This is a genomic window from Chryseobacterium sp. 22532, assembly GCF_052044665.1.
In the GTDB taxonomy this organism is placed as follows: domain Bacteria; phylum Bacteroidota; class Bacteroidia; order Flavobacteriales; family Weeksellaceae; genus Chryseobacterium; species Chryseobacterium lathyri.
This window is the reverse complement of sequence record NZ_JBQENJ010000006.1, coordinates 229,995-286,952: the sequence shown is the minus strand read 5'-3', so window position 1 is coordinate 286,952 and position 56,958 is coordinate 229,995. Positions and strand designations below refer to the sequence as shown.

At 38.0% G+C, this 56,958-nt stretch carries 61 protein-coding genes and 1 riboswitch (2 of these 62 running past the window's edge); of the genes, 27 read left to right on the top strand and 34 right to left on the bottom strand.

The genetic code is table 11. From position 1 onward, the window contains the following. From ACTJIV_RS17575 to ACTJIV_RS17555, 5 genes are all read right to left on the bottom strand, one after another. A protein-coding gene (locus tag ACTJIV_RS17575) for an amidohydrolase (RefSeq protein ID WP_440628970.1) crosses the window boundary here: on the bottom strand, window positions 1-890 show its 5' portion. Its footprint begins 445 nt before the window's first position; only the first 890 of its 1,335 coding nucleotides appear in the window; it begins with the start codon at window positions 888-890; the stop codon falls past the left edge of the window. Window positions 891-1,264: 374 nt separating this feature from the next. Further along, entirely contained in the window at window positions 1,265-2,551 is a 1,287-nt protein-coding gene (gene hemL, locus ACTJIV_RS17570) for a glutamate-1-semialdehyde 2,1-aminomutase (protein WP_111956835.1), read from the bottom strand. 73 nt (window positions 2,552-2,624) lie between these two features. Next, window positions 2,625-3,686 carry a glucosaminidase domain-containing protein gene (locus ACTJIV_RS17565; protein WP_111956833.1) on the bottom strand — a complete coding sequence of 354 codons (1,062 nt, stop codon included), beginning with the start codon at window positions 3,684-3,686 and terminating at the stop codon, window positions 2,625-2,627. A gap of 16 nt (window positions 3,687-3,702) precedes the next feature. Beyond that, the gene (locus ACTJIV_RS17560; protein ID WP_440628967.1) at window positions 3,703-4,611 is read right to left on the bottom strand and encodes a 1-aminocyclopropane-1-carboxylate deaminase/D-cysteine desulfhydrase; all 909 of its coding nucleotides are present in this window, start codon (window positions 4,609-4,611) and stop codon (window positions 3,703-3,705) included. A gap of 339 nt (window positions 4,612-4,950) precedes the next feature. Continuing rightward, window positions 4,951-5,277, bottom strand: a complete 327-nt coding sequence (locus ACTJIV_RS17555) for a hypothetical protein (RefSeq protein ID WP_111956829.1) — start codon at window positions 5,275-5,277, stop codon at window positions 4,951-4,953. A 40-nt stretch (window positions 5,278-5,317) separates the two neighbouring features. On the opposite strand from ACTJIV_RS17555, the gene ACTJIV_RS17550 reads away from it, so the two are divergent. The 3 genes from ACTJIV_RS17550 to ACTJIV_RS17540 all read left to right on the top strand — a co-directional run bounded on the left by ACTJIV_RS17550 (window position 5,318) and on the right by ACTJIV_RS17540 (window position 7,882). Next, on the top strand, window positions 5,318-5,500 hold the full coding sequence (locus ACTJIV_RS17550) for a DUF5522 domain-containing protein (RefSeq protein WP_048502239.1): 183 nt from the start codon (window positions 5,318-5,320) through the stop codon (window positions 5,498-5,500). Window position 5,501: 1 nt separating this feature from the next. Beyond that, complete coding sequence (locus tag ACTJIV_RS17545) at window positions 5,502-6,029, top strand: DUF4136 domain-containing protein (protein WP_111956827.1); 528 nt, start codon at window positions 5,502-5,504, stop codon at window positions 6,027-6,029. Between the two features lie 326 nt (window positions 6,030-6,355). Continuing rightward, window positions 6,356-7,882, top strand: coding sequence for an endonuclease (locus tag ACTJIV_RS17540; RefSeq protein WP_440628963.1), 1,527 nt, complete (start codon window positions 6,356-6,358; stop codon window positions 7,880-7,882). Window positions 7,883-7,957: 75 nt separating this feature from the next. On the opposite strand, the gene ACTJIV_RS17535 is transcribed toward ACTJIV_RS17540, so the two are convergent. The 14 genes from ACTJIV_RS17535 to namA all read right to left on the bottom strand — a co-directional run bounded on the left by ACTJIV_RS17535 (window position 7,958) and on the right by namA (window position 22,201). Next, window positions 7,958-8,611: a hypothetical protein gene (locus tag ACTJIV_RS17535; protein ID WP_111956823.1), complete on the bottom strand. Its 654-nt coding sequence runs from the start codon at window positions 8,609-8,611 to the stop codon at window positions 7,958-7,960. Window positions 8,612-8,675: 64 nt separating this feature from the next. Further along, a complete protein-coding gene (locus ACTJIV_RS17530) occupies window positions 8,676-9,332 on the bottom strand; it encodes a hypothetical protein (protein ID WP_440628961.1) in 657 nt (218 codons plus the stop codon). 12 nt (window positions 9,333-9,344) lie between these two features. Continuing rightward, a complete protein-coding gene (locus ACTJIV_RS17525; protein WP_440628959.1) occupies window positions 9,345-10,160 on the bottom strand; it encodes a hypothetical protein in 816 nt (271 codons plus the stop codon). A gap of 8 nt (window positions 10,161-10,168) precedes the next feature. Continuing rightward, a complete protein-coding gene (locus ACTJIV_RS17520) occupies window positions 10,169-12,832 on the bottom strand; it encodes an OmpA family protein (protein WP_111956817.1) in 2,664 nt (887 codons plus the stop codon). An 11-nt stretch (window positions 12,833-12,843) separates the two neighbouring features. Continuing rightward, window positions 12,844-13,332: a DUF4280 domain-containing protein gene (locus tag ACTJIV_RS17515; protein WP_440628957.1), complete on the bottom strand. Its 489-nt coding sequence runs from the start codon at window positions 13,330-13,332 to the stop codon at window positions 12,844-12,846. A gap of 2 nt (window positions 13,333-13,334) precedes the next feature. After that, window positions 13,335-14,375, bottom strand: coding sequence for a hypothetical protein (locus ACTJIV_RS17510; protein WP_440628955.1), 1,041 nt, complete (start codon window positions 14,373-14,375; stop codon window positions 13,335-13,337). Window positions 14,376-14,392: 17 nt separating this feature from the next. Then, window positions 14,393-15,433 carry a hypothetical protein gene (locus ACTJIV_RS17505; protein WP_440628953.1) on the bottom strand — a complete coding sequence of 347 codons (1,041 nt, stop codon included), beginning with the start codon at window positions 15,431-15,433 and terminating at the stop codon, window positions 14,393-14,395. 55 nt (window positions 15,434-15,488) lie between these two features. Then, window positions 15,489-16,907: a T6SS phospholipase effector Tle1-like catalytic domain-containing protein gene (locus ACTJIV_RS17500; protein WP_223559942.1), complete on the bottom strand. Its 1,419-nt coding sequence runs from the start codon at window positions 16,905-16,907 to the stop codon at window positions 15,489-15,491. A gap of 51 nt (window positions 16,908-16,958) precedes the next feature. Further along, entirely contained in the window at window positions 16,959-17,933 is a 975-nt protein-coding gene (locus ACTJIV_RS17495) for a DUF2931 family protein (RefSeq protein WP_440628951.1), read from the bottom strand. 64 nt (window positions 17,934-17,997) lie between these two features. After that, window positions 17,998-18,168, bottom strand: coding sequence for a hypothetical protein (locus ACTJIV_RS17490; protein ID WP_157963379.1), 171 nt, complete (start codon window positions 18,166-18,168; stop codon window positions 17,998-18,000). Between the two features lies 1 nt (window position 18,169). Continuing rightward, window positions 18,170-20,101 (bottom strand): type VI secretion system Vgr family protein, encoded by a 1,932-nt coding sequence (locus tag ACTJIV_RS17485; protein WP_440628949.1) that lies wholly within the window; start codon window positions 20,099-20,101, stop codon window positions 18,170-18,172. A gap of 156 nt (window positions 20,102-20,257) precedes the next feature. After that, complete coding sequence (tssD, locus tag ACTJIV_RS17480; protein ID WP_111956803.1) at window positions 20,258-20,662, bottom strand: type VI secretion system tube protein TssD; 405 nt, start codon at window positions 20,660-20,662, stop codon at window positions 20,258-20,260. Window positions 20,663-20,846: 184 nt separating this feature from the next. Beyond that, window positions 20,847-21,140, bottom strand: a complete 294-nt coding sequence (locus ACTJIV_RS17475) for a DUF2752 domain-containing protein (RefSeq protein WP_440628947.1) — start codon at window positions 21,138-21,140, stop codon at window positions 20,847-20,849. 8 nt (window positions 21,141-21,148) lie between these two features. Then, on the bottom strand, window positions 21,149-22,201 hold the full coding sequence (gene namA, locus ACTJIV_RS17470) for an NADPH dehydrogenase NamA (RefSeq protein ID WP_440628945.1): 1,053 nt from the start codon (window positions 22,199-22,201) through the stop codon (window positions 21,149-21,151). A gap of 98 nt (window positions 22,202-22,299) precedes the next feature. Here namA and ACTJIV_RS17465 point away from each other — a divergent pair, with 98 nt between their 5' ends. The 3 genes from ACTJIV_RS17465 (at window position 22,300) to ACTJIV_RS17455 (ending at window position 26,234) form a co-directional block, all read left to right on the top strand. Then, entirely contained in the window at window positions 22,300-22,782 is a 483-nt protein-coding gene (locus ACTJIV_RS17465; RefSeq protein WP_111956797.1) for a cytidine deaminase, read from the top strand. A 347-nt stretch (window positions 22,783-23,129) separates the two neighbouring features. Continuing rightward, a riboswitch (cobalamin riboswitch) is annotated at window positions 23,130-23,304 on the top strand. 31 nt (window positions 23,305-23,335) lie between these two features. Further along, complete coding sequence (locus ACTJIV_RS17460; protein ID WP_440628943.1) at window positions 23,336-25,177, top strand: TonB-dependent receptor plug domain-containing protein; 1,842 nt, start codon at window positions 23,336-23,338, stop codon at window positions 25,175-25,177. Window positions 25,178-25,190: 13 nt separating this feature from the next. Further along, window positions 25,191-26,234: a YncE family protein gene (locus ACTJIV_RS17455; protein WP_440628941.1), complete on the top strand. Its 1,044-nt coding sequence runs from the start codon at window positions 25,191-25,193 to the stop codon at window positions 26,232-26,234. Window positions 26,235-26,390: 156 nt separating this feature from the next. Here ACTJIV_RS17455 and ACTJIV_RS17450 read toward each other — a convergent pair whose 3' ends face one another. The 11 genes from ACTJIV_RS17450 to ACTJIV_RS17400 form a co-directional block, all read right to left on the bottom strand. Then, entirely contained in the window at window positions 26,391-27,812 is a 1,422-nt protein-coding gene (locus ACTJIV_RS17450) for a CCA tRNA nucleotidyltransferase (protein WP_440628939.1), read from the bottom strand. A gap of 45 nt (window positions 27,813-27,857) precedes the next feature. Then, window positions 27,858-28,202: a nuclear transport factor 2 family protein gene (locus ACTJIV_RS17445; RefSeq protein WP_223559950.1), complete on the bottom strand. Its 345-nt coding sequence runs from the start codon at window positions 28,200-28,202 to the stop codon at window positions 27,858-27,860. Window positions 28,203-28,307: 105 nt separating this feature from the next. After that, a complete protein-coding gene (locus ACTJIV_RS17440; protein WP_111956789.1) occupies window positions 28,308-28,856 on the bottom strand; it encodes an L-threonylcarbamoyladenylate synthase in 549 nt (182 codons plus the stop codon). A gap of 285 nt (window positions 28,857-29,141) precedes the next feature. Next, on the bottom strand, window positions 29,142-29,567 hold the full coding sequence (tnpA, locus tag ACTJIV_RS17435) for an IS200/IS605 family transposase (protein WP_440628936.1): 426 nt from the start codon (window positions 29,565-29,567) through the stop codon (window positions 29,142-29,144). A 183-nt stretch (window positions 29,568-29,750) separates the two neighbouring features. Next, entirely contained in the window at window positions 29,751-30,257 is a 507-nt protein-coding gene (locus ACTJIV_RS17430) for a DinB family protein (RefSeq protein ID WP_223559952.1), read from the bottom strand. A gap of 113 nt (window positions 30,258-30,370) precedes the next feature. Then, window positions 30,371-30,832 carry a GNAT family N-acetyltransferase gene (locus tag ACTJIV_RS17425; protein WP_440628934.1) on the bottom strand — a complete coding sequence of 154 codons (462 nt, stop codon included), beginning with the start codon at window positions 30,830-30,832 and terminating at the stop codon, window positions 30,371-30,373. A 4-nt stretch (window positions 30,833-30,836) separates the two neighbouring features. After that, window positions 30,837-31,319: a nuclear transport factor 2 family protein gene (locus tag ACTJIV_RS17420; protein WP_440628932.1), complete on the bottom strand. Its 483-nt coding sequence runs from the start codon at window positions 31,317-31,319 to the stop codon at window positions 30,837-30,839. A 19-nt stretch (window positions 31,320-31,338) separates the two neighbouring features. Beyond that, window positions 31,339-32,481 carry a cystathionine gamma-synthase gene (locus tag ACTJIV_RS17415; protein ID WP_262484397.1) on the bottom strand — a complete coding sequence of 381 codons (1,143 nt, stop codon included), beginning with the start codon at window positions 32,479-32,481 and terminating at the stop codon, window positions 31,339-31,341. A gap of 11 nt (window positions 32,482-32,492) precedes the next feature. Next, window positions 32,493-33,053: a hypothetical protein gene (locus tag ACTJIV_RS17410; RefSeq protein WP_440628930.1), complete on the bottom strand. Its 561-nt coding sequence runs from the start codon at window positions 33,051-33,053 to the stop codon at window positions 32,493-32,495. Between the two features lie 31 nt (window positions 33,054-33,084). Then, window positions 33,085-33,411 (bottom strand): gliding motility protein GldC, encoded by a 327-nt coding sequence (gene gldC, locus ACTJIV_RS17405; protein ID WP_111956777.1) that lies wholly within the window; start codon window positions 33,409-33,411, stop codon window positions 33,085-33,087. Window positions 33,412-33,606: 195 nt separating this feature from the next. Beyond that, a complete protein-coding gene (locus ACTJIV_RS17400) occupies window positions 33,607-34,590 on the bottom strand; it encodes a gliding motility protein GldB (protein ID WP_440628928.1) in 984 nt (327 codons plus the stop codon). A 52-nt stretch (window positions 34,591-34,642) separates the two neighbouring features. On the opposite strand from ACTJIV_RS17400, the gene ACTJIV_RS17395 reads away from it, so the two are divergent. From ACTJIV_RS17395 to ACTJIV_RS17370, 6 genes are all read left to right on the top strand, one after another. Further along, complete coding sequence (locus ACTJIV_RS17395; protein ID WP_440628926.1) at window positions 34,643-35,284, top strand: leucine-rich repeat domain-containing protein; 642 nt, start codon at window positions 34,643-34,645, stop codon at window positions 35,282-35,284. Between the two features lie 8 nt (window positions 35,285-35,292). Further along, window positions 35,293-35,820, top strand: coding sequence for a GNAT family N-acetyltransferase (locus tag ACTJIV_RS17390; protein ID WP_440628924.1), 528 nt, complete (start codon window positions 35,293-35,295; stop codon window positions 35,818-35,820). A 158-nt stretch (window positions 35,821-35,978) separates the two neighbouring features. After that, window positions 35,979-36,773: an NAD(+) synthase gene (nadE, locus tag ACTJIV_RS17385; RefSeq protein WP_440628922.1), complete on the top strand. Its 795-nt coding sequence runs from the start codon at window positions 35,979-35,981 to the stop codon at window positions 36,771-36,773. A 22-nt stretch (window positions 36,774-36,795) separates the two neighbouring features. Next, a complete protein-coding gene (locus ACTJIV_RS17380) occupies window positions 36,796-37,311 on the top strand; it encodes a ribonuclease domain-containing protein (RefSeq protein ID WP_440628920.1) in 516 nt (171 codons plus the stop codon). A 13-nt stretch (window positions 37,312-37,324) separates the two neighbouring features. Next, complete coding sequence (locus tag ACTJIV_RS17375) at window positions 37,325-37,915, top strand: matrixin family metalloprotease (protein WP_440628918.1); 591 nt, start codon at window positions 37,325-37,327, stop codon at window positions 37,913-37,915. After that, window positions 37,912-38,226 carry a barstar family protein gene (locus ACTJIV_RS17370; protein ID WP_336378782.1) on the top strand — a complete coding sequence of 105 codons (315 nt, stop codon included), beginning with the start codon at window positions 37,912-37,914 and terminating at the stop codon, window positions 38,224-38,226. Before ACTJIV_RS17375 ends, ACTJIV_RS17370 begins: the two co-directional genes overlap by 4 nt. Before the next feature lie 184 nt (window positions 38,227-38,410). On the opposite strand, the gene pafA is transcribed toward ACTJIV_RS17370, so the two are convergent. After that, the gene (gene pafA / locus ACTJIV_RS17365; protein WP_223559959.1) at window positions 38,411-40,057 is read right to left on the bottom strand and encodes an alkaline phosphatase PafA; all 1,647 of its coding nucleotides are present in this window, start codon (window positions 40,055-40,057) and stop codon (window positions 38,411-38,413) included. Window positions 40,058-40,160: 103 nt separating this feature from the next. On the opposite strand from pafA, the gene ACTJIV_RS17360 reads away from it, so the two are divergent. From ACTJIV_RS17360 to ACTJIV_RS17310, 11 genes are all read left to right on the top strand, one after another. Continuing rightward, window positions 40,161-40,940 carry a hypothetical protein gene (locus tag ACTJIV_RS17360; protein WP_440628915.1) on the top strand — a complete coding sequence of 260 codons (780 nt, stop codon included), beginning with the start codon at window positions 40,161-40,163 and terminating at the stop codon, window positions 40,938-40,940. 9 nt (window positions 40,941-40,949) lie between these two features. Beyond that, on the top strand, window positions 40,950-41,342 hold the full coding sequence (locus ACTJIV_RS17355; RefSeq protein WP_440628913.1) for a VOC family protein: 393 nt from the start codon (window positions 40,950-40,952) through the stop codon (window positions 41,340-41,342). 22 nt (window positions 41,343-41,364) lie between these two features. Then, window positions 41,365-41,898: a GNAT family N-acetyltransferase gene (locus tag ACTJIV_RS17350; protein WP_111956757.1), complete on the top strand. Its 534-nt coding sequence runs from the start codon at window positions 41,365-41,367 to the stop codon at window positions 41,896-41,898. Window positions 41,899-42,016: 118 nt separating this feature from the next. Beyond that, the gene (locus ACTJIV_RS17345) at window positions 42,017-42,601 is read left to right on the top strand and encodes a TetR/AcrR family transcriptional regulator (protein ID WP_440628911.1); all 585 of its coding nucleotides are present in this window, start codon (window positions 42,017-42,019) and stop codon (window positions 42,599-42,601) included. A gap of 69 nt (window positions 42,602-42,670) precedes the next feature. Continuing rightward, complete coding sequence (locus ACTJIV_RS17340; protein WP_440628909.1) at window positions 42,671-43,408, top strand: SDR family oxidoreductase; 738 nt, start codon at window positions 42,671-42,673, stop codon at window positions 43,406-43,408. Window positions 43,409-43,577: 169 nt separating this feature from the next. Continuing rightward, window positions 43,578-43,811, top strand: coding sequence for a bacteriocin-like protein (locus tag ACTJIV_RS17335; protein WP_111956751.1), 234 nt, complete (start codon window positions 43,578-43,580; stop codon window positions 43,809-43,811). Window positions 43,812-43,963: 152 nt separating this feature from the next. Further along, on the top strand, window positions 43,964-44,863 hold the full coding sequence (locus tag ACTJIV_RS17330) for an NmrA family NAD(P)-binding protein (protein WP_440628906.1): 900 nt from the start codon (window positions 43,964-43,966) through the stop codon (window positions 44,861-44,863). A gap of 16 nt (window positions 44,864-44,879) precedes the next feature. Continuing rightward, window positions 44,880-45,794, top strand: a complete 915-nt coding sequence (locus ACTJIV_RS17325) for a helix-turn-helix domain-containing protein (protein ID WP_440628904.1) — start codon at window positions 44,880-44,882, stop codon at window positions 45,792-45,794. Window positions 45,795-45,897: 103 nt separating this feature from the next. After that, the gene (locus tag ACTJIV_RS17320; protein WP_440628902.1) at window positions 45,898-46,494 is read left to right on the top strand and encodes a hypothetical protein; all 597 of its coding nucleotides are present in this window, start codon (window positions 45,898-45,900) and stop codon (window positions 46,492-46,494) included. Between the two features lies 1 nt (window position 46,495). After that, complete coding sequence (locus tag ACTJIV_RS17315; protein WP_111956743.1) at window positions 46,496-46,744, top strand: redox-active disulfide protein 2; 249 nt, start codon at window positions 46,496-46,498, stop codon at window positions 46,742-46,744. A gap of 161 nt (window positions 46,745-46,905) precedes the next feature. Beyond that, on the top strand, window positions 46,906-47,841 hold the full coding sequence (locus ACTJIV_RS17310) for an alpha/beta fold hydrolase (protein WP_440628900.1): 936 nt from the start codon (window positions 46,906-46,908) through the stop codon (window positions 47,839-47,841). Window positions 47,842-47,924: 83 nt separating this feature from the next. On the opposite strand, the gene ACTJIV_RS17305 is transcribed toward ACTJIV_RS17310, so the two are convergent. From ACTJIV_RS17305 to ACTJIV_RS17295, 3 genes are all read right to left on the bottom strand, one after another. Beyond that, window positions 47,925-48,851, bottom strand: a complete 927-nt coding sequence (locus tag ACTJIV_RS17305; protein ID WP_111956739.1) for a malate dehydrogenase — start codon at window positions 48,849-48,851, stop codon at window positions 47,925-47,927. A gap of 116 nt (window positions 48,852-48,967) precedes the next feature. After that, the gene (locus tag ACTJIV_RS17300; protein ID WP_111956910.1) at window positions 48,968-49,519 is read right to left on the bottom strand and encodes a biliverdin-producing heme oxygenase; all 552 of its coding nucleotides are present in this window, start codon (window positions 49,517-49,519) and stop codon (window positions 48,968-48,970) included. Between the two features lie 26 nt (window positions 49,520-49,545). Beyond that, window positions 49,546-51,735, bottom strand: coding sequence for an ATP-binding protein (locus tag ACTJIV_RS17295; protein ID WP_440628897.1), 2,190 nt, complete (start codon window positions 51,733-51,735; stop codon window positions 49,546-49,548). A 571-nt stretch (window positions 51,736-52,306) separates the two neighbouring features. Here ACTJIV_RS17295 and ACTJIV_RS17290 point away from each other — a divergent pair. The 4 genes in view from ACTJIV_RS17290 to ACTJIV_RS17275 are tightly spaced (at most 21 nt apart) and all read left to right on the top strand, a layout consistent with a single transcriptional unit that may run on beyond the window. Continuing rightward, on the top strand, window positions 52,307-53,467 hold the full coding sequence (locus ACTJIV_RS17290; RefSeq protein ID WP_111956735.1) for a porin: 1,161 nt from the start codon (window positions 52,307-52,309) through the stop codon (window positions 53,465-53,467). Between the two features lie 21 nt (window positions 53,468-53,488). Then, on the top strand, window positions 53,489-54,919 hold the full coding sequence (locus ACTJIV_RS17285; protein ID WP_223559973.1) for an anion permease: 1,431 nt from the start codon (window positions 53,489-53,491) through the stop codon (window positions 54,917-54,919). 16 nt (window positions 54,920-54,935) lie between these two features. Beyond that, window positions 54,936-55,589, top strand: a complete 654-nt coding sequence (locus ACTJIV_RS17280) for a succinate dehydrogenase cytochrome b subunit (RefSeq protein WP_440628895.1) — start codon at window positions 54,936-54,938, stop codon at window positions 55,587-55,589. Between the two features lie 11 nt (window positions 55,590-55,600). Further along, window positions 55,601-56,958 carry the 5' portion of a fumarate reductase/succinate dehydrogenase flavoprotein subunit gene (locus ACTJIV_RS17275; protein ID WP_440628893.1) on the top strand. The gene runs 559 nt beyond the window's last position, so the window shows 1,358 of its 1,917 coding nt (coding positions 1-1,358); its start codon is at window positions 55,601-55,603; its stop codon lies beyond the right edge, outside the window.

Genomic DNA, 56,958 nt, shown 5'->3' with positions numbered 1-56,958 from the left:
TGACTCAGATAGGTTTTTCCTTTCAGGGAAGGATTCTCATTGACTTTTTTAATAAGGTACTCTACCGTATTCAACCCGGACTCACCAGATTCATGAAGGTGGATATCAATTCCTTTTTTATGATCTAAAGCCAACTGAACGGTAAAATCAATTGTTTTTTCAATAGCTCCATCAATCGTAAACGGATCTACTCCACCGATAAAATCAATATCCATCCGGGCCGCTTCTTTAAGATAAGGCACCGAATCCGTATAAAAGACACCATGCTGAGGAAAAGCAACCAGTTCGGCTCCAAAACCTTTCTTTTTATTTTCCAAAGCCTTTTGAAGGTTCTTTAATGAGTCCAGTTTTGAAGTAGGCTCAATATTGACATGACTTCTCGCAAAAGATGTTCCCTTTGACTGCAACAGTTCAATCATCTTTTCTGCTTTGAACGTTGAGTTTTTCAGCATTTCGGGAAGCATTTTCTGCTCGAGCGCGATCATTCCTTTTACACCGCCCGTTCTTTTTCTGACCGCCTGCCATTTATTGCCGTAAAACGTTTTATCCAGATGAATATGCATATCCTTAAACGCAGGAAGCATCAGCATTTCTTTGGCATCAACAGCTTTTGCATTCGGCTGGTTCGGAGCTATATTTTTGATTTTTCCGTTTTCGATTTCAATATAAAACAGATCGGTTTTAGTAGAAACAACCTCTCCTTCTTCATACTCAAAACCGGTTTCCAGACGGACATTTTTAAGGCTTAATTTTCCTTTTCCTGAAACATTCTGATCATCAAAAAATGGTGATGCTGCCATAATATTAGGTATTAAAGTAAGCCCGGCTGCGGCCAGCGCTGAATTTTTTATAAAATCTTTACGGGATATCGAATTGTCAGAGATCTTCATTCCAAACTATTTATACAAAAGTAGAAAGAACGCGAATGATCAAGGTGTATGGTTTATTACAATATCTGTATGATTTATTGGATGGCTTAATTTCTTTTGTCTTGAAACAAAAGAAACAAAAATTCAAGACTGGAATTCTCGGCTAAAAATGAATTCTATTCTCTAAAAATTCTAAAACTCGTGCGGTTACTATCTATGTTTAGAATCAAGATTTGTCCCGCACTCAAACAGTAGATTTTTTTTAACGTTCATAGAAATCATTTTCTTAACGCCTCCACTTCCTATGTCGTTTCTAAATACTTAATACTTTTCTGGTGGATATAAAAAAGACCGGATCTAAAAACCCAGTCTTTTTATAATTTATTTTTTAACCCTTAAGAAGAATATTCAAATTTTCTTACGGCTTCCAGTGTCATGTCAATTTCTTTATCCTTGATGGCATCACTGATAAAATATGTTTCATACCCACTTGGTGGAAGATATATTCCGTTCTTCAGCATCTGGTGAAAGAAATTATTGAACAGAGAATGGTTGGAAGCCTCTGCCTCATCAAAATTGGAAACCCTGTTCGTATGGAAAAACACAGACATCATGGATCCTTTTCTGTTAATTTTGTGAGGAATTCCTTTTTCATTTAAAATTTTCCCGATTCCGAAATCCAATGTTTCTGCAGTTTTATTGATTCTGCTAAAAAATTCCGGATCATTTTTGATAAGCTGTAAAGTTTTCAGTCCGGCTCTCATTGCCAGTGGATTTCCACTTAAGGTTCCGGCCTGATAAACACCTCCTTTCGGGGCCAGATGATCCATAATTTCGTTTCTTCCTGCAAAAGCTCCTACCGGAAGGCCTCCACCAATTACTTTTCCGTAAGTAACCAGGTCGGCTTTTACATTGTACAGCTCCTGTGCTCCTCCGAAAGCCAGCCTGAAACCGGTCATCACTTCATCAAAAATCAATAAAGCTCCGTTTTCATCACAGATCCTTCTCAAGTTCTGAAGGAAATTATTTTCAGGAAGCACACAGCCCATGTTTCCGGCAACCGGCTCAATGATAACGGCAGCAATTTGACCCTGGTTGTGACGGAACAAATCTTCTACCTGCTCAAAATCGTTATAACGGGCCAGAAGAGTATCTTTAGCCGTTCCTTCCGTTACTCCCGGAGAATTGGGGTTTCCGAAAGTAGCGGCACCGCTTCCTGCCTTGATCAGAAATGAATCTGAATGGCCATGATAGCAACCTTCAAATTTAACGATCTTATCTCTTTTTGTAAAACCTCTTGCCAGTCTTACGGCACTCATACAGGCTTCTGTACCTGAAGATACCATTCTGATCTGGTCGATATTAGGAACGTTTTCTACGATGAATTTGGCAATTTCTGTTTCCAGCTCTGTAGGTGCTCCGAACGAAAAGCCTTTTTCGGCCTGTATTTTCAGTTCTTCAAGCACTTCAGGATGGGTGTGTCCCAAAATAGCAGGACCCCATGAATTGATGTAGTCGATGTATGTATTATCATCTGCATCGGTAAGGTAGGCCCCTTTTGCAGATTTCATAAATACAGGAACACCTCCTACTGATTTGAATGCACGTACCGGAGAATTTACACCTCCCGGAATGTATTGGTATGCTTCATCGAATAAAGCTGAACTTCTTTGGTATTTCATATTTTAGTTGAACGTTGATGGTTTATAATCGACAGTCAGATAGCAACTGGCAATGAGAAACCGGCAACAAAAATTAGTTTCTGGGTTTTTTATCAATTAAATAAATCAGCTGACCAGCAGACGGTTTCTGTCCTTCGTCCATTCTGTTTTTTGCATATAATTTATTTAATTTGATTCCGAATTTTTGAGCAATATCATGCATATCCTCACCAGATTCAGCTTTATAAATGGCTGTATTTCCCGCAGAATTTTTAGATTCAAGAAATACGATATCATTTTTCTTTAAAACATCACTATTAAGCTCATTCCACTTAATCAGTCTGCTTTCGCTTACCTTGAATTTGTCTGCAATGAATTTAACGTTAGTATCTTCGGGAATGACAATGTATTTTAAGCCCTCATTCGGATGGCTTTTGATAAGAATTGAATTTAAAATTTCAGCTTTTGTTTTGATTTTTTCAACTCTTTTCTGCTGCTGGGCATACGAGGTTTGTTTATAAGGAACTTCTACTGTAACAGGATCTTTAGCTTTCTTCACTGTCATTTTTGAAGGTTCCAGCTGGGCCATGAATGTTCTGTCGTCTTTCAGGTCCGGATACATTTTAAGAACGGCATACAGTACTTCTCTGGAGTTGGTATCGTCATACTCGTAAAGTCTGTATCTTTCAATTTTACCGATTAAAATTGAAGCGTAGCGGGGATTGGTTGCATAGCCTGCTTTTTTAAGTCCATGTGCCCACGCTTTGTAATCTTTCATATCCAGATTGAAAAGATTGGTGTAATATTTTCTTGTGGATAAAAATATGGAATGGTCTTCATAAGACTGTCTGGGATCGTCATAAACCCTGAAACATTCATTGGGAGCATCATCGGTGTGCCTCATGGTTTTTCCTGTCCAGTCTTCCTTACATTTTATTCCGAAGTGATTTTTACCTTCCTGAGCCAGTCTGCTCTGTCCGCCTCCAGTCTCTAACAGACCTTGAGCCAATGTAATAGAAGCCGGAATTTTATATTTTTCCATTTCTTCTACTGCATATTTAGCAAATTTTTGAATGTACTGGTCTTCAGTCGCCCAAGTTTGGGCTGAGAATGTTGATAAAACTAAAAGGCTTATGATTGAGAAAAGTCTTTTCATGTTTTTCAATTTTTACTTATATAATTAAATTTCTATTCTGTTTTTCCAAAAGCAGATTAGCTCCTTCAATACCCTGCAGTCCGCCGGTATGAAAGCACAAAATCCTGCTGTTCTCAGGAAAATATCCGTTATCAATCAGTTCGAAAACTTTCTGCATCATTTTTCCTGTATACACCGGCTCCAAAGGAATGCCGTACTTCTCTTTAAAATCATTGATAAAACGGATGTTTTCATCTTTTATTTTACCATAACCCCCAAAACATGAATCTATTAGATTAAAATTCTGTCTTGAGGTTAATTCTAAAATTTTATTCTCCAGTGAAGCATCCTCAACGACATTAAATCCTATAACTTTCTGATCTTCTTCACAAAACTTTGCCATTCCCGCAACTGTACCTCCGGTTCCAACCGCGGTGCAAAGATAGTCAAAATCTTTTGTTTGGTCATTGAGCATCATTTTAACGCCTTCTACAGCATCTTTATTGGTACCGCCTTCAGGAACAATTAAAGCGTCGGGGAATTCTTTATGCAGAAATTCGGTTAATTTTTCTTTATGCCTGTACTCTTCCCGGGTTACAAATTTCAGGTTCATCCCGTTTCTTTTTGCTAAAAGAAGTGTAGGATTATCCCTCCATTTATTTTGTAGTTCTTCCCCTCGTATTATTCCCAACGTAGGAATTCCGGACAGGTTTCCTGCAGCAGAAACGGCAGCAATATGATTGGAAAATGCTCCTCCAAAAGTGATGATATAGGGATTTTCAGGATTTTTTTCCAGGTAGCTGTTGATATTGTAAAAAAGCTTCCAGTATTTATTTCCTGAGATTTGAGGATGGATAAGGTCTTCCCTTTTTATAAATAGCTTTACATTTTTATAAATAGGTATTTCCTGAATGGGAATAGGCTCTGCCGGAGGTTTTAATAGCATTTCTGTTGTTTAACTATTATCTGCAAAATTAGTAAAAGATTTGCTTTGTGTGATTTATAACAACATGAATCATTTTGTTTTTTACATTTAAAGAGCACAGAAAAATTTATGCCTATTTTTTTGACTACAGATGACACAGATTTTCACAGATGATGGATTGTTTATTTATAAGTTGCTTTTGTGATTATTTGTGGGAATATTTGTGAAATTTGTGTTTTAATTTTAGGTTTTGACTAAAGCCGGGTAAAGGCGGTTTATTTTTTGAAGGTAAGCTAAAGCCCATCCCTATTGAATTTTAAGGTAAACATTTTACATTTTACATTTTACATTTTACATTAACTACAAATACTTCCTGAAATTCCAGATTTTTCTTGTCTTCAGGTAATTCAGATTGCTTTCATTTGCATATGCTTCCCTTTCAAATGAGATTCTTTTATAAGCAAGAAAGCCATCTTTCAGTTTAAAAAACCAGTAATAATATTCGATGACATAAAAAACATAAAAGAAAATAATAAGCATTTCCAACTGCTGTCTCAAATGGATTTTTTCGTGATTGATAAGTACTTTATTTTCCTTATCTTCGGGTTTCCTAATGAAGATAAAGGGAAAGAGAGCAATGCCGTTAATTTTTAATTTTTTTAATGGCTTTTGGCATATAATTATCATACTAACAAATATAAAGTTTTTTGACTTAGAGATTTAACTTATGGCCCAATATGACATCAAAGAAGGTGAAGACTTCTACTATAATGAACAGGGGTACAAGGTTTTTACGGAAAAATTCCATCTGAAAAGAGGATATTGCTGTAAAAGCGGATGCAGACACTGTCCTTACGGGTACGATAAAAAGACTGATACATTCATTAAAAACGATAAAAAAAATAAATAAAATGAAAAAATATATTTTTATTTTGTTAGCATCGGCTGCATTAGGCCTTACATCGTGCAGCCCGTTCCAGGTACGTTCGGATTATGCTGAAACAGCTAATTTTACGACTTACAAGACTTATAAAATTAGGATTGACGATCTGAAACTGAATGACATTGATAAAGACAGAGTTTTAAACGAATTATCGAGACAGCTTCAAAGCAAGGGACTTCAGTCGGGAGAAAATCCTGATCTGATCGTTAACGTAAAGGCCAATCATAAAAAAATCACGGACATCAACAATAGTTCTCCTTACGGAATGTGGGGATGGGGCGGACCTTTCGGATGGGGTGTTGGCATGAGCAGAACATGGACAAGTAATTATAATGAAGGTGCACTGATTGTTGACCTCATTGATTCTAAAACCAATAAACTGGTTTGGCAGGGTATCGGAAGCGGAATCTCCGTGGATTCTCCAAGAGCTAAACAGAAACAGATTCCTGAGATCATGGCTGAGATTATGAAAAATTATCCTCCTCAGAGAAAGTAAGATATTTAAATCAATTTTATATATAATCCGGTGCAGTTTTTCTGTGCCGGTTTTTTTTCATCCAAAATAACTGAAAGCTTCAACATCATTAAATTTCTTTTTACCTGTTCTTTTGTCTTGAAACAAAAGAACGAAAAGTTCAAGACTGGAATCTTCCTAGGTCGGTTAGATTCCCCCTTTAGATAAATCGCCTGCCATTGAAATGAGTCTACAATCATTTGAAGTAATTCTGGTCTTCATAAACTGCATGCGCTACATCTTAAAATTAACACTAATGTAATTTTTTATTCGCAAAAATATAGTATTCTTACAGAAATTTTATCTGTATGAAAAAAATTATCTTATTTACTGCAATAGCGGGGCTTGCCAATGCCCAGGCTCCTGCAGGATACTACAATTCAGCGAACGGACTGAGTGGTGCAGCGTTAAAAACGGAATTAAGTTCTATCATCACAAACGGACACCAGGACAAAGGCTACAGCGGACTTTGGACAGGTTATAAAACGACTGATATTGATAAGAACTATGAAAATGATGGCTCTATCATGGATATTTATTCGGAAAGACCTTCCGGGACTGATCCTTACAAATATACCCCCGGTACGAACCAATGCGGAACATATTCTACGGAGGGTAACTGCTATAACAGGGAACATATTGTTCCGCAGAGTTTATTCAGTGAGGCTGCTCCTATGGTTTCGGACATTCATTTTATCCGGGCTACCGACGGAAAAGTAAACGGGATGAGAAGCAATTATCCTTTCGGAAAGGTAGGTTCAGCTACATTTACCTCTCAAAACGGCTCAAAACTGGGCAGTTCTTCGTCTTCAGGATATGCAGGAACTGTTTTTGAACCAATTGACGAGTTTAAAGGGGATGTGGCAAGGATGATCTTTTACTTTGTAACCCGTTATCAGAGCAAACTTTCTTCTTTTTCTTCAGGTAATATGCTGGGCAGTTCAACATTTCCCGGGCTACAGACCTGGGAACTGAATGTTCTTCTGGCATGGCACAGTCAAGATCCTGTTTCACAAGCTGAAATCAATAGAAATAATGCTTCTTATACTTTCCAGGGGAATAGAAACCCGTTTATCGACAATCCTAGTTATGTAGGTCAGATCTGGGGCTCCAGTCCTGGAACCACGGATCCCGGAACTCCTACTCCTGGAACAGAATGCATCAATGAAACATTCGGAACAATTCCTACCGCCAGCAGTGCTTCTTATCTAACAAGAACCTGGACGGGCAGCGGTATTTCATGGACTGCTACAGATGCAAGAACTGACCAGACCATCAACGGCCAGGCTATTACGGTAAGAAACGGTTCTTTAACTTCGGGAAGCTCGGCCAACGGTATCGGATCACTGACGGTAACAACTCAGCTTAAGTTTTCGGGAACAAGCGGAACTTTTGATGTAAAAGTAAACGGTACAACAGTAGGAACAGTGCCTTACAGTGCCACTGCTACCACTACAACCATCAATAATATCAATATCACCGGGAATGTTACGGTAAGCCTTACTAACAGCTCATCGAGCAACAGAGTGGCTATTGACGACCTTAAATGGACGTGTTATTCAGGAACTGCAAGAATGGCTCAAAAAGTCTCAGCAAATGAAATCACAGTTCAGGAACTTCAGATATCTCCTAACCCGATTTCAGGACAGGAAATTTTTGTACAAGGTGACACCCGGAATATTAAAAAGGCAGAGATCGTTAATCTTCAGGGAAAAGCGCTTGAGAGCATTAACAGTCCTTTTAAAAACGGAAACTCTATTAAGATCAAAAACCTTGAGCAGGGTGTTTATATTTTAAAGCTTGACCAGTCTGCTTTGAAATTCATTGTAAAATAATCTGTTGATTAAAAATAATATAGCCGGCTCAAGGTTTTGAGCCGGCTTTTTTTTATTTAAAAAATAGTGTTTCTACTATTTCATATACTGATACCAGGGAGATCCCTGCGGAGTAGGATATTTTAATCCGAAAACCACATCATTTCTGTAGGCATCTTTGGTTACGGTTACATATTTATTTCTGATTCTTCCATCGTCCTCAATAGAAATACTCAGTATGGAATAGTTTTTCCCGTCGTCCCAGAAAAAAGAAGTAGGATAGGTAAATGAGTTTTTCTCACCCTGGTTCCATGATACCTTATCCGGTGCCACTTTCTTCAGCTTTTCAAAAATCTGCTTTACCATTTTAGCATCTACAGTTGCTTTATCTGTCACTGTAGCGGTAGGTTTTCCATGTTTTCCTGCAATTTTTTCAACAAACTCCAAAGAGTTTTTTTCAGCGGCATTGGTGTCGATTGCACTTACTTTACCTTTGAATACGGTAATTCTTGTTCCCATGGTATTGTCCAGAAGAATTCCGCCATACGTCAATCCTTTATTTTCATCTGCATAGTATTGTATAACATCCGGTTTGCTTCCTTTATCTTTCAGAAATATATCTTTATTTTCAAGATCATATTTTTTTGCATCTTCCCCTAAAGAGACAGATGAAAGATCAAATGATTTATTTCCGCAGCAGATATTGATCAATACAATGAAAATTAATGCCAAGAATTTTCCTTTTTTCATAATACTTTATATTTGATTTATTAATGTCATTCACAAATTCTTGCAGAGAAACAGGTCAACTATTTTACTGTTTTAAATAGATGAACAGAATGCAGCATACATTGATCAAAGTAAGTGCCAGCCCTACACCCAGAGACCATTTTACTCTTTTTTTCATGTTATATGATGTACCGTAAGTAGCAAGCAGTGCCGCAAAAAAAGCGGCAACTCCTGTAAAAACACCTCCACCGGCCAACACTATCCAATCCAGTTCCACAGCATTTGTACTGTCCTTATTTTCCGCATCTGTAATTTTTATTTTCTCTCCCAGTTCGGGTGGGTTATTGCTTGTAATATCAAGTGTTTTCACCACTTTTTTGCCTTCCATATCAATATATTCTACTTTCGGAAAAAAAATAGCTCTGTCACTGTAGGTAGAGGAACTTGGAAAGTTTTTAGCTTTTGTGATTTCTTTCTTATATCCAATCACTGTTGCAGTGTATTGGGGTTCATCAAAAGTTCTGTAGGCCTTCTCCCAAAAAAATGAGTAGGATAAAATGAACGTTAAAGCATTGATGGAAATCATTATTAACGAAATAAAAAACAAAAGAAAGGCCTTCTCAAGAAAACCTCCTGTTTTTCCGGAATCATGCTTTCTATCCGAAATTTTTGAAAAAATCCTGTATCCTAAGAATACGGAAAACAGAACAACCACCGCTACGAAACCTCCAAAAAAAGTCATGATCCGGATAATTTAAATAATACTAAATCCTTTTTCTTTCGTTCTCATGTGAAGCTTGACCTCCATTTCAATATTGCCTTGCTTTTCAAGGTCGGGGCTTTTAAACTGGAGCGGCTGAGATCCGTCTTTTCTCATGAGTCTTACCAATTTACCATAGCCCATGATTTCCAAGTGCAGATCGGCTTCATTAAGTTCTTCAACTGCTAAATTCTGTCCAAACAATTGACCGGCACTGTCTAAAAATCTTTTTTTCCGATCTTCAGTATAATATAAAGCCTGCTCCTGAAGCTGCATTTTGTCATGAGACATTTCCAGGTATTTTCCGACATTATGTTCAACCAATACTGCGCGTATCTGCTTATAGTATCTGAAAACATCGCTGAAGAGGTCTTCTTTTTTCATGTCTTTAAAATCTACTGAATGCTGCCAACCATCCAGTACAAAAGGAAGTTCCACTTCTATTTCGCCGGCAACATTAAAAGTCGGGTGTTGGACATTCTCTGTCAGTCCGTCCCATGGGGATTCCATTTTAGGGCGAAATTCAGCACGGGATGCTTTCCAGTTATCAAAATCTGCACAAAAGAAATCTACCGACAGGGTATCATCCTCATCCAAAACATTTTTACCCAATCGCGGATACATTTTCCCAACTACCTGATATTTCCCGCTCTGAAGCAGTGCCTGGTTGATCATGGTATCTCCTCCAAACCCGCCTTCTTTTGTCTCATCTCCGTACCAGTCTATGACAGGAACATCATTCACATAAATAGTTCCCGAACAATACATTCTGGGATAAACGGAATATAATGGTTTTTTAAAATTATGCATACCTGAATTTAAGTTAAATATTTTTTATCCATATAGTAAGTCTCTTCTTTCATCACCTTTTCTTCTACTTTGAAATTACTTTTCCACCAACCTACTTCCCCTTCTATCTCTACGGAAAGAACAACTCCTGAAAACTTCAAAATGGGCTGGATAAATAATCCTGTGGTATCTGAATCTATGACGAAGTCACCTCCAAAATAGGAATCAGCTTTAGCCGCCGCTTTAAATGTAGCGATAGGTTTCACTTTGGTTCCTTTTACGGTTCCTACTTCAATGCTGATACTGAGTTCTATTGTAGCACCCATTTTCCCGCCGATCGTGGTTTTACCCTGCATATTGATCCCGTTGATACTGTCAATTTTCAGGGCATCCACCATAATTTCAAGCTCACCATAAAATGTAGCTGTAAAGGTAACTGAAGCTCCAAGTTTTTCTAATCCGCCTCTAAATTTATTAATAATTTTCGCAGCGGCGGGGTTACCTGTTGCTCCATAAGACGCTACGGCAATAGCTGCACCAATGATATCAATAACAACTTCTGCCCCTATCAGAGGTTTGAAGCCAAATCCTACTTCTCCGATTACACTTAAAGCAGCTCTCTCATTGATTCTTTCCAGATACCATTTTCCTACAACAGTAAATTTGGGATATCTGAGATTAAAACCAACTGGAATAGCAGTTTCTTTTGCGGCACTCTGTGCATAATTTATGGCATTCTGAACGATATTGACAGCGGTGGCAATCATTTTTGCGACCAGCTCTATCTTATCGGCAAATTCGTTGGTGAAACTTCTTTTTTCCCTGCCGGCATCCCATTCTGCGGATAATCCTACTCCTATGTTAATCGGGACTTTTCCGGTTTCATTCATCCTCCATCTTTTGTAGCCTGCCTGCCTGGATTTTTCCTGATGTTTGGCAAATATGTTTCCTGCCGGCATATTGGCCGCTTTGTAGTTGGATACATTGACCTGAAATTCCAGTGCCAGTTCCCATTTAATATCCGGATATGCTTTGATTAAAACCGTTGTTCTCTTATCATTGCTGAAATACCTGCAGCTGTGAATGTGCATGTGAAACTGGTTCGGATTGGTCGCTATAGGCCAGATATACTGTATGGGAGCAGCATTTAACCTGGATATATTCGAATACACTTTATAATTAAAGGATGATGGAGCGAAAGTCTGTTTGGTATCTCCTTTATCTATTGCCTGACCGACATCAACCATCAGGATCTGCTTTTTATGTTTGCCTTTGCTGTCGCGATAGCATTCAGTGGTATCAAATCCTGTGATATCAATAGTGATATCTTTTTTTGTTGACTCTGTAGGAGCCACCACTTCGTAATTAACAGTCTGGGCATCGTGGGCATTAAATACAAAAGAGATGTCTACTCTACGGTTGTTTTCGTAGTCTTTCTCATTTTTGTATTTGATATTATCCCTGCCCATTTTATCATCGGTAGGATCTACTTCTCCTTTACCAACGGAAATGATTCTTCCCGGATCAAGGCCTCCGTCTGCAAAAAATTTCTTTACAACGTCTGCTCTCCTTTGGGACAGTCCTTTATTGTGATTCTGTTTCCCAATAACGCAGGCATAACCGCTGAGATTCATGGTAGAGTCTTTATGCTCAAGAAGAAACTTAAGCACATTGTTAAGTATAGCTTCCCCGTTTTTATCTATTACCGTGGAATCGAATTTATAATAAATCGTTCTCTCGATACGTTCCTGCAAGGCTGCAGATTGTGCCTTTTTTATTCCTTTACCATTATCAAAAACCATCACGGTTGTACTACTGGCTTTTCCGTCTTTCACTTCGGTTTCGGTGATCTTTATCACTTCAAACCTGCAGGGTTCCTGACGGACGGAATTTACATCCGGCTTGTATACTTTTGTAGGGGTCTGATTTTTACTGACATTGGCGTTGGTGGTAACGACTTTATTTTTCACATTCAGGTAGATGGCATGAAGATCATCACCCAGATTATCTTTGATGTACTTTTTGGAAGCGGAATCTTTTACTTTGACATAAAACTCTTCTACGTTCTGGATGTTATCTACATGTGCCATCCATGAGTAGGTATTTTCTATTTTTAAATTGACCTCACCATCTATAACCTGTACATTATTGTATACATGAACCAGCTTGTCATCTTTTGCAGACTGTTGGTTCCAAAGTTCAATAGTCAGCGTATTTCCATTAAGACCTTCTGTGGTCAGGTTAAGATATACGATATGACCGTAGGAAATATGATTGACTTTATTCTGGTTTTTAATGCTGGTCTTGCTTCCTCTCTGGGTAGTCCATTTACTGGTAACAATTTTGGGTTCGCACCACCCTTTCACATAAAGTCCCACATTATTTTTGGTATCTCTCTTTCCTGAAAAACTTGCCTCAATGTAGAATTGATAACTTCCGCAGTACTGTTTATCAATACTGAATTTATAGCCTGTGGTAGATGGAGCCTGATAGATAATAATTTTGCGGTCGTTGGTCTGCCTCATCCAAATCACGGGTTTCTTTTTATCTTCGGCCGTTGTATCCGGCAGCCATTCTTCTACCTGGAAAGTGACATCCTGGTTCGGGACAATAGTAACTCTCTGACCCGGAACAGACATTTTCGGATAATATCTACCTTTTGTAATCTTTATTTTTTTTACTCCTTTTGCCATTTCTTTATCGTTTAGATTACACCATCCTGCCCGCCATATTCAGGCTGTTCTTTATACATTTCTTCAGAATCCACCAGTGGATTGATCTGCTGCTGTACATCCTTGTCTGCATTTTTAAAATTTTGCGGGCTACCTTCCGTTCTCTGTCCGTGGTCTATGATCTCAATACACGGCGTCCCGGCAATGGCACAGATGGCTTTGCTGGTTTCTACAATAATATAGCCGCCGTTATTAAGCTGCACTTTTTCATAAAAATCTTTCCACTCTGTTACCATGATTTTGCATGGCGGCGGCGGAACTCCCATTTTGATACAGTTTCCGAAGGTATTTTTTTCAAATGTAGCCGCACCTATTTCTTTTGTGGTTACGATAAGTTTTTTGGAAGCATTTTTATCATTAGCGTATTCTTTCTGGTGTGATAGCACTTTGAGTTTGTCCGGAAGCTGTCCGAACTGGCATTTGCAGATAGCACCCTGTACTACAATATGTTTTTCTGCCATGGCTAAAATTCTTTATTTGAAATTACTACTCTGGTTAAATATTCATTCCCGAATTCCAGGCGGACAAAGGAGGAATTCATCTTGAAAGTAACAACGGTTAGAGCTTTTTCTGAATTTTCATTTGTATCTCCTACGGTCTGATAAAGCTTTGCGTTATACCTTGAAAATTTCTGCTTACATTCTGATGGTGAGCTGTCATTGAATACCAGTCCATGAGGTAATCCTGAAACCATATCCTGCCCGTAATATTGAATGGCATAATATTCCAGGCCAGTGCTCATATTTGCGTAGATCATATTGAAATCATCAAAATCCCAATTGGAATATTTTCCACCTTTGCAGTCTTTGCATTCCAATTCACTTGGACTTACGTGTAACAGTTTTGTGAAGGTATCGGACGTGGCCGGTAACGCTATAAACTGTTTTTTCCCGAACAGAGTCTGTAGTTTTTTTGACACTTTTTTCTGCTTCGGATTTTCTTCAATCATATCCGTTGTAGTTACTGCGGTAGTATAGGTTGTGGCAGCTACGCTGTCAGTTAATGATGCATCATAATCATTTGAAGGTTCTGTGTGTTTGTAGGTTAAAAGAAATTCTTTAATCTCTTTCTCCACTTTCCCAGTAGATTTGGTCAGTTTTGTATCTACCTCTTTCTTCGACCAGCTGTCCGGAATTACTTTTTCAAGAAAAACGGTGACTTTCGTGCTTTTTGCAGAGATCTTTTTCAAATTGACATTCCATACCGCCTGCTGGATAAACTGTTTAGGCTTCGAACCGCTTTTTAATGCCAGATCCAGATAAGGATTTTTGGTATCTGCATCATATTTCAGATTATAAAGATCGACAGTGGTTGAAAAATCTCTGTCGGATGCTGCGGCAGCTTTAGCTTCATCTTTGGTGAAGTCATTCTGGAAATAAAAAATAGAGTTTTGTAAGGTCTCGATATCTTGCGGGACATTAAATTCCACTTTTTGCCCGAAATACAGGCTAAAACTCAATATAAAAACAAATATGGAAAATTTATGATTTGGTTTAATTTTCATTTTGGTAGTTTTTTTAATTATTCAGTCAGCATCGCAATGACTACTGCTATTTTCTTTTTCTTCTCAAGTTGGATATCACATTCTAAATACATGGATTTTACAAGTAAATTTTGCCCGTTCAGATAATACACTATCCTGAAATTCCCTTCATGATTCATCTCCGGATTATCTTCAATGATCATGGAAAAAGGAGCTTTATTTACGAAATCATATATGCTTCTCTCATCGTTTAATCTGCCTTCGCCTTCTACATTAATCAAGCCTGATTCTCCTTTCAGTGGATCAATCTCCAGTTTTATTTCATACTTCGGCTCTACCGGATTATCTACCACAGGGAAACTTTCTATTAGCTTTGTCTCATAATTCTGTCCAAAGCTCTGATAAACCCCGAAAAATAATGTTCTGATGAAATAATCATTTTTAAGATAAAGACTGATCACATCAGGCTCATCTATTATTTTTTCTATCTTTTCACAGTAGGTGTCTACCGTTTCGCCTTCAAACTCTTTATAAACTTCCTCTTTTACAGCTGCCCACCTTTCTTTAAAGACTGAAAAATTTTCCACTGCATTAAATTTCCCCTGCTCATCGACACTGATCTGTAAGGGATACAAAACTTTGGATGTTTTATATGCCAGGAGATCAGCTATTTCATTTACTTCCTCTTCGTTCAGATACAGATTGGAAGTTCTGTCTATTTCAAAAAAATGAAGCTTATTTTCCTTTTTCAGCCAGCGTACCGATGTTTCGTATTTCAGTTCATTTTTATGATCATTATTTTCAATAGTCACCGTAACTCCATATCTGCTGAATGAGCTCTCCGGCTGAAAGATCAGGCTGTTTGCCTGGCCGAACTTTACCAGTCTGTTTTTATCCGTTACAGCCGTCCTGGGAAGAAAAATTTCTTTCTGCCCCGTGAGCTCAATCAGAATCATATCTTTTACGTTGCAGTGGTTATTATGAAATAACTTTAAAGCACCTGCGTCTAAATTGTACAGCAGACTTATGCTTTTTAAGCTTTCTCCTTTCTGAACAGTATGTATATTAAATTTCTGCATAAAAATAATCCGGCTTCGTATTCTCTTTCTTATTTTGCTTGTTTATGATAAGCCATTAATGGAGCACTCTTACTCTGTCCGGTGTCGGATCCATTCCTATCCCTTCTCTTCTTGCTGACCTGTGAAGGTACGTGTTTCTTAATGTTCTCAAGTCATCCTGTTCTTTCATCTCTTTCTGATAGTCAGCATATTTATGTTCCGGTATAGGTATTCCGCCGTATGCTCTTTCAAGATCTTTATACCGCTTAAAAATGTACTGTTTTCCATCTCCCATTGCATAAGGTCTTAAGCGGTTTTTTATTCTTACCAGCAGGGCATCTGATGAAATGGAATACTTTTCGTCAGTAATTTTCTTTAAAGTCAGGGGAACTGTTTTCTGAACACCATATTCTGCCATAAAATGTAACGGAATATAGCTGTATGTTTTTTTTATAAGCTTACGTTCTCCCCTTAACGACAGATAAAAGCCCGGAGTAATGGTAAGTTCTTCTTCTTTATACCAGGATTCTGCTATAAGCTCGCTTCTAAAGGCCTTTAATTTTGTGCTGGTTGTCCAGGATGTTTCAAGTTCTTCCCAGATTTCCGGGCCATTTTCGTAAGCTCCTCCTACATCACAATGAACGCCGGGAAATATTTTTTCTATTCCTACATGCACATTCGTGAGGTCGAAATTTTCCCTGTGTTCATTTTCTGCCACAAAATGAATTACGCTCTGTGCTCTACCGATATCATTCAGGCTCAGTTCTTCTACGTCATTATGAAAGTTCGGCGTGGCAGAAAAGTTTTTTGAATAGGAGGAAACGGTATCATAAATACCCAGAAACCTCACTTTCAGCACATCCACTGTAATTCCGGCCTCCTGCAGCTTAAGTCCCAGATGGCCCCATTTCGGAAGCTCTTCACTTTGTATTCCTCCGGTACCGTCGCTGTCGTAACGGGCAGTTACCGTGACACCTTGATGGGAAACAGTAGTGGTGGTCGCTTTATATTTGGATTTACCTATTTCATGGACGAAATTACGGGCAGCAGCAGCACCCCTGCTGAAACCGAAAACATCAAAAGTAAGGACTGCAATTTTATCTGCTTTTTTTGCATTCTTTATATTTTTTACTTTTTTTACGATCTCTTCGCAGCCTTTTCTCACCTTCCCACGGATCCCGGTAGCACCTGTTCCGAAGGCATAGCCAAGCATAGAATCTTCTTCTTTATCTTCTGTACCGATACCTTCAATGTAAATGCCAAAATTTTTATCATAATTGTCCCATAAACGCGCCACATTGCTCCAGTCGTTATTATAACTGTTGTTATCGGTGGGTGAGCCTCCATTTTTCTTGTAGTCGGCAGTTTTGTTTCTTCTTTCTATGGTATTGGTTTTATTATTCAAAGTTCCGTCAAAAAACATCCCAAGAGTAATGTCTAACACTTCCTCTTTGGATATTTCCGGTGTATAATCTCCAAATTTATTATTGTGCATCGTTCTTATTTTATTTTTGTTGACAGACTGATTATAATTTTATGAAGGATATTATTCTATTGCACGCGAAAGCCTGATTTTTGCTTTTGTAACCGGAAGTTCTTCTTTCTCGCTCTTTAATGATAGATTAGCTCCTGTATTATCTGCATTGACTTTAATGATTAAGTCTATATTTTTTTCATTTCCGAGTTTCCTGAATAATTCAAAAATTTCTTTTTCATCAAAAGAGTCTACCCATACGCCGTATCTTTTTTTATTCTTATCCCTCCAGTAAAAACCGCAGAATTTTGGGGCAGCCCGTTTTTTATAAGTATCAGCTGTCAGGCTTTCCCCGAAGAGGTTTTCCTGTTCCCCATTGTAATTAGTGAATCCGAAATCAATCCACTCACCGCCTTCCGGCAAAGTAACTGAGGGTTTCCAGTTATATTTTTCTCTGTATACTTCATAGAGATCCGGGGCTGGATACCCTTCTTTTTCTATTTTAGCTCTGATCTCAGGCTTAAATGTTTCATAAGACGGATCTTTCAGCATTCTGTCTGCGAAACCTTCTTTCAGCATATACTGTGCGTTTTCGTATGCTTTTTCTTTGGTAATAATGGTATCATGAGCCTGAAAAGCACCTACTTCTTTCTGGTTTCCCGGACCGTTGATCCATAAAACCACCCGTCCTTTTGGGGCAAGACCAACAATGAAATTACTGTATGTGGTCTTTTTACCATTATCCTGATCTATAAAACCTTTATCGAAAAGATCTTTTATTTTTTCTTTATCCAGGTCCCATTTTCCGGTATAGAATTTATTTTCCACCAGAGAATACCAGGTAAATTCCAGCTTGTGGGGAATATCCATCTGGCTGGTTTCTACACTCATTGTTCCGCCTTCATTTCCCCAGCCTGTATTCTGTGTACCCCAGATGGCATCGAAGCCGTAGGTAAAATCATCTGCGATGAGAGCTCCTTTGTAAATTTCCATCGGATATTCCTGCGGTGCCGAAAGGGTTCCCAACCAGCTGTATTTTTGTTCCATTTTTTTATTTTGACAATTGATTAACGAGAAACTACTTACAATAAAAAGAATCAGAATTCTTAATTTACTTGTTTCCATGAGACATTATTTTCTTATTGCTTGCCAAAACAAGATTGTTTTTCTGTGCTTCCACATTAATTTTCTGGGCAATTTTTTCAACCTTTTTGCCAACATTCAGATGATAAGAGTCTGTGACTTTTATCTGTATATTCTTAGCTGTTTTGATGATCGCCATATCAGAAAAGTTTTGATTTTTCAGCACTGTTGAATTCTACGATTTTACCGCTCTGCATCGTCATGTTTTCAAGCTCGCTGAACATGGATATTTCTCCGGCTATTTCATTGGATGTTTCGGACTGTCTTTTGAATTCTTTTTCTACCATTTCGGTTCTGGTGTCCGAAGATTCACGGATATCACCGGACGCTGTCTGTACAATATCTTTTCCGGCTGTAGAAATAATACTGTTGTTGGCAGAACTGTTGATTCCTTCTCCCGCACTGATCGAAATTTCTTTTCCGGCCGTAATGTTGATATTATCCCCCGCATTCAGGGTGAAATTTTTAGGAGCCTTCATGCTGATATTTCCGGCACCATCCATATAGTAAATATTTCCGCTAGGGTCCATAATCTTTACGCTTCCTTCTTCATCATTCATCAGAATTCTGATTCCGCTTCTGGTCTGGATGGATTTCAAATGGTTATTGACTCCTCCGCCCAGGGCTATTCCTCCATGAAACATACCTCCCATCACAAAAGGTCTGTCCGGATGGCTGTGAACAAAATTTACCATTACCTGATCTCCTACTTCCGGAATGGCAACATATCCTCTGTTCTGCGTGATCTGATCTGTTCCTCCTGCATCAGGACTCATCATCCTGATAAAATGGGTTGTATCGCTCGTCTGCCAGTCAAACTGCACCTGTATCCTGCCTTGTCCTTCCGGATCGGTATTGGATATAACGACTGCAGTCTGCGGTTCAGCTTTAGGAATCTTATATTCCGGTCTTGGAAGAAATCCCGTATCTGCGGCTATCCCAGTAAAGCTTCCTTTATAATGTCCTATGGTGTCGATCTCATGTTCAGCTTCCGTGATCATAATTCTTGTAAAATAGGAGGTTTCATTGGAATCCTGTTTCCGCATCTGAACATCGGCTATGCATCCCGGATGAAGGAATGGAACGGTTGTATTTCCTGAAATGGAAAAAACGTTCACCGCTGCACTTCCCGAAGCACTTTTCTGTGAATATTCTACATCCAGATGGGTTGTTGCCTTAATAGGGGCTATCTGAAGCGCGGGGGTTTTGTAAATACTGTTGTTGTGATCGTAAGCTGTCTTTGCAATATCACTTACATGCTGAATAGGCGTGGAACCTGAAGTAAGTTTTTCATTTTTATTGCTGTTATACCCATAAAACTGGGGCTTGGTATGGATTGCTTTCAGCTCAACTTTAATATCGTTGGCGCTGCTTCCATAGGTGAGAATAATAGGTTTGTTCTGAGGCGGCAGTTTCCCAAAATGCAGGACTTCACCGTCATAAAAAAACTGTTCACCATATGCTTCTGCCATTCTTGCCAGATAGTTGTAATGGGTTTCGTCATACTGGCTACTATAGATGATCTGGGAAAAATTATTGGCATCTATCCTTACGTCAAAGCGGCCCTTATCAATCCCTTGTTTAATCACTTCTTCAGCAATAATTCCTATATTGACCGGCTGACTTCCTCCAAAGCTTTGGATATGGGAAGCTCCGTCTAAAGTAATGGTTGGGCTGGATCCTGTAAGCACAATATTCCCCAGACTCATTTTTTCCTGGCTGAATGCTACTCCTGTAATGATTCCTACAAAGGTTCTTTCAGGACTGTTGTCTATGCCTTTATAAGAAATGACTGCCGTGAGGCGTTTTCCCAGGAATTTATTGGCTTCTTCCAGCGAATGGGTCTGGCGATCTCCCAAGGTATCATGAGCCAGGGTAAGTGTAAACTCATGATGACGCTGAGCACTCTGTTTAAGTTTGAAATGTTTATAAAATTTGATGATTTTTCCTTCTATGACTAAGGAAAGCTTAACCAGACGGTTGATACCGGTATGATGATTTTCGGATACCCCGTCTGCATTCTGTGCCGGGCGAAAACTCGTTCCCTTTGATTTTTCAGGTGTAGTAGACATATTTTATAAAGTGATTTGTGTTAAAATATATATTATTCATCTAATCGGGAATTTTTGAAAATAAACAAAGATCCCCTGCCAGAAAATAGTGTTCACAACAGGTAAAAAAAGACCGTCTTGAGGGACAGTCTCTTTATATTTTGTACTACTCCGGACCTAGCTTAATGGCCAGAATCCGTCGTATAATGAATTTCCATATGTAATGCTTTCTGCACTTACCACAAAGCTTACCAGCATATTGTTGCTGTCAATAGCATCAAAATCCATTTCGTGCTGAATTACATATCCGTTTTCCCACTTCAGGGTAATTAAAGTTCCTTCTTCATGTGATTTATTGAATGTAACTTCACCACTTGTGGGCTTATATTTACCATTCAGTAAGCTTTCCAGAATATCAGACTTTTCAGTTGCTTCAATTGTTACTTTAATCAAAGCGTTCGACGGATCTGATGCTACACGTCCTGAAACATCTGTAGACCTTGATACGCTGTAATTAAGCTTTAACAACTTTTGTCCTTCACCTCCATTGAATTTTAAGATTCCTCTTGAATTTCCTGCCATATTCTTCTATTTTAATCATTAATGATTATACTATTCATAAAGTTTATCTAACAAAGATAGACTTCATGGTCTAATTTAAAAAGTTTTTAGTGAACAGATTTACATTTTGTAGTAATTCTACGACTTTTTTTCTACTTATATTAATTTAGCATTAAAAAAATACAGCTCTTAGCTTTGTTTTTTATCAATGAGAATGCATGTAAAAATGTTTATAATAATAAGATATGATCATGATGACCAAGTTTACCGTGACCATGATCATGAGAATGTTACTGTATTTCCTTTTCGTATCTACAAAACTCAGACCCAGGGTAAAAAGGAACAGGAGTAGTGTATAAACAGCCGGATACAGATGAAAGGCTTCTGAAAATCTGCCTTCAAATACTAATACGACAGCTCTCTGGGCACCACATCCCAAACATTCTATTCCCAAAAATTTCTTACTGGGGCAGGTTAGCATAAAGTCTTCAATGTTCATTCCGGATGTTATGATGAAATTTTCGCTCTTGTATATTGGTGTGGAAAGAAACAGTCTTCCTTCATTTCAAATGATCCCTGAACGGCAATATACGGGTTCCTTAAAATTTCTCTTGCTACAAATATGAGGTCTGTGTCTCCTTTTTCCAGAATTTCTTCAGCTTGTTCCACCCTTGTGATTAACCCGACTGTTCCGGTTTTTACCCCGGCCTCTTTTCTGATCTGGGATGAAAAAGGAACCTGATAGCCATCAAATACAGCTATTTTAGCGCCGTGGATATTTCCTCCGCTTGAAACATCTACCAGGTCTACGGAATGTTCTTTTAAAACTTTAGCAAGCTTTACACTGTCGTTGATATCCCATCCGTTTTCGGCATATTCGGTTCCGGAAATTCTTACGAAAAGGGCTGTATTTTCGTCCAGTTCTTCGTTAACAGCGTCAACAATTTCCAAAAGAAAACGGATTCTGTTTTCAAAGCTTCCGCCATATTCATCTGTCCTGATATTGGAAAGCGGTGATAAAAACTGGTGGATAAGGTATCCGTGTGCACTGTGAATTTCTATCATATCAAAACCGGCTTTTACAGCTCTTTTTGCTGCTTCTTTAAAATTCTGTACCTGTTCCTTAATCTCGTCAGCAGTCAGAACATGCGGAATCCTTTCAGTAGGATGATAAGGAATAGGACTAGGTGCAACGGTTTCCCAACCTTCTTCAACAGGAATCTGCAGGTTATTCCATGTGGAACCTTTTCTTCCGGCGTGGGCAAGCTGAATCCCTATTTTACTTTCTGAACGGGAATGGACAAAATCAACAATTTTCTTAAGTTCTTCTGCCTGCTCATCATTCCAGATACCCATACAGTGGTTGGTAATTCTTCCACGAGGCTCTACTCCGGTGGCTTCAACCATGATAAGTCCGGTCCCGCCCTGAGATCTGCTTCCGTAGTGTACAAAATGGAAATCATTAGCCAATCCATTTTCGCATGAATACATACACATGGGAGACATTACCCATCTATTTTTCAATTCTATATTTCTAAATTTTACTGGTGTGTATAACATTTTACTTTTTGATTTTCAATTTAATGATGAATAAAAAAAACATTGTCGAAGTGATGAAAAAGAAGTAAATTTGGCCCCCTTTTTAGTCTTACTAATATATGAAAAAAGACATACAGATCAGTTACGAGCATTTTAAAAACAGCAGTGAGCTGAACGATATAGAAAAAACTTTATTTGAAAGAGCAATACAAGCCCGTGAAAATGCTTATGCGCCCTATTCGAATTTCCTTGTAGGATGTGCCGTCTTACTGGAAAACGGTGAAATTTATTCCGGCAACAATCAGGAGAATGCAGCCTATCCATCGGGGTTATGTGCAGAAAGAACGACTCTTTTCTGGGTGGCAGCCAATTTTCCGGATGTCAAGGTGAAAAAGATCTTTGTCGTTGGGGGGCCTAAGGAATTTCATGAGAAAAATCCTCCGATTCCACCTTGTGGAGCCTGCAGGCAAAGCCTGATAGAATATGAAACGAAACAGAACGAAAACATCATCCTTTATTTTTCAAGCATGAATGATGAAGTGGTAAAGGTTCATTCTATTAAGGATTTGCTGCCTTTCTATTTTGATTCATCGTTTTTGTAAAGGTGAAATTTTGTGAACAGGAAATTTTGGTTGATGTGAATAGTGAATTTTGCTTCGCAAGTGAATGGTGAATTAAAGTTTTAAGAATCAAAAACCAAGAACCAAGAATCAAGATTTCAAATACCATACTTTTGTCAATGGTCAATTTTATTTTACAAATGAATTGTTAATTTAAGAATTATTTTCAATTTTGTACTGTCATGTTCATTAATGATCATTTATACTTTTTAAAAATTTCCCTGCGAAGCAAAATTCACTATTCACTATTCACTATTCACTATTCACTATTCACAAATAACCACTCACAATTGACTTTTTGTCTTTTTTGCGCAATAATTTTAAAAAGTTATCTTTGCAAAAATTTTGGTTTCCAGCATTTTGGAAATAATAGGGAATTGGGTGTAACTCCCAGACTGTCCCCGCAACTGTAAATCGCAATAAGATTTCTGTAAAAAACCACTGTTCAAACGGGAAGGTGCAGAAAGCGAAAGTCAGGAGACCTGCCAAAATTATAACTAAAAACGTATTACTTTCGGAGGAAAAGTAAAATAGTATGGATATAAAAAGGTCTTTATTACTACTTTGTTCGTCTTACGGCAGCTTTCTCTTCGGACAGGAGAAGGCGGTTGACACCATTTATATTTTCGACAGCCAGATGAGCAAGGTAAAGCTTTTCCATCCGGTACGTACGATCACTCCAAAAGATCTCGAAAAAAACTCAGCCAATCTTTCTGAACTTTTACGCTTTCAGTCTTCTATTTATGTGAAAGAAAATGGCCGTGGGGCGGTTTCTTCTCCTTCATTCAGGGGAACAACAGCTCAGCAGACCGCTTTTGTGTGGAACGGAATCAACATAAATTCCAGCTTTTTGGGGCAGGGAGATGTGAATAATATTCCACTTTTCGGATATGATCAGATTGATATAAAAGCGGGTGGCGGAAGTGTTGTTTATGGCAGCGGAGCTATTGGAGGAAGTATTCATTTAAATAATATTTTGGATTTCAACAGGGGCTTCAAAGGTTCTGTTTATTCGGAGGCGGGCTCTTTTGATACTTATAATAATTTTCTGCAAGCTTCATTCAGCAATGATAAATTAAGCGTTAAAGTTTCCGGGAGCTATTTAACGAGTCAGAATGATTATAAAGTTCCTGAATTTGTTGTAGGAAGTACGGGATTTTATAATGTTAACGGCAGATATTACAATACTTCAGTTAACATCGGAGCTTCTTATAAAATTGCTGATCACCAGACTATTTCATGGCAGAACCAGATGTTCGATGCATCACAGCATTATCCTGTTTTTGAACAAATCGGAAACAGAACAAAATATAACGCGCAGACTTTAAGAAGCCTGATCGCATGGGATATCAATAAAAGTAATCTTTCAAACAGCTTAAAAGCAGCTTATACGGAAGATAATTTTCAGTATTTTTCGGATCTTAACCAGCCTAAAGCAAGCGGTGCAGAGGGAAAAAATTATATTTTCAAAAATGATTTCAACTATTTCATCACTCCAAAGATCAACATCAATGCTATCGGGGAATTTCAGGTGAATAAAGGGGAAGGTTATCAATCCGGAATTGGGGTCATCAGCAGAAATGTAGGTTCCCTATCCGGCTTAATCAGGTATTTTGCCACGAAGGAGCTTCGTTTTGAAGCCGGGATCAAGAAGGATTTTGTGGAGGATATCTCTTCTCCGCTTCTGTATTCTTTTTCGGGAAAATGGGATGCTTTACAATGGTATCGTATGGGAGCCAGTTTTTCAAGAAACTTCAGATATCCTTCTTTTAATGATCTTTACTGGCAGCCAGGAGGAAATCTGGATTTGCTTCCTGAAACATCCACGAATATTGACATGAGCCATGAGTTCAGCTTAGGAGATTTTAAAATTACATTGAGTCCTTATTATATGGACATCAAAAATCTCATCAACTGGTTACCTACTCCCTATGGATACTGGGCACCTGTGAATACGTATAAAGTTGAATCTTACGGATTGGAATCACAGGTTAAGTGGAACAAAAAATTCGGGAAACATGCTTTAAAGCTGGATGCAGGGTACACATATTCGAAATCGGTCAACAAGAATACTGAAATGCAGATGATGTATGTTCCGATCCATAAAGCTGTCGGAAATATCGAGTATGGCTATTCATTCCTTAAGCTATACGCACAGGGACTTTTCAACGGTCTTACCTATACGACTACGGATGAGCAAAGGTCTACAGCTATTGATCCTTATTTTATCTTAAATACAGGAATTTCGGCCTCACTTTTCAAGAAATACACTTTGGGATTTAAAGTGAACAATGTTACCAATACGGTTTATCAGACGGTATCTTTGTATCCGATGCCGAAAAGGAATTACAGTATATATGCAACTATTAATTTTTAAACTTAAAAATATTATGAAACTGAACAAACTTCTACCTCTTCTTTTTGCTTTTACACTCCTTTTAGGCATCGTGTCTTGTAGTAGTGATAATAATGATGAGCAGGAAATATTCTATGGCAATGGCTTTTTAATTGCTAATGAAGGTACTTTCGGAAAACCTGAAGGTGACGTAACGTTTGTAAGTGCAGACCTAAACCTTAAACAGGATAATGTTTTTGCCCTTAATAACGGAGGAGCAAAACTAGGTGATGTTTTACAAATGGTTGCTTTCAATGGTGAAAATGCTTATCTGTTATTGAATAATTCTAATAAGATCCAAATCGCAAACCGTTACAATTTTAAGGCGAATGGCGAGATTACCGCTGAACTTAATTCTCCGCGATACATGGCTTTTGCCAACAACAATATTTATGTAACAAACGATAAATATTTAGGTGCCAAGTATGTAAGCATCTATAAAGCTTCAGACCGTTCTTTCATCAAAAAAATCACTTTCACAGATGCTGCTGAAAGAATTGTAGAAGCCGGAAACAATATCTTTGTACAGAATGCTTCATTTGGCTTTGGAAATAAGATCTCTTACATCAATACTTCTACCAACAATGTTCAGTCTACGATTACGTTACCGGCAGGAAATATCAACAAGATCATTTCAAGTAATCAGAATGTATATGCTATTGCTGCGGGAACAGCAGATTCTTATATCTACGAGATCTCAAGCACAGGAAGCATTACAAAAACAACTACTTTAACAGGTATTGCCAATGCTACGAATCTTGAAATTGCCAATGGTAAGTTTTATTTCACTTCAGGGAAAAACGTTTACAAGATGGATATGAGCGCTACAACAGCACCTACATCGCCGCTGTTTACTGTAGCGAACAGTGTTGATGCGTATTCTGCTTTATACGGATTCAGCGTGATCAATGACAAAATTTTCACTTCGGATTCCAATGGATTTACCCAGGCCAGCAAAATTGTAGTTTACAATACCTCAGGAGCTATCATCAGATCATTTACAACGGGTATAGGCTCAAATTCAGTCTATGCAAACTAAGATATTAATACTTCGGTATTATTTATAAATTTTATTTTTTTTCATCATTTGTGTTTTTTTTCAGGCCGCTTCTCCGAAGCGGCCTGATTTTGTTTTTACTGATAAAAAAGGCTTCGGCGGGACAAAGTCCCGCCGAAGCCTTTTTTATATTTAAATTTAATTATACTTCAATCCCAGCTTCTCAGCTTCTGCAATCACAAACTTTTCAGCTTCTTCCTTATCATTGGGAATCTCACCTTCCAGGATGGCTTCTTTTACTTTTTCTTTAAGGATTCCGATCTCTTTTCCGGGTTTAAGATCAAACATCTGCATGATCTCTTCTCCTGTGATTGGCGGCTGGAAATTGCGCACCTGATCTTTCTCCTCCACTTCTTTGATCTTCACTGCTACATATTCAAAATTCTTCTTGAATCTGTCCTGCTTTTTGGAGTTTTTGGTGGTAATATCTGCTTTACACAAGGTAAACAGATCTTCCAGGTCTTCGCCGGCATCAAATAAAAGTCTTCTCAATGCAGAGTCTGAAGCATCATCGGTGATCAGGGCAATTGGGCGGGATGAAAGCTTTACCATTTTCTGAACATATTTCATATCGCTTCCCAACGGCTGTTTTAGTCGATGGAAAAGAGTCTTCACCATTTTTGAGCCTAAAAACTCGTGACCATGGAAAGTCCATCCTGTTCCTTCAACAAATTTTTTGGTTGGCGCTTTACCTACATCATGCAGCAAAGCGGACCAGCGTAACCAAAGATTATCTGTATTTTGAGAAATATTGTCCACCACTTCTAAGGTATGGTAGAAATTGTCTTTATGGGTCTGCCCTTCTACTTCTTCTACTCCTTTCAGCTCAATCAGTTCGGGAATGATCAGCTTTAAAAGGCCTGTTTCTTCCATTAATCCCAATCCTACAGAAGGTTTTTTGGACATCATAATTTTATTGAATTCAACCATGATCCTTTCCATAGAAACGATCTTGATTCTTTCTGCTTCCTGTTTTATAGCGTTCAGCGATTTTTCTTCAATGACAAAATTTAACGTTGAAGCAAAACGAACGGCTCTCATCATCCTCAATGGATCATCAGAATAGGTTTGTGCCGGTTCCAAAGGAGTTCTTAAAATTCCTTTTTCCAGATCTTCAATGCCATGGAAAGGGTCTATCAGTTCTCCGAAATTAGTTTTATTTAAAGAAATCGCCATGGCATTGATGGTAAAATCTCTTCTTTTCTGATCATCTTCAAGTGTCCCGCCTTCTACTTCAGGTTTTCGGCTGTTCTCGGTATAACTTTCTTTTCTGGCTCCAACAAATTCAAGCTCAAGATCTTTGTATTTGATCATGGCTGTTCCGTACGTTTTGAAGACAGAAACTTTTAATTTGGGATCAATATCATTCGCAACAGTCTGGGCAAGCTCAATACCGCTTTGCTCCGTCACAAAATCTATATCTGTAGATGCAGTCCTCTTCATAAGGAGGTCACGGACATAACCACCGACAATGTATACGGATTGATTATTCTTTTCCGCAGCATCGGCAATGATCTTAAATAGTTTTAAATTTTTATTTTGGGTAAGATTAATTTTCATCGTTAATAAATAGATCGTCTTTTTTCTGTCAATGTATCTTTTCCATTAATCATAATGGGCATACATTTTATTAATTTTTCCTCCATCGTCAAAAAACATAACTTCCACAGCATGTTTGTCCATAATAGATTTGTAGAACAATGCCACCGAATTGACGCCTGCTGTTGATCTTATTAATTCAAAATGCAAATCGGGAAATTTGTCCAGTGCTTTTCTCCAGTATTCACGGACCGCTTCTTTTCCCCTCAATGTATTCTCTTTTCCTCCTGTAGCCAAGGCAATCATTGGTGTTGTCACCTCTATATCTTCGGCATAATGAGACAGTATATTTTCAAGATCATGAGAATTCCAGGCACGGATCCATTCTTCAGCAAAATTTTGGTGGTTCATGGCACTTCTTTTATCAGTTGAAGAATGCAAAGATAGAAATTAAAAAAAAGAAATCCTGCCGATATACATTGACAAGATTTAAATTGAAAGAATTATTGCAGAATTTTACTCACGAAGAACCTTAATTCTGTTATCACTCCATATTTTTATCACGGAAGAACCCGAATATTTTGAAACTTTTTCTCTGTCTTCCTCTACTGCGTAATCTACCAGCTTAATTATTTCCGGAGAAATATCGGAAAACTTCAAAGGACTTTTATCCCCACTGAAATTGGCGGAAGTGGAAACCAAAGGTCTGTTTAGCTTGGTGATCAGTTTTTTACAGAAATCAGTTTTTACCAGCCTTATTCCTATGCTTCCGTCTTCAGCAAGGAGTTCTTTCGGAAGCCCGCGTGGATTTTCATAAACAATGGTGACCGGTTTTTCGCTTAGGTCAATAATTTCCCAAGCCATTTCCGGAACATCTACAAGATCCTGAAGTCTCTTTTCAGATTCCACCAGAATGATCATGGATTTGTTTTTCTCCCTTTTTTTGATGTCAAAAATCTTATTGACAGCTTCTATATTGGTGGCGTCACAACCTATTCCCCAAATGGTATCTGTAGGGTAAAGAATCGTTCCGCCGGATTTTAATATTTCGATAATGTTTTCCATAATTTAAAAGGGTACTAAACCCGTGGATAAAGGTAAAAAAACGGGAAGGTTCGGCCAAAAAAGATGGGATAAATGTTTTTGTTTAGATGAATGTTTTAAATTGGGCTAAAGCCTGAATAATAGGTCTTCTTTTGTTGAATGGGCTAAAGCCCATTTCTATTGAATATATTGGTCTCTTAAAAGTAATTTACAATCTTTTGACAAAAAATGTATACAAAAATTCAATAGGAACGGGCTTTAGCCCGTTTAAAATAAGGTTCTATAACATTTGGCTTTAGCCAAAACCTATAAGAAATTATTCCTTTCAAGAAATTCCTGATATTCTTCTCTAAAACTTTTTCTCTGATGATGTTTCTCCTGATTCTTAATATATTCTCTCACAGCCTCAACCTTTGACTCCGAAACAGAAACGGCAAAATATTCATCCTGCCATGAAAATTTTTCCCGAGTAAGTTGATTTTTATTAATCCAAAAAGAAGATTCTCCCTTTAGCAATTGTACTATTTTTTCCATATTCTGACCCGATCCCAGTGAAATCAGACAATGGCAATGATCTGAATAGCCGTTAACCATATCTAAATAAATTCCTTTTTGAGAAGCATTTTCCTTGATATGTTTCCAGACTTTAACCCTCAAATCAAATGTATCCAGATGTGGAACTCTGTTTTTTGTGGAAAAAACAAGATGAATATAAATTTTAATAAATGACATTTGTGTTGTTTTAACCAAAAATAATATTTTTTAATCTATATTTTGGCTAAAGCCATATTTGACTGATTATCCAAAAAAACAGGCTAAAGCCCGTTCCTATTGAATTTAAATATCATTCACGAATTATCATGGATCATAGATCTTATCTCTTTGTTCCTGATTGTTCATTTACAAACACAAACCCTATTTCAAGCCCGGCAAATATCTCTCTTTAATAATATTTAAATGATGATAATTGTGTCCCACGATCAGTTTCCCGATTGTTTCCACAGCCAGTTTATTTCCATTAGCTATGCCTGTATTATTTAAAACACCGGATTCAAGGGTTTCAATGAGGATTTGTGAAGACTTTCTTACAAGTTTGTATTCTTCCAGCAGGGATTCCAATGATCTGTTATTGGCAAAAGAGGCCGCAGCATATTCTTCTTCATCAAAGCCGGGCAATTGGGCTTTTTCTCCTCTGGCAAAAGCCAGAATTCTGTACTGAAATATTCTTTCGGCATCAGACAGGTGGAGTAAAAGTTCTTTCAGGGTCCATTTTCCGTCTGCATAGGCAAAAAGAGACTGTCCTTCTGTAAGAGCTGCATATATTTCTACTGTTTTTTCTCCTGATAATTTTAATTCTCCGATCCAGTCCTCTGAAGGGATCTGGTCCAGATATCTTTGTACGTATTTTTGAAAATCAGACATGCTTTTTCAAGTTATAAGTTATTAATGATAAGTGATAAATTATAATTGATGAATGATATGTAAAGTGAAATTCACAATTCACAATTCACAATTGACTATTGATCATTCACAATTTACTTTTGTTCCATTTCCCTGTTCGTCCATTCATAAAAATTCACAGAGTCATAGAGTTCAAATCCGCAGGCGGGATACAACTGGTTTCCCACATCGTTGTTTTTTCCTGTTTCCAGGAGAACTCCGCAGGCATTGGATGATCTGCACAACCCTTTGGCTTCTTCGATCAGCTCTTTGGAATAGCCTTTGCCTCTATGGTTTTCATTAACATAAAGGTCATTCAACAGCCAGTATCGCTGCATTCTTGTGGATGAAAATATTGGATACAGCTGAACAAATCCTGTTAGTTTTCCGTCTTCTTCTGCCACAAAAATTTCGGAATCTTTGTTTTCTATTCTATCTCTGAGAAAATGTTCCGCTGCAGGAATATCAGATTCTTTGTGATAAAAGACTCTGTATTGGTCAAATAATTCTGCCAATTGATTCATATCTTCAAAGGTTGCCTTTCTGGTGTTTTTCATATGATTATAAATGATGATCGTAGCTCAATACCCTTTTCATCTTCCACTGCTTATCTTCCAGAATCCACAAAATAGTAAATTTCGCCCTACTCCCCTGATTCCATTTGTCATTGGAAAATTCGAAAAATTCATGTTCTCCTTCTTCTATGAAAGCGTACAGAACATTATTGTTGTATAAAGGATAGACTTTCATACTATTAGGTACGAGATCACGCTTTACTTTGTTTCGGCTACCACAGATATTGTTTTTAATAGAAGCGGTAAAAGCAGGCTCACCGGAAGTAATTCCTCCTTTATCGTGATAAAATTCCAGATCCTTACTGACTATAGATTTATAATGAGAAAGATCACATTTATTAAATCCGACATCAAATACCAGACTGTCCAGCTTTTTAGCTGTCTTATACAATTCGTCGGTAGTTTTTACCTGTGAGTATACCATCTGACTGACAAAACTTAAGATCAAAAAAAACTGAATCTTTCTCATTATATTTTATTTTAAAGTGTTAAGAGAAAGCTTTCTCAAGATCTGCAATTAGATCTTCTGCATCTTCGATACCCACACTCAAACGAACTAAGTCGTCTGTAATACCTAATTCTTCACGTTTATCGGCAGGAATGGAAGCGTGTGTCATCAATGCAGGGTGATTCGCTAAAGACTCTACACCTCCTAAAGATTCAGCCAGAGTAAACACTCTTACTTTCTCAAGGAATTTTACAGCATCTTCTTTTTTCCCGGATTTGAACGTAAAAGAAACCATTCCTCCTGATTCTTTCATTTGGGATTTGGCAAGCTCATATTGAGGATGAGATTCCAGTCCCGGATAGATTACTTTATCTACTGCAGGATGCGTTTCAAGGTACTTCGCTACAGCAAGTCCGTTGTCTGAATGGCGTTGCATTCTTAATGCTAATGTTTTGATTCCTCTTAAAACAAGGTAAGAATCGTGAGGTCCTAAAATACCACCGCTCGCAAACTGAATAAAGTGAAGCTTCTCTCCCAGTTCAGCATCTTTTGCGATCAGTGCTCCGGCGATAACATCTGAATGTCCGCCTAAATATTTTGTAGCCGAGTGCATAACGATATCTGCTCCCAGATCAATAGGTCTCTGAATATATGGTGTTGCAAAAGTATTGTCCACAGCAACCAGGATATCTTTTCCTTTTGCCATTTCCACTACCGCTTTGATGTCTACCAGCTTCATCAAAGGATTGGTAGGGGTTTCTACCCAGATCAGTTTTGTTTTGTCCGTGATTACATCAGCAATCTTCGAAACATCATCAAAATTCACGAAAGTAAATTTAAGCTGATATTTTTCGAAAAGTCTTGTAAACATTCTGTAAGTACCTCCGTAAAGGTCATCTACCGCTACTACCTCATCACCCGGATTCAGTAATTTCAAAACACAGTCGATGGCAGCCAGTCCTGAACCGAAAGCAAGTCCTCTTGCCCCGTTCTCAATGCTTGCCAGAGAGTCTTCCAAAGCCTGTCTTGTAGGGTTGGCAGCTCTTGAATATTCATATCCGGAATGTACTCCCGGGCTTTTTTGAGCGAATGTAGAAGTTAAAAATACAGGAACATTAACAGAACCTGTTGCAGACTCGTGATGCTGCCCTCCGTGAATTACTTTTGTATTAAAATTCATAATATTTTTATTTTTTATAAGCCTCCCATGAAAAAATCAAGGCTCTTTGAAACGTTATCAGATTTTCTTTTCACTTCCAGTTTTCCGTTAAAAGCATACGCAAGAACGTCTATTTCTTCTGGGACTTTATCGGGAACTGTGGTTGTAAAAGAAACCAGGTATTCACTATTTTCGTATTTATCTTTACCTGTTTCTTGCAGCTGCTCAAATTTTCCGTTGATTTTGAGAATTATTTTTTTCAGGGAATCATCTATATAAGCAATATCCGAGCCGTTTCCTTTAATGAAATCGTCCATGCTGGGAACAAGCTCCATGACAGATTCGCCTTCCATATCGTGTGGGTGAAGGCTTCCCTTTAGCATGTCTACAGGGATTTCTTTTTCTTTGAATAAGGTGATCTCCATATCCGCATTTTCAGAAACCTTCTCCGTACCGGAAAGATCTTTGTTTTCAGAAGCCGGAAGTTTTTCAGCCGTTACAACAGAATCTGTTGCTTTAGTTTCTCTGAGTTCGGTTTTTTTATCGCACGCGGCCAACAATACCGCTGTACTGATGAGTAAAAGTGCTTTTTTCATATAATTTTGTGATTGGTGCGTAGTTTGGATATTACATTCTGATGGCTGATTTTATAGCAAACTCATCTGCAATCTGCTCCAGCCACTGCGCTACATCCTCTTCCCCGGTAGCTCTCTGGTACGTACTGCCTAAAGATACCAAAATCTGGTGAATAAACATCTTCATCTGGTCTACCGGCATTTCTTTTGTCCAAAGATCGATTCTTAAAGCTTCCATTGTTTTATCATCCCAAACAGAGATCATTGTTGCTTTTGTTTCCTCTTTTTCCACACCGCCATCCTGGGCGTTCCATGTTATATTTTCAGGAATGTGGTTTTCATCCAACTCTACATCTATTGTAATCTGAGTTTTTCTCATATCAATCTAAAATTTTTCCGCAAAGTTACTACTTCTTCAGCTTATCTAAAATTTCTACGAACTTATCTTCATCTGAAAATGCTGATTAATGTAAAAAAAATTTCGCTTTATTAAGATGCAAAAACCCTGAGTTTTCAAATCAAAAAAATAACCTCCAAATTACTTTGAAGGTTTATATTATTTTGACTATTACTATTACGGGGTTTTAGGTTTGTATACCGCTTCATTAAAGATGTTGGTAGCATCAAGCTTTAAAAAATCAACGAGTTTAGTTTCAGGTTTTTGTCTAAAATAGGCTTTACAGATCTGCCATCCGGTAAAAATTCCGATCTGAGGTGAAGATTCATTATCGATTTCCGTATAAAATTTTGAGAATGGTCCCGGAGAAATGAAACGTTCTACCAGTCTTGGATCATCGCCGAAGATCAGGTTACTTTCTACGAAATAATTCCAGATATTGGCTTCATTGGCAATAGCCCAGTCGTATTGTTTCTTGGTATAGTTCATTTTCAGGTAATCCGGTGTATCCGGAAGAAAAGCATCCTGCAAAATCATGATCTTTCCGTTCAGAATAACTTTGTCTATGAATTTCTGATGATCAGGGGATTCCGTCACAATACTTTCGGCGAAAATCTGTGAAACTTTCGGAATAATATTCTGCGGGTTCATCGATTTCTGAAAATATAGTTCAAGTCCTTTGTAATTGGCATTGCCATCTCCCATAAAGCCGGTAATATCTATGAACAGAAGATTCCCTTTTGAGTCGTAAAAAATAGGATCCTGAACCATCTGAAGTGCTGATGAAAAAAGGTAAACCTTAGGACTTTTAAACTGTGGAAAATAGTATTTGATATGAGAAAACAGATCCTGAAGCTCCTTCTGAAGTTTCGCCTGATCTATTTTAGCAGCTGCTTCTTTATAGATCTTAATTTCTTCTGCATCTGATCTTCTTTTTCCAAAATCCGCATCGGAAACCGTTCCCTGAAACCAGGGAAATTTAGCCTTGAATTGGTCCAGAGGAATATCCTGATTATAGAATTCTTTGGAAATATCCGTCATCTCAACTTTTTCGGCAGGTACTTTTACTTCTATTTTCCATTGGTTCTCAGGTTCTTTTTTACAGGAATACAAAGCGAGAACCAAAATAGAAGAAAGGGCAATAATTCTAAAAATCTTCATTATTTTTACATGAAATTTAAGTGTACAAAAATAAGGATTAAAAACACAATCGATGATGAAAATTAAAATATTTGCAACCTTCAGCCTTATTATTTCAGGATCTTTTCTTTTCCATGCCCAAAAACTTAATTTTAAGGATCCGAACTTTGAAAAAGCTGTCCTTGAAAATTTTGATCTCAATAAAAACGGCTCACTGGAGAAACTGGAAGCTGATATGATCACCAATTTATTTCTGGTTCAGAAAGGCATTACATCAGCTGATGATATGCTCCTTTTTAGCAATGCCAAGATGATCGTGCTTGATGATAATACCATTCCGAATGTTTCGATTATGGGACTACCACAGCTCGAGCTGTTTTCCTGTACAGGATGCAAGATTTCTTCTTTTAGGGCAGAAGGTCTTAAAAGCTTGGCTTCCTTGTATCTTGACAACAACCTTCTGGAGAATATTTCGTTAAAGGAAACCCCAAGAATTGATCAATTAACATTATCTTTAAATCAATTAAAAGCAGTTGATATCACTCCGCTCAAAAATTTAAGAAAATTAAACGTAGAGCACAATAAGATCCAGAAACTTGACATTTCAAAAAATCCAGCCCTTCAAACACTGAATATAGGCGGGAATCCAATGAAGGAATCAGACATCAAGAAAGGAGTGAAAACTGATATAACCATTTTCGGAGCTGAACAATAATTATGACCATGAAACTAGAAACAGAAAGACTTATTTTAAGAAAATTTGAAGAATCAGACGTTGAACGGATGTTTCTGCTGGATTCTAATCCGGAAGTGATGAAATATATTGGCGTTCCGGTACTCACAGAACAAAGTGAATCATTAGCTGTAATCAGAATGATTCAGAAGCAATATCAAGAAAACGGCATAGGAAGGCTTGCTGTCATTGAAAAAGAAACCGGGCTGCTGATTGGCTGGAGCGGGCTGAAATTACTGACCGAAGAGATCAATGGTTATAAAAACATACTCGATCTTGGCTACCGTTATTTACCTGAATTCTGGGGGAAAGGTTATGCACTGGAAGCTGCAAAAGCATCCCTGGAGCTTGGTTTTAATAGCATGAAGGCTGAGGTAATCTATGCACATGCTCATTCAGGAAATGAAGGATCCAATCATATTTTAAAGAAATTAGGCTTTGAAAAAACCGGTGAATTCACAGAACCTGACGGAATCTGTAACTGGTATGAGCTAAGACGTGAAAAATATTTACCATAGTTTGGTTACGAAAAAACCAGTAATTTTGGAATTTTATTTTCCGTTTGAAATTCCTGGAGTGAATGAATGGTTGTGGAACCGATAAAGACGGATTAAAAAAATATAAAGGGCATAGTAAAATACCCTAAAGAATTTGTAATAGACTAAAAAAATAAATAATGCAGACTCAAAAAGTAATAGATCATATTGTAGCATGGTTAAAGGATTATGCTGTAAAAGCTAATGTAAAAGGATATGTAATAGGTGTTTCCGGGGGTGTAGATTCTGGAGTAGTTTCCACGCTTTGTGCAATGACCGGACTTGAAGTATTGCTTCTCGAAATGCCGATACGTCAGAAACAGGACCAGGTCAACCGTGCTCAGGATCATATTGAAGATCTTAAAAAAAGATTTCCAAACGTTCAGGGTAAAACCATCAATCTAACTCCTGTTTTTGAAACTTTTGAAGATGTCGTTGAAGATCATATTGAAGGAAGATGGAGTAACAATCTTGCTCTTGCCAATACCAGATCCCGTTTCAGAATGTTGACATTGTATTACTTTGGGCAGCTTCACGGGCTTTTGGTCTGCGGAACCGGAAACAAAGTGGAGGATTTCGGAATCGGATTTTATACCAAATACGGGGACGGTGGTGTAGATGTTTCTCCAATTGCTGATCTATATAAAACTGAGATTTATAAGTTGGCAAAAGGATTAAACCTTATCGAAAGTATTCAAAATGCAATTCCGACAGACGGACTTTGGGATGCAGACAGAACCGACGAAGATCAAATCGGAGCAACATATCCGGAACTGGAGGAAATTCAAAAAGAATACGGAACTAAAACTGCAGATGATTATGAGGGTCGCGATAAAGAGGTATTTTTAATTTTTGACCGAATGCATAAAGCAGCTCAGCATAAAATAAATCCTATTCCGGTTTGTGATATTCCTGAGGAATGGAGAAACAATTAGTTTTGAATGATAAGATGTATATATGAACGGTAAAATAAGGTCAGTATTTTTTATTTGTCTGGGACTTCTTTTCGGAATGTCCGCGATGTATATCTACAATAACTTTATTGCAGACAAAAAGGGAAATACAGAGACTGTAAAAACAGAGGCTACAAGCTATGGAAGTGAATCTCCACATTCCCAAAGTAATAATGCAAACCATTCCTCGCAGCCTATTGACCGGCTCACAGAGGAGAAAACGGTCATTAATTATGTAAAGCAGAATCACAGACTTCCTGATTATTATATCACTAAAAATGAGGCTAGAAAACAGGGTTGGAATGCTTCAAAAGGTAACCTCTGCGATGTATTGCCAGGCAAGGCTATAGGCGGAGATAAGTTCGGAAACCGCGAAAAGAAACTTCCTCAGGGTGAAGAATATTATGAAGCTGATGTGAATTACAGCTGTGGAAACCGAAATGCAGACCGGATTATCTTTACGGAAAATGGTGATGTTTATCTGACTAAAAACCATTATAAAAGTTTTGAGAAGCAATAGTCTTTATGTTCTTATGACATCATTATTCTTAGCATTTTCATGCTCAGAAAAACAGCAGCCACCTGTAAGGAACAATAAACCTATAACCATACTGATTCAACCGTTCAAAGATATCAGCTCTGAAAATGTGAAGAAAACTTCTGAAGGAATCAGAAATGTCTACCCGAATGTGAAAATTCTTGAAGCAATTGATCTTCCTGAGAATGCATACTACAAAGACAGGAACCGCTACAGGGCAGATTCTATCATTAAATTTCTGAGCAGCAGAACAAAAGAAGGCTTTGTAACCATTGGATTAACCTCAAAAGATATAAGCGTTACCAAAGGTAAAATAAAAGACTATGGGATTATGGGACTCGGTTACAGACCAGGAAAAGCCTGTGTAGCTTCTCAATACAGACTCAACAGAAATAATACCGATCAACAGTTCTTTAAAATAGCCATTCATGAACTCGGACATACGCAGGGATTAAAACACTGTCCCGAAAAAACATGTTTTATGAGGGATGCAGAAGGAGGAAATCCTACCGATGAAGAAACAGATTTCTGCAATAAATGCAAAACATTTTTGATCAATAAAAACTGGAAATTTAATTCTATATGAAGACAATATATATCGATTTTACAGACATAGGAGACTATGAAGATTTTTATACCCAATTAAAGGAAAAAGTTAGTCTTCCAGAACATTTTGGAGATAATCTTGATGCTCTTTCCGACATTATTACCGGAGGATTGGAGCTGCCGCTTCACATTGAATTTGTGAATATGACGGTAGACCAGCTTGAGATCTTTGAAGATCTTCTGACAACTCTTGAAGATGCAGAAGATGAAACAGAAGATTTCAGCTTCACTTATTACCTCGAACAATATGAGGATGAAGAAGATGAAGATAATCCTGAAGATGAAGAATAATTCCAATTCAATAAAACAAAACTCGCAGAAAATCCTGCGAGTTTTTTGGTTATTTTTTTATTTTCACTTTTCAATCTGTTAAATAGAATCTACTGAAGAATAGATTCAAGGGGCTGATAAGGTTAAATGATCAGCTATGAATGATAATAAAAAAAGCATCCCTTTCGAAATGCTTTTTGTGATTTTATCTTCCAATAACTTCTGTGATTGGGTTTCCTATATTTCCACTCGGGAACTGAATTTTCAGTAATGATGAAACGGTAGGTGCAATATCCGTCATATTATAAGGTTTATTACTTTCTCCTTTCTGGATTCCCCATCCCATAAAGATCAATGGTATGTGTGCATCATAAGAATTCCATACGCTGTGGGTAGTTCCTGTTTTAGAATATGGAGGAAGCATGGAATCGTGAGAAATCAGCTGAATATCTCCGCTTCTCTGTCTGTTGATCCCGTTGATGATTCTCTGTTTGATAGGCTCCGGAATAGTAGCTTCCTGAACTTCATCCACAGAAACAGCATATAAAACAGTAGGATCTTTCTGAAGCTCTTTTATCGTAAAGTCTCTCAGGTCATCCAGTTCAATTTTATTATCCTGCATCAGCTTTCTGTCAAAATAGATCTGATAGTTGTCTACTGCATTAATAAGCTTATCGACTCCGAATTTATCCTTCAGCTTCTGATTGATATCTTTTTCCATTCCTTCACCAAAGAATCCTGTAGTAATTTTATGTTCTTTCAGGAATCCTACAGAATGAGCTCCACCGTGGTCAGCAGAAAGGAAAACAGTATACTCTCCTTTTCCTACTTTTGAATCCAGGTAGCTGAAAAACTGAGCCAGATCCTGGTCAAGTCTTAAATAAACATCTTCCACTTCGATAGAATTCGGACCGAATTTATGTCCTGCATAATCTGTAGAAGCCAGGTTGATCGCTAAAAAGTCGGTAATCTGATCACTTCCTAATTTTTCACCTTCCACAGAAGCTTCAGCCAATTTAAGCGTCAGCGTATTTCCGAAAGGCGTATAGCGGATATTATCTTTTTTAGCCTGGTAATCCTGTGCTAAATTACTGTAAGGGAAAACAGGAGTTTTTGCACTTCCTAACAGCCCTTCCCAAGAAGAATTGTCAGGAGAACTTTCTGTATACTGATTAATCGGGAGCAAAGTATTCCATCCGTTTGCCACTAATTTTTCAGGCAGGTTCTGCGAATTGAAAGATTTAACCCATTGAGGCAAATCGTTCATATACCATGTACTCGTAATAAAGCTTCCGGTACTGTCATCAAACCAGAAAGCTCCGTTCGGAGTATGTCCCGCTGGAAGAATGGAAGCACGGTCTTTTAACGAAACCCCGATCACTTTTCCCTGGAAATTGGTAGCCAGTCTCAATTCATCCGTTACGGTTGTAGACCAAAGGTTTTTTGGAGAATGGCTTCCTATTTTTGTATTGGTTGTTCCTACCGGCTGAACGTTTTCATCTGTTGTACAGTAAACATTTTTCCCTGTTTCTTTATCCGTCCAGTCATTTCCGGCAATACCATGAATCGCAGGTACAGAACCTGTATAGATGCTGGTATGTCCCAAAGCCGTAACAGTAGGTACATAGTTGATATGAACGTTATTTAAAGAATATCCGGTATTCAGGAGTCTTTTGAAACCGTCATTTCCGTATTTACTGTAAAAACGGTACAGATAATCCCACCTCATCTGATCTACCACTAATCCTACGACTAATTTGGGTCTTTCTAATTGAGAATTTTTGTTCTTCTGAGCATTGATTGTAATCACGGACAATAAAGCTGCTGCCGCAATTGAAATTTTCCTAAGCATCTAGTAAATTTTTGTTGACCACAAATTTACGGGTTTTGAAAGTTTTGGAGTGTGAAATTTTCTTTAAATTTGAGAACCGTCTATTAAACCAATAAGTGCAGAAATGATTTTAGGAGTATATTGGTATTTTAAATTCCCGGAAAATGTATACAGTTTCCAATTTTTCAGGTTTTTCAAAGGTTTTGGAGGGCATGCTGACAATCCGGCTGAGTTAGAAGCCCGGGTTTCAGTAGATCATCCCGAAAATCTCATCAAAAAACTGGGGGAATTGCATTTCCGTTTTAAAAGATTGTATTTAGATATTAAGATCAATGAAAGCCAATTATTGATTTCCACAGGCGATTATACTCTTTTTGATGAGCATTTTCAGTTTGTTTCGGAAATAGAACAGTTGCTGATTCATCACAATGCAGTTCTAACTGATCTGCCTTTTGAAGTAAAATCAAGCAGAAGGTTCAGTCCGGAAAGGAAAAATTTTGAAACTATAGAGCATAGTTTTCTGCAAATCACCGGTTCCGATTTCAAGAAAAACAATGCTGAAAACCTTTCTGTCAGGATTGATTGTAATTTGCCTTCAGCAAACAAAAAAGATCTGGTCAATGATTTGACCCGGATATGTACTGAAGAAAATATTCACGTGTTCTATTATTATCATTGCAATTTTAAACAGCATTCCAATCTGATGCTTTTTTTCTCCAACGGAAGACAGCTGGAAAATGCAGTTCAAAATGTCGATGTAAATACTTTTGGAAACAAAATGCATCAACTGGAACAGAAATATCAGCTTCACTTCGGGCATTTCGGAGGAATGGAATATTATCCGCGGAACGGTCCTTTTGTAGAACTGATTACTGACGAAGAATATATTTTAAATAAAAAATAAGCTATTACTATGATCAAATTCAAATACGTCATTTTATATGTTGAAGATGTGGAAAAATCAATGAATTTTTATCACCAAACATTTGATATGCCTATTAAATTCATCACTCCTGAAAAAGATTACGGAGAACTTCTTACAGGGGAAACGAGTCTTTCTTTTGCATCTATACGTCTGGCCAGTTCCAATATAAAACAAGGATTTCTGTTTTCCAAATCTGAAGAAAAACCTTTCGGAATTGAATTGGGTTTTACAACAGATAATGTTGAGAAACTGGTAGAAAAAGCAGTTAAAAACGGAGCCGTTCTTTATGAAGGTACTGCAGTAAAACCGTGGGGACAGAAAGTAGCCTATATCAAAGATCCTGATCATTATTTAGTAGAAATCTGTACAGAAATTCAATAAACCAATCACATTCCGCATTTCCATGGAAATAAAAAAATTAGAAAAACTGACTGAAAACCCTACCCTACACTGGGGACTTAACGGATACACCACAGATAAGATCTTATCCATTTCTTTTGTTGAATATGGCGGTTCTTTTGAATTTGTATTAAAAGAAAAATCTATGCCCTACTCTAAGATTTGGGAAACCCATTCGGATGAGCTTGAAGAACTTAATGAAATCATTGAAAAAGGACATTCTTTCGGAGCTTTTGAAGATAATGAACTGATAGGCTGGATCATCTGTGAGCACCGGACATGGAACAACAGCTTTTACATTGAGAATATTCTGATCAATGAAAAATTCAGAAGAAATGGAACCGGGGCGCAGCTGATCAAAAATGCTGTCCGGGAAGCCAGACATTTAAACTGCAGAATCATTGAACTTGAAACGCAAAATACCAATTATCCGGCCATACAGTTTTACAGAAGAATGGGCTTCAGCATCACAGGAATTAATACAAGACTCTATAAAAACCCGGAGGAAACTGCTGTTTTTATGACTTTAGATCTATAGGATGATGCAGTTTTACTCTGTTCATTAGTTTATATCGACAGAAACTATAAAACATATTGAAAATATTATTTTGTACCAAACAGTACAATAACATACCTTTGTCTCAGAAATAATCCCAATGGCAGGAAGACCTAAAATATTTGACGAACAAGAAGCTGTTGCAAAGGCAACTGAAGTTTTCAGAGACAAAGGCTATGATACAGCTTCTGCTGATGAGTTATTATGCGCTATGGGTATCGGGAAAGGCAGTTTTTATCTTGCTTTCAAAGGTGGAAAGCGGGAACTTTATATCCGGTCGATCACCCAGTTTTCAGAATATTTTTATCAAAAGCTTTCAGCCGGCATTGTCGAGTCTGAAGACAAAGTACAATTCATCAGACAGTTTTTCCTGAATCTTGCTGACGCTTCTGATTGCGATAAAGAACGTGGTTGCTATTTAGGAAATGCCTTGGTTCAGCTTTCTGAAAAAGATCTTGAAATAAAAAAAATAACAGTCCAATTGCTGAAAAAACTGCAGACACTGTTTGCAGAAACCATCAAAAATGCACAGGCAAACGGGCAAATCACTAGTACCGAAGATCCCGAAATGATCGGGTGGTACCTGAGCAATTTATGGAACGGGATTCATGTTACGAGAAGAATGGAAGGCTCACCGGAAATTCTTAAAAGCATTATTGAAATGAATCTTAAAATACTCAGCTAAAATTTTTTATTCAATTATGTACCATTTGGTACAATTTAAAATACCTATTAATTTAATACCAAAAATGTTATGAACATTACCAACAACACGATTTTAATTACTGGCGGAGGCTCAGGAATCGGATTAGAAATTGCAAAAGCACTGAGCACAACAAACAAAATTATTATTGCAGGAAGAAATAAAGAAAAGCTTGATGCAGCTGCAAAAGGTCTTGAAAATGTCTTTACTATTCAGGCAGATATTACCAATGAACAAGATGTAAACCATCTGATCGAGGAAATTAAAGTGAATTTCGGAGGGCTGAATATTCTGATCAACAATGCCGGATATGCCTATGCTTATACAATTTCTGATACATCAGACACGTATAGCAAGGCTGTTGCTGAATTTGAAACCAATTATTTTGCACCCATTCGTCTGACCGAAAAGTTACTTCCTTTACTGAAACAACAGGAAAACGCTGCAGTTGTGAATGTTTCTTCTATTGTAGCATTTGCTCCGGGTTCCCACGTTCCTACTTATTCCGATTCTAAAGCAGCACTCCATTCTTACACTAAAATATTAAGGCATGAGCTGGCAAAAGACACTTCTGTTAAAGTTTTTGAATTGATGCCACCTCTTGTTAATACAGATTTTTCAGCAGAAATCGGAGGTAGAGAGAATGGTATCCCTGCGTCAGAGGTAGCAGACAGCTTTGTAAATGCCCTTATTAATGATACTTACGAAATCCGTGTAGGAATTACTGAAGTTCTCTATAACAACTTTTTTGCAAATTCCGAAGGAGCTTTTAGCATGATGAACGCATAATTTTTAACGTACCGGTTATTCACTGCGGGAAAAGGAAAAACTTTCTCCCGCAGTTTTGTTACTATCCTTTCTACTTTTTCTTTTAATTTAAAACAATGCATTTAAATCACATCCCCGTGTATTAAAATTTTTATATCTTAGTAATCAACAAACTAAAATATTAACTGCTATGAAAAATCTAAAGAAATTAACAAGAAAAGAGTTGGGAATTATCAGCGGGGGTGATACTGCCTATGCATTGTGTGATATGGATGGAAACTGCCCTCCTACCAGCGGATCTTACTATTGCAGCAACGGAACCTGCTACAGATCTGACGGTGGTGGAAATCCTGGCGGTGGCTGCGATGAACCACAACGCTTATGTCAGCCTTGGGAAACCGGATGCGGATGCGTTTATTTTTAGAAAGAAATTATTGTTAGATAAATGAGGGGCGGTTTTTACCGCTCTTTTTTATTTAGAATTATTACTACCAGATTTGACTACGCGAAAAGCAGATTCGGATACAAATATCTTTTAACAATTATGGAATTTTGCTTCAACAAAAAAAAGTCAAAATGAAAATTATCGTAACAGGTTCATTAGGAAATATCAGCAAACCGCTGACAAAAGAATTGGTAGGCAGAGGACATTCTGTAACCGTTATCAGCAGAAGCAGTGAAAGACAACCCGAAATTGAGGCTTTAGGAGCAAAAGCCGCAATCGGATCCATGGAAGATGTTGATTTTTTAGCAGAAACCTTTAAAGGTGCAGATGTTGTGTATGCTATGGAGGCCTTGAATGCCAGCGTATTCTTTGATCATACTATTGATTTTATAGAGGCCAATATCCAGATCGCAAGAAACTACAAAGAGGCTTTTGAAAGATCAGACGTAAAGAATATTGTTCATTTAAGCAGTATCGGAGCACATATGAGTGAGGGAAACGGGATTCTTAGATCTCATTATAATGTAGAAAAAATACTGAATGAGCTTCCGGATGATGTTTCCATTAAATTTATGCGCCCGGTCGGGTTTTATTACAATATGTTCTCATTCATTCCTACAATCAAATCACAGGGCTTAATCATTCAAAATTATGGTGGAGATCAAAAAGAACCCTGGGTATCGCCACTGGATATTGCCAGTACCATTGTGGAAGAGATTGAAAAACCATTCAGCGGAAGAGAAATCCGTTATATTGCTAGCGAAGAAATCTCGCCCAACGAAATTGCCCAAACATTGGGTGAAGCTATTGGTAAAACAGATCTTAAATGGCTAACTGTTTCTGATGAAGACCTTCTAAAAGGTATGGTAAACGCAGGAATGAATCCGAAAACAGCTAAAGGTTTTGTAGAGATGAATACAGCAAGAGGAAATAGCGTTTTATACGAAGATTATTATCTGCACAAACCTGTTTTAGGAAAAGTAAAGCTGAAAGAATTTGCAAAAGAATTTGCAGCAGCTTATCATCAATAATAATTAATTTTGTGATATGAAGCAGCCCATCAGAATCAAAACAATCAGTGAATTTCACCAGTTCCGTGGCCTTGCAAAGCCTGAGCATCCGCTCATCAGTGTTGTAGATTACAGTACGATTAAGGATGATGCAAATGAAACTGAATTGAGCTGGATCCTTGACTTCTACTCTATTTCTGTTAAGCGAACATCTCTCACAAAGATAAAATATGGTCAGCAGCAGTATGATTTTGATGAAGGGTTTATGTTTTTCATGGCTCCGGGACAGGTTTTCAGCATTAAAAGAGATCCGGATTCAATTACAAAACATACGGGATGGATACTGCTCATTCATCCCGATTTTCTTTGGCACACTCCTTTGGCAAAGGCTATACAAAATTATGAATTCTTTGATTATTCCGTGAACGAAGCGTTGTTTCTATCCGAGAAAGAGGAAAATATCATTGATAATATTGTTCAGAATATTCACCAGGAATATCGTTCCAATATTGATACATTCAGTCAGAATATTATTATTTCACAGATTGAGACACTGCTCAATTATTCGGAACGTTTTTATCAGCGTCAATTTATTACCCGCAAAATTTCCAGCCATAAAATCCTGGATTCTCTGGAGACATTGCTTGCTGATTATTTCAACAGCGAAGATCTTATCACCAAAGGGCTACCAAGTGTGCAGCATATTGCTGATGAACTGAATGTATCTCCAGGTTATTTAACCGGTTTGCTAAAAGTTCTTACCGGCCAGAATACCCAACAGCACATCCACGAAAAACTGATCGGAAAGGCAAAAGAAAAATTATCCACCACCCAGCTGTCGATCAGTGAAATTGCTTATGAATTAGGTTTTGAGCACTCTCAATCATTCAGCAAGCTATTCAAAAGTAAAACCAGTCTTTCTCCCTTGGAATTCAGAAAGTCTTTTAGCTGATATTTTCATGCAATCTTTTTCCCATAATGATAATAAAAATGCATCTCGTAATATGTTATCTATAAGATACTACAATATCAGGATAAAATAATATATTAGTACGATGAAATATTTAGAAAAAATTCAGGGATTACTGCCTTTGGGATATTTATATCTTATCATTCTTGGACTTTTAAAGGAAAGTATTCTTTTTTATCAATTGGATGTAAATATTTTGAAATATTCATCGATCACGGATATCCTGATCAGCCCGCTTGCAGATATGACCTCGAGTCCTATTCTTATCATCGTGGTGATCTCTGTCATTCTTTTTTTCTTTATTATTCAGACTATTATCTTCAGAAACAGTCATACAAACTGGGGTAAGAAATTGCTGGGAAGCTACAAAATAGACAGTGAAGTTGATAAGAAAGGCCTTCGAAAAGTGATGATTCCAATATTTGGCTTACTGGTGGCAATAGAACTTCTCGCTTTATTTGTGGGTTTAGGTATCGGACAGGGCAACATCATCAAAAAAAGAATTGAAAGCCAGGATTTAAAATATAATTATAAAATAACTTCCGGCTCAGGAGCACCTGCAGATATTTATTTGATTGATATCAACAGTACATATTATTTTTATGTATCAAAGGGGAATAAAAACATCATCATTGCACCTGTCGGGAATATAGGAACCCTGGAAGTCATCAAAAAAAACTAATATGAGAAGTAAACCGATATCCGAATACACCGATGAAGAACTGATCAGTAATGAAAAAAAACTGAAGATACTTACTGTTATGCTTGGTGTATCAATAACTCTTCTTTTTCTTGCCTCTATGGCCCTGATGCTTAAGAAAGGCTTCAGCCCAATCATGATCATTCCCATCTGCTTATTCCCTTTAGTGGTCGTCAATATCATTAACTGGCAAAATCTCAAAAAAGAAAAGCAAAGAAGAAATCTACAGTAAATTTTAAAATTCAACATTTTGAAATCTGTAAAGTTCATTTTAAAAAGTGAAAGTACAGAGCCCTATAGCTGTATGAGGATTTTTTTATACAATAATCGATGCAGATGATTGAACTTAAAAGCAGAAAAAAATAACCTGCCATGAAGTAATAAATCTTCTCCATGAACTGTTATTATGATATGAAAAACATCCACTTTCTCCTGTTATTATTCCTTGCTGCAATTGGTATTTCAGCACAGAAAAGCAGTACAGAACAATCTTTTGAAACCTCTGATCATGTTAAGATCAGATATAAAGTTTCCGGAAAAGGAGAAGCCTGCATTTATGTTCCGGGAGGACCTGGGCAGGGATATCCGTCATTTGAACTTTTAGGTGGAAACAACCTTGAAAAAAACATGCAGATGGTTTATATGGATCAGCGGGGATCCGGTGAATCCGGGAAATCAGAGAATTATCACCTGGATGCAATGGTTCAGGATATTGAAGAACTGAGGCAACACCTGAAGCTTGATAAAGTTTTTCTATTGGCTCATTCTTTCGGAGGAATTATAGCGGTTAATTATGCAAAAAAATATCCTCAGCACACAAAGGGATTAATTTTGGCTAATATCACGCTTCATTTCCTCAATGATGAAACCCTGAAAGAGCAAATAGAATATGGAAACAGCCTTCTTCAACTGCAGAATAAAGCAATTCCCAGAGACAGTCTTTCCTCTGAACTATCAAAAATTAGTGCTGCCTTAAGAAAGAAAAGAATCGGATATAAATTCCTTACCGAAGATATTGAAACCATCAGACAAACCGATAAAATAGATTCTCTTCACCCAAGAATCATAGATTTTGGGATGGCTGTGATTTCAAAACCAAAAGAGTTTCCTGAATATTATACTGATTATGCACCGATCACAAAAGATATTCATGTTCCAGTCTTAGTTATCACTGGAAAAATGGACAAAGCCGTAGGAACCATGCATTATAAAACATTCCGGTTTCCAGATCAAAAGGTGGTTGCCATTGATGGGGGACATCTTTTGTATTATGAGAAAAATAGAGAATTTGTGAATGCAGTTTGGCATTTCATAAGCAAACACAAGTAATAAATGAGGAATTGGCCTCTGGAATAAAAAAGCCTCAGCGCGGCCTTCGGCCGCGCTGAGGCTTTATATAAAGCTTAAGTCAATTAAAACTTAAGATCTCCGTTTACCTCTCTCACCGCATTCGCCGCTTCGGCAAACTTCAACTGCTCATCTGCAGTAAGCGTTACATTTACAATTTTCTCTACTCCGTTTTTCCCGATAATAGCAGGAACACCTAAGCAGATATCATTTTGTCCGTATTCACCTTCAAGCATTAAAGAGCAAGGGATCATTTTCTTCTGGTCGCAAGCGATTGCCTGAACCATTACAGAAACTGCTGCACCTGGTGCATACCAAGCTGAAGTTCCTAACAATTTAGTCAATGTAGCCCCTCCTACTTTAGTTTCTTCAATTACATATTTTTGTTGCTCATCACTTAAGAATTCAGTTACAGGAACACCGTTTCTTGTAGCTTTGCTCAATAACGGAAGCATTCCTGTATCACTGTGTGCAGCGATTACCATACCGTCTACATCAGAGATAGGGCTTTCCAATGCTTCAGCCAATCTGTATTTGAATCTTGCAGAATCCAATGCACCACCCATTCCGATGATCTTGTGCTTAGGAAGACCTGAAGTTTTGTGTACCAGATAAGCCATAGTATCCATTGGGTTAGAAACTACGATGATAATAACTTCCGGAGAATTCTTTACTAAGTTTTCAGTAACTTCTTTCACAATACCGGCGTTGATACCAATCAGTTCCTCTCTTGTCATTCCAGGTTTTCTTGGAATACCTGAAGTGATTACTGCCACATGAGAACCTGCAGTTTTGCTGTAATCTCCTGTTGTTCCGGTAATTTTTGTATCGAATCCGTTAAGCGATGCAGTCTGCATCAAATCCATTGCTTTACCTTCAGCAAATCCTTCTTTAATGTCTACTAAAACTACTTCTGAACAGAAGTTTTTCATTGCGATGTATTCTGCACAGCTTGCTCCTACAGCGCCTGCACCTACTACAGTTACTTTCATATTGTATACTTTTTTTAAATTATTTTTTAGTTTAGTCTAAAAATTGAAACGCCCAAATTTAACAATTCCTGAAAATGTGGGCAATTTTTCAGGAATTTAATTAGGGTTCGTTGAAATTAATTGACGTTCAGTAAAAACGTATATAGCTTTTTTGCTCCCGAAAGGACCTCATTGTAATGTTCCTCGGTAACTTCAGTATCTAAAACCTCTTTGAAGTTCTTCCACATGGAGCCCGTATTTTCCTGGTAGCATCCGAAGAAATTGAAGGTCACCTCATCAAAACCCTCTGTTTTAGAAAGCTGTTTGGCGATTACATTTCCACCTAAAGTAGAACCTTCAATTACGTACATTGCTCCCAAAGCTTCATGTTCATTATTAAACTCAAGATTGTGGGAAGCATTCTGATTTTCCAGAGAAAGACTTTCAAGATCCTTTTCGATAAGAGAAAGCTTTTTCCTGTCGCTGAGCTGAAGTTTTTCGGAGTACTTATCGGAAAGACTTTTGAATATTTTATCTTCACTGTGAAGAAGCATAAGATAATTCGTATTGATGATCTTTTTGTAATCTTCTAAGGTAAAGGTTTTATTGAAAATTTTTTCAGAATTGAAAAGTTTCTCTGCTGCATCGTGATATTCCGCTGTATTTTGCTTAAGATATTCTGATACCATAAATAAGGATTTAAAGTTTCCCAAATTTAGGGTTTTTTAAACGTTAAAATAAAACAAGTTCCTCCTTTATTGCTCTCGTAATCCACATTTCCTCCGATACGCTTCATAATCCTGTGCACAATAGACAATCCTATCCCATTTCCTTTGAAGGTTTTAGCATTATCCATCCTGTTAAATATCTTGAACATTTTATGTTTTTCCTGTTCGGGAATTCCAATACCGTTATCTGAAATCCTGTACACGACAGTCCCGTTTTCTTCAGTTCCCCGGATTTCCACTTTCGGTTCTTCCTGATGAGAAGAATATTTCACTGCATTATTGATGATATTTAAAAATACCTGATGAAGCATCGTTTTATCCGAAAGTACATCGGGGCACTCCTTAATCGTGATTATACTTTTCGGGCTATCGAAGGTGATCTTTGCATTTTCCGATATCTTCTGGATCGTATTCAGAGGCTGCAGGCGTTCCAGTTCTATCTCGCTGTGTTTGGCGCGACTGAGCTGCAGTACATCATGCATCATTTCCGCCATATTGTCGATTTCTTCAACAATGGAATTCAGCTTATTTTTATTTTTTTCTGTTTTTTCAAAGTTAGAAAGCAACATCTGTGCATTCAGCTTCATCACGGTCAAAGGTGTCCCCAGATCATGAGAGATCGTGTAAGAAAAACTGTCAAGCTCTTCATTTACCTTTCTCAGCTCATTATTCAGCGCTTTGATCGCATTGTACTGCTTGTGCGAGGTTTCAAGGATCACATCGCGGACAGCCTGCACCGAAACGATATCTCTGGAATTCCATCTCTTTGAATTTCCTTTAATATTTTCTGTAAAAATCTGGAAAGAGGTTCTTGGTGAAACAACCTGTATTTCCTTACCGTCCTGCAGCAATACTTCTACTTTCTTCTCAGGATTTCCGGCCCAGTCGATATGTTCATCAAACTCTTTACGGAACCAGATCAGCATTTCCTTTTTATTTCTCTCAATAAAATAAATAATGATTCCGGCTGCATTTTCGTCCAGTCCCAGCTCCTTTCCATAATCTTTAAGGAAGCTTCTGCTCACAAAAATACTGTCAGCAGTATTCTCAAGAGCCCAATGTGCAATGGCATCAATAATCCTGTTTTCAGGAACCACTCCAACAGTCACTGTATTTCCTTCCGAAATAATAGCTAAACCGTCTGCCTCAGGCAGCTTTCTTATCTTTCCTTTATTGTCTGCTAGTGAATCAAAAAGATTATTATGTTTCAAAAACTCCGCTTTCAGCTGTGACGATTTTTCGTTCAGCTCCAGACGGTATTTCAGTTCATTTTTAGACTTGAACGAAGAATAGGCATTGGAAGCCAGAGCCGTAAAAATTCCCGCCTGTACCCTATCTTCAAGATCAATATGCTTTGCCTCCGAGTTCTGGCAGGTAACCAAACCCCAAAGATGATCCTCAATAATGATAGATACACTGAAACTGGAAGAAGCTCCGAAATTTTTTATGTACTGTCCATGAATAGGCGACATTCCTCTTGAAGCCACAAAAGTAAGATCAATATTTTCATCCGTTCTGCTTATCAGCGGAACCGTTTCAGCATATACATTACTGAATATTCTTTTTCTTTTCTTTAAATAAAGCTCTCTGGCCTGTCTTGGAATATCAGATTCAGGGTAATAAAGTCCCAGATAGCTCTCCATATTATCATTCCTTCTTTCTGCAATCACTTTTCCCGAGCCGTCCATCATAAATTTATAAACCATCATCCGGTCATAATTCACAATTTTAGAAAGCGTGCTTAGCAATTGCTCCCACAGCTCCTTTTCATTATCTATGACATAAAAATTGTCGTACTTATTAGAAATGCGCTTGTTGGGATTTTTCAGTACCGCCTCAAATTCAAGGAAAATATGTTTACCGCTTCTGAAAACGGAAAAATGATATTCCTTATCACCGATAAATACTTTATCGAAATGGGTCTCATTTTCTCTTCTTGTAAAGTCCTGCAGGGAAGTATAAAGATCGGAATCAATAACGGTCCGGAAGATTTCAGGAAAATCCATAAGGCCTCTTCCAAAAAGCAGCTCCGCATTTCCGACTTTAAATATATCCGTAATATTCCGGCTGAAAAAAGTGATGGATTGAGATTCTGCATCAATGCCAATCAGGTATCCAAAACTTTGTATATACCCAGGAATATGGATAGGTTCCTCATGACACTCTACAAAATTCATATATTTCTTTGATCTATCAAAGATAACGATTTTTTTAACGGCATATTACTTTGTGGTATTAAATCACGAAGTTCCTGAAACATCATTATTCCTATAATTAATAAGCTGAAACCTCCTGAATTCCAGCGCAAATACTCCCGCTTTTTTAATATAATAATGGACTTTATTCATAATATATTAAAAATTTTGAAACAAATCAAGTTAAATTTTCTGATCATGATTCATTGCATGAATTTCGGATTAACACCTGAAATAATTATGTTAATTAAGCAAAATTTATTAAATTTATATCACCAAACAATGAATACGTTTAAAAATTGTTGATTTTTTTCATATTATCGCCAATTAAATTCTCATTTAAATTCAAATAACACGACTATGAAAAAGTTCCCTTTAATAATCGTCATCTCTATTTGCATATTAGGAATCGGAGGAACCAGTTATAACGCCAGTATAAACGAAATTACAAAGGCTCAAAAAAATAGGATAATCGATACTCATCCTATGAATTGGAGTCAATGCCTTTCAAATTTCCGGAACTTTTAAATAATAATCCATTAACACAAATACTATGACCCTTTTTTCACCAAAAAAGAGAAGCCTGTTACTATGCATTTTACTGGCCGCTTTTTCAGCCAATGCACAGATTCAGGACTCACTCCGCCCCGATAAACAGGAAGAAGACCATGTGAAATACCCTGTACTTCAGATAAAAGGACTTTTTCAGGCACGCTATCTTGTAGGTATGGCCGAAGATGTCGATGTGAACGGCCTGCATCACACAGACGGATCAGGAACCAGCAACAATTTTATGCTCAAGTATATGAGGGTTCAGGTACGTGCACAAATCAGCAAAAGAACAGAAGTCGTAGCACTCGCCAATTTCGCTGACTTTAAAAACGACCCTAAAAGCAGGGTCCTTGAAAATGCTTACCTGAAATATACTTTCAACCCTAAGTTAGCATTTACTGTCGGTCAGTTCAGACCCTGGTTCGGAATTGAAGAAACGTATCCTATCGACATCATCAAATCTTTGGATTGGTCCAATCAGTATACAGAATTCGGGAAACTGGGCTGGACAAGCTTTCAGATCGGACTTTCTGCAACCGGACAGCTTCAACTGGGACAAATACCTTTCCAGTATGCTGTTTCAGTTGTTAATGGAAATGGAAAGAATCAGATCAATGACAACGATAACGGGAAGCAGTATTCTACGAGATTGGTTTTCGGTTTGTCTAAAAAATATAATTTCAATGTCGGCCTGAACGGTGGTGTCGGTGAAGTTTTAAGTAAAAAAGTATATGCAGTAGGAATTGACCTCAGCTCGCTGATCCAGTTTGATCCGAAATGGAGTCTGGACATGCAGTTGGAAGCCAAACAGGCAACCAATCATGTTCTTTACAACACGATCGATCCTGAGCTCAGACCTTCGAATCCTGACCAGTATCTGATCCGTGGCGCTTACTTCCTTCCGAATGTAAGATACGAGATCAATCACAAAAACCTCAGCGCCTTCGAGCTGTCATGCCGGTATGAATATCTGGATACCAATTTCAGGCTGAACTCCAATCCAAGACAGACCATTACACCTATGTTCGGACTGGAATTCCTGAAAAACTATGGTGCAAGAATCCAGCTGGGTGTACAGTTTGACCGTTACAGGCACCAGATAGAAAACACATCACAATACAATAATAATCTGTTCATTGTTCAGGTACAAAGTAGATTTTAACCGCTTAAAGATTTATAGATCATGAAAGAAATTAATATCAGAAATATCGCGATAACGTTTGCCGTTGCGCTGATCATATGGTTTATTCCCGCTCCGGAAGGTGTTGCCGAAAACGCATGGCATCTGTTTGCTATTTTTGCAGCAACCATATTAGGTATCATCCTTAAAGCAGCACCTATGGGCACCATGTGTATGATGGCCATTGCATTTACAGCACTTACACAGGTTGTAGCTCCCGGAGATGCAGGAAAATCCATCACAAAAGCACTTTCCGGATTCGGAGATAAAGTAATTTGGCTCATCGGGATCTCATTCTTTATTGCCAGAGGATTTATCAAAACCGGATTGGGAAACCGGATTGCATTTTTATTCATCAGAATATTCGGTAAAAGCTCATTGGGACTGGCTTATGGGCTTGGACTTGCAGATGTTTGTTTAGCCCCAGCCATTCCGAGTAACACTGCAAGAGGTGGCGGAATCATCTACCCGATTATGAAATCTATGGCTATTAGTTTCGATTCTGTTCCTGAAAAGCCGGAAACCCATAGAAAACTGGGCTCTTTCCTTACCCTGAACAGTTACTATATGAACCTCATCGCGTCATCTATGTTTCTTACCGGAACCGCGAGTAACCCGATGTGTCAGAAATTTGCAGCCAATTTAGGGATCAATATCACCTGGATGTCATGGGCTGCAGCTGGTTTTGTTCCGGGATTGGTTGCATTCTTTGTCGTTCCTTTAGTTTTATACAAATTATATCCGCCTGAATTGAAAAAAACAGGTGATGCCCCGAGAATGGCGGCTCAGAAATTAAAAGAAATGGGGCCTATTTCCAGAAATGAATGGCTCATGTTATTAGCATTCTTCATTCTTTTAGCACTTTGGATATTTGGAGGAGCATTGTCTATCGATGCTACTACAACAGCTTTCATTGGATTGACGATGTTGCTTCTTACTTCTGTATTGACCTGGGAAGATATCAAAGGTGAAAAAGGAGCATGGGACACAATTGTATGGTTCGCTGTTCTGGTGATGATGGCCAGTTCTTTAAATGAACTTGGTTTTATTGGCTGGTTCAGTGATTTGATCAAAGTAAAAATCGGTGGATTAAGCTGGCAGGTTGCCTTTCCGGTAATTATTGTCGTATACTTTTTCAGCCACTATATTTTTGCGAGTGCAACGGCTCACGTAGCTGCTATGTATGCAGCGTTATTGGGAGTTGGTGTTTCTCTAGGAATCCCGCCTATGCTATTGGCGATGATGCTTGGTTTCTTAGGCTCAATTTACGGGGTGCTTACCCATTACGGCCATGGTCCTGCTCCGGTATTCTACGGAAGCGGTTATGTCGAACTGAAAGCCTGGTGGCTGAGAGGTCTTGAAATCGGAATCGTGTTACTTATCATCTATATGGTAGTTGGAGGACTGTGGATGAAAGTTTTAGGATATTATTAATCATTAAATCAAAAATATGCTGTCAACCTTGTCAAGAAAAATGCTGATGTGCCTTACAGGATTATTCCTGAGCTTCTTTCTGTTGATCCATTTCTTGGGAAACCTCCAGCTGTTTCTTCCGCCGGAGCAGGCGCACTTACAGTTTAATGCCTATTCACATTTTCTGTCCGGAAATATTCTGATCAAAATGGTTTCGTACGTTCTGTATGCAAGTATTATTCTGCATGCTCTGGACGGACTGGTCATTACTTTAAAAAATAAAAAATCGGGAGGCAATTACCAGTCGGAAAGACGTGGAAGAGCAAGTAAATGGTATTCCCGTAATATGGGAATTCTGGGGACGCTGATTCTGATCTTTTTGGTGATCCACTTCCAGAATTTCTGGTACGTCTACAAATTTGGAAACCCACCACTGGATGACAATGGAAATAAAGACCTGTACATTCTGGTAGTAACGGTTTTCAAAGAATGGTGGTACGTTATCATTTACGTAGTATCAATGGGAGCTTTATGCTATCACCTCATTCATGGGATTCACAGCGCGGCCAGAACACTGGGATTATACCATCCTAAGTTTGTAAAATGGTTCAAAACTGCCGGAATTGTCTATTCAGTAATTATCAGCGTAGGTTTTGCGCTGATGCCGGTTTACGTATTCTTTGCCCATTAAAAAGAAAAGTTATGATCTTAAATTCAAAAATACCTCAAGGCCCATTGGAACAAAAATGGGACAATTATAAAAAGAAAGCTAAGCTCGTCAATCCTGCTAACCGTAAAAAATTGGATATTATTGTTGTGGGAACCGGACTTGCAGGAAGCTCAGTAGCTGCTTCTCTGGGTGAGATGGGATACAATGTGAAATCATTCTGTTTCCAGGACAGCCCGAGAAGAGCCCATTCTGTAGCCGCACAAGGCGGCGTGAATGCCGCTAAAAACTATAAAAATGATGGTGACAGCGTCTACAGAATGTTTGTAGATACGCTGAAAGGAGGAGATTTCAGAGCCCGCGAAGCCAATGTTTACCGCATGGCAGAATGTTCTTTAAACCTCATCGATCAGGCCGTAGCGCAGGGCGTGCCGTTCGGACGTGAATATGGTGGTTATCTCAACAATCGTTCATTCGGTGGCGTTCAGGTGAGCCGGACATTTTATGCAAGGGGACAAACCGGGCAGCAGCTGCTTCTGGGGGCCTATCAGGCACTGATGAGACAGGTTGGAAAAGGTACCGTGCAACTGTATTCCAGACATGAAATGCTTGATCTGGTCGTGATTGATGGCAAAGCAAGGGGAATTATTGTCAGAAATTTAGATACCGGGGAAATTGAAAGACATGCTGCCCATGCAGTAGTTCTTACAACCGGAGGTTATGGAAAAATTTATTATCTCTCAACCTTAGCTATGGGCTGTAACGGTTCTGCGATCTGGCGGGCTCACAAAAAAGGAGCTTTAATGGCTTCCCCGAGCTGGATTCAGGTACATCCTACTTCCCTTCCGCAATCGGGAGATTATCAGTCTAAATTAACCCTAATGTCAGAATCATTGCGTAATGACGGAAGAATCTGGGTTCCTTCAAAAGCTGATGAAACCAGACCGCCCAATGATATTCCGGAAAACGAAAGAGATTATTATCTGGAACGCCGGTATCCTGCTTTTGGAAACCTGGCTCCGAGAGATATTTCTTCCCGTGCTGCCAAAGAAAGAATTGACACCGGTTTTGGAATCGGGCCCTTGAAAAATGCTGTTTATCTTGATTTTTCCAAAGCGATACGAGAACAGGGAAAAGAAAAGATTCAGGAGAAATATGGCAATTTATTCGATATGTACCTTAAAATTACAGGGTACAATGCCTATAATGAACCGATGATGATCTCTCCTTCTGCTCACTTTTCAATGGGTGGGCTTTGGGTAGATTATGAGCTGATGACCACTATTCCCGGATTGTTTGCTTTGGGAGAAGCTAATTTTGCGGATCACGGGGCCAACAGACTGGGAGCCAATTCATTGCTGCAGGCTTCTGTGGACGGCTATTTTATTGCGCC

Bases quoted from the DNA above. Each gene is read 5' to 3' on its own strand.
- ACTJIV_RS17310 (WP_440628900.1), top strand. From the start codon at position 46,906: ATGAACTGTTATTATGATATGAAAAACATCCACTTTCTCCTGTTATTA.
- ACTJIV_RS17540 (WP_440628963.1), top strand. From the start codon at position 6,356: ATGAAAAAAATTATCTTATTTACTGCAATAGCGGGGCTTGCCAATGCC.
- ACTJIV_RS17550 (WP_048502239.1), top strand. From the start codon at position 5,318: ATGGCCCAATATGACATCAAAGAAGGTGAAGACTTCTACTATAATGAA.
- ACTJIV_RS17485 (WP_440628949.1), bottom strand. From the start codon at position 20,101: ATGTCTACTACACCTGAAAAATCAAAGGGAACGAGTTTTCGCCCGGCA.
- ACTJIV_RS17460 (WP_440628943.1), top strand. From the start codon at position 23,336: ATGGATATAAAAAGGTCTTTATTACTACTTTGTTCGTCTTACGGCAGC.
- ACTJIV_RS17500 (WP_223559942.1), bottom strand. From the start codon at position 16,907: ATGCACAATAATAAATTTGGAGATTATACACCGGAAATATCCAAAGAG.
- ACTJIV_RS17350 (WP_111956757.1), top strand. From the start codon at position 41,365: ATGGAAATAAAAAAATTAGAAAAACTGACTGAAAACCCTACCCTACAC.
- ACTJIV_RS17335 (WP_111956751.1), top strand. From the start codon at position 43,578: ATGAAAAATCTAAAGAAATTAACAAGAAAAGAGTTGGGAATTATCAGC.
- hemL (WP_111956835.1), bottom strand. From the start codon at position 2,551: ATGAAATACCAAAGAAGTTCAGCTTTATTCGATGAAGCATACCAATAC.
- ACTJIV_RS17315 (WP_111956743.1), top strand. From the start codon at position 46,496: ATGAGAAGTAAACCGATATCCGAATACACCGATGAAGAACTGATCAGT.
- ACTJIV_RS17455 (WP_440628941.1), top strand. From the start codon at position 25,191: ATGAAACTGAACAAACTTCTACCTCTTCTTTTTGCTTTTACACTCCTT.
- ACTJIV_RS17545 (WP_111956827.1), top strand. From the start codon at position 5,502: ATGAAAAAATATATTTTTATTTTGTTAGCATCGGCTGCATTAGGCCTT.
- ACTJIV_RS17355 (WP_440628913.1), top strand. From the start codon at position 40,950: ATGATCAAATTCAAATACGTCATTTTATATGTTGAAGATGTGGAAAAA.
- ACTJIV_RS17320 (WP_440628902.1), top strand. From the start codon at position 45,898: ATGAAATATTTAGAAAAAATTCAGGGATTACTGCCTTTGGGATATTTA.
- ACTJIV_RS17375 (WP_440628918.1), top strand. From the start codon at position 37,325: ATGACATCATTATTCTTAGCATTTTCATGCTCAGAAAAACAGCAGCCA.
- ACTJIV_RS17525 (WP_440628959.1), bottom strand. From the start codon at position 10,160: ATGCATAATTTTAAAAAACCATTATATTCCGTTTATCCCAGAATGTAT.
- ACTJIV_RS17395 (WP_440628926.1), top strand. From the start codon at position 34,643: ATGATGAAAATTAAAATATTTGCAACCTTCAGCCTTATTATTTCAGGA.
- tnpA (WP_440628936.1), bottom strand. From the start codon at position 29,567: ATGTCATTTATTAAAATTTATATTCATCTTGTTTTTTCCACAAAAAAC.
- ACTJIV_RS17330 (WP_440628906.1), top strand. From the start codon at position 43,964: ATGAAAATTATCGTAACAGGTTCATTAGGAAATATCAGCAAACCGCTG.
- ACTJIV_RS17380 (WP_440628920.1), top strand. From the start codon at position 36,796: ATGAACGGTAAAATAAGGTCAGTATTTTTTATTTGTCTGGGACTTCTT.
- ACTJIV_RS17390 (WP_440628924.1), top strand. From the start codon at position 35,293: ATGAAACTAGAAACAGAAAGACTTATTTTAAGAAAATTTGAAGAATCA.
- ACTJIV_RS17285 (WP_223559973.1), top strand. From the start codon at position 53,489: ATGAAAGAAATTAATATCAGAAATATCGCGATAACGTTTGCCGTTGCG.
- ACTJIV_RS17400 (WP_440628928.1), bottom strand. From the start codon at position 34,590: ATGAAGATTTTTAGAATTATTGCCCTTTCTTCTATTTTGGTTCTCGCT.
- ACTJIV_RS17410 (WP_440628930.1), bottom strand. From the start codon at position 33,053: ATGAAAAAAGCACTTTTACTCATCAGTACAGCGGTATTGTTGGCCGCG.
- namA (WP_440628945.1), bottom strand. From the start codon at position 22,201: ATGTTATACACACCAGTAAAATTTAGAAATATAGAATTGAAAAATAGA.
- ACTJIV_RS17305 (WP_111956739.1), bottom strand. From the start codon at position 48,851: ATGAAAGTAACTGTAGTAGGTGCAGGCGCTGTAGGAGCAAGCTGTGCA.
- ACTJIV_RS17535 (WP_111956823.1), bottom strand. From the start codon at position 8,611: ATGAAAAAAGGAAAATTCTTGGCATTAATTTTCATTGTATTGATCAAT.
- ACTJIV_RS17505 (WP_440628953.1), bottom strand. From the start codon at position 15,433: ATGCAGAAATTTAATATACATACTGTTCAGAAAGGAGAAAGCTTAAAA.
- pafA (WP_223559959.1), bottom strand. From the start codon at position 40,057: ATGCTTAGGAAAATTTCAATTGCGGCAGCAGCTTTATTGTCCGTGATT.
- ACTJIV_RS17475 (WP_440628947.1), bottom strand. From the start codon at position 21,140: ATGAACATTGAAGACTTTATGCTAACCTGCCCCAGTAAGAAATTTTTG.
- ACTJIV_RS17450 (WP_440628939.1), bottom strand. From the start codon at position 27,812: ATGAAAATTAATCTTACCCAAAATAAAAATTTAAAACTATTTAAGATC.
- ACTJIV_RS17440 (WP_111956789.1), bottom strand. From the start codon at position 28,856: ATGGAAAACATTATCGAAATATTAAAATCCGGCGGAACGATTCTTTAC.
- ACTJIV_RS17445 (WP_223559950.1), bottom strand. From the start codon at position 28,202: ATGAACCACCAAAATTTTGCTGAAGAATGGATCCGTGCCTGGAATTCT.
- ACTJIV_RS17325 (WP_440628904.1), top strand. From the start codon at position 44,880: ATGAAGCAGCCCATCAGAATCAAAACAATCAGTGAATTTCACCAGTTC.
- ACTJIV_RS17425 (WP_440628934.1), bottom strand. From the start codon at position 30,832: ATGAAAAACACCAGAAAGGCAACCTTTGAAGATATGAATCAATTGGCA.
- ACTJIV_RS17515 (WP_440628957.1), bottom strand. From the start codon at position 13,332: ATGGCAGAAAAACATATTGTAGTACAGGGTGCTATCTGCAAATGCCAG.
- ACTJIV_RS17490 (WP_157963379.1), bottom strand. From the start codon at position 18,168: ATGGCGATCATCAAAACAGCTAAGAATATACAGATAAAAGTCACAGAC.
- ACTJIV_RS17565 (WP_111956833.1), bottom strand. From the start codon at position 3,686: ATGAAAAGACTTTTCTCAATCATAAGCCTTTTAGTTTTATCAACATTC.
- ACTJIV_RS17370 (WP_336378782.1), top strand. From the start codon at position 37,912: ATGAAGACAATATATATCGATTTTACAGACATAGGAGACTATGAAGAT.
- ACTJIV_RS17560 (WP_440628967.1), bottom strand. From the start codon at position 4,611: ATGCTATTAAAACCTCCGGCAGAGCCTATTCCCATTCAGGAAATACCT.
- ACTJIV_RS17465 (WP_111956797.1), top strand. From the start codon at position 22,300: ATGAAAAAAGACATACAGATCAGTTACGAGCATTTTAAAAACAGCAGT.
- ACTJIV_RS17295 (WP_440628897.1), bottom strand. From the start codon at position 51,735: ATGAATTTTGTAGAGTGTCATGAGGAACCTATCCATATTCCTGGGTAT.
- ACTJIV_RS17360 (WP_440628915.1), top strand. From the start codon at position 40,161: ATGATTTTAGGAGTATATTGGTATTTTAAATTCCCGGAAAATGTATAC.
- ACTJIV_RS17345 (WP_440628911.1), top strand. From the start codon at position 42,017: ATGGCAGGAAGACCTAAAATATTTGACGAACAAGAAGCTGTTGCAAAG.
- ACTJIV_RS17420 (WP_440628932.1), bottom strand. From the start codon at position 31,319: ATGAGAAAGATTCAGTTTTTTTTGATCTTAAGTTTTGTCAGTCAGATG.
- ACTJIV_RS17280 (WP_440628895.1), top strand. From the start codon at position 54,936: ATGCTGTCAACCTTGTCAAGAAAAATGCTGATGTGCCTTACAGGATTA.
- ACTJIV_RS17510 (WP_440628955.1), bottom strand. From the start codon at position 14,375: ATGAAAATTAAACCAAATCATAAATTTTCCATATTTGTTTTTATATTG.
- tssD (WP_111956803.1), bottom strand. From the start codon at position 20,662: ATGGCAGGAAATTCAAGAGGAATCTTAAAATTCAATGGAGGTGAAGGA.
- nadE (WP_440628922.1), top strand. From the start codon at position 35,979: ATGCAGACTCAAAAAGTAATAGATCATATTGTAGCATGGTTAAAGGAT.
- ACTJIV_RS17430 (WP_223559952.1), bottom strand. From the start codon at position 30,257: ATGTCTGATTTTCAAAAATACGTACAAAGATATCTGGACCAGATCCCT.
- ACTJIV_RS17340 (WP_440628909.1), top strand. From the start codon at position 42,671: ATGAACATTACCAACAACACGATTTTAATTACTGGCGGAGGCTCAGGA.
- ACTJIV_RS17530 (WP_440628961.1), bottom strand. From the start codon at position 9,332: ATGACTTTTTTTGGAGGTTTCGTAGCGGTGGTTGTTCTGTTTTCCGTA.
- ACTJIV_RS17495 (WP_440628951.1), bottom strand. From the start codon at position 17,933: ATGGAACAAAAATACAGCTGGTTGGGAACCCTTTCGGCACCGCAGGAA.
- ACTJIV_RS17290 (WP_111956735.1), top strand. From the start codon at position 52,307: ATGACCCTTTTTTCACCAAAAAAGAGAAGCCTGTTACTATGCATTTTA.
- ACTJIV_RS17300 (WP_111956910.1), bottom strand. From the start codon at position 49,519: ATGGTATCAGAATATCTTAAGCAAAATACAGCGGAATATCACGATGCA.
- gldC (WP_111956777.1), bottom strand. From the start codon at position 33,411: ATGAGAAAAACTCAGATTACAATAGATGTAGAGTTGGATGAAAACCAC.
- ACTJIV_RS17520 (WP_111956817.1), bottom strand. From the start codon at position 12,832: ATGGCAAAAGGAGTAAAAAAAATAAAGATTACAAAAGGTAGATATTAT.
- ACTJIV_RS17555 (WP_111956829.1), bottom strand. From the start codon at position 5,277: ATGATAATTATATGCCAAAAGCCATTAAAAAAATTAAAAATTAACGGC.